We start from the raw sequence: 57,671 nt of genomic DNA on the forward strand, positions 1-57,671 counted from the left end.
ATGAAGCGATGAAGGAATCACGGTTGAAGGTATACATTGCTTTAGAAGAAGCTAACTTCATTTGGGATGAAAGAGATGTAGTTCGTTTTCGTAAAATGTGGAGTCAAGGTATGAGTTTGCCGAAGATGGCAAAAGCATTAAGGAGACATCAAGCGGAGGTTGCTCTCCTTGTAATAGATCAGGCTGATAAGTATTTAATTGAAAATCGTCCGATAGGATTAGGAATTTGCTGAATAGGAAGGGGAAATTAAAAATGAACATTATGGAAAATGGTGTATTAGAAGCAACTAAATTAATGAGTGAAGTAAAAAATGAGGGTCAAGTTATAAATGAAGCTACAGTTTTACAGATTGCAAGTATCTTATCGATTGATGAATTAAATGATTATCAGGAAGCAACTTTACGAACTTGGAATAACAAAACTGATTTTGGAGGACGAGTTTCAAATGCAGCTTTAGGACTTACAGGCGAAGCTGGTGAAGTTGCCGATATTGTTAAAAAAGCAATTTATCACGGACATGGTTTTCAACCATCGCATTGTCCAGGAGAAGAGGACGGAAACACTTATAAGTTAGCCTTAGAGCTTGGAGATATTCTTTATTATTTATCAATTATGGCGCATGAACTGGGATATACGTTACAAGATATTGCTGAAATGAATATTGCAAAATTAGCTAAAAGATATCCAGATGGTTTTAGTCGAGAAGCAAGTCAAGCACGTGTAGATGTAAAGTAAGACGAAATTTGAAATTTGTATAAAAACCGAACTATAAAATTGTGGCCATTAAAAATTCGAAAGTAAAATATGAACGAAATCATCAACTTTAATCCTTATATATTCGTAGTTTGGAGAGGTGGCGTGAAAATGAAAAGTAAAGATTATCAAAAAGGATATTTGCGAGGGTAATTAGATGAGGCGGAAATTACTTATAAAAATATAGTTTCAATTATGGATGACATGATTGAAGAGCCAACTAAATTCACTTTGGAGTGAATCAGTGAGCTAGAAGAGTTTTTAAAGAAGCATGGCAGATTATAAAACAAGACAAAAGCGTTATTATATAGTGATGCAAAAAGAGTACATATCGAATATGTACTCTTGAAAAAAGGAAGTGTAAATAAGTGATGAAACACTATACTACAACATATGCTTGTCTCATTTAAAAGTGCAAGGAATATGATAAAATAGTTATTGTATTGAAGAAAAAACATGCACAAAAAATGTGCATGTAAAATAAAAAGCTATGTCTTGTCTATTTAAATATATGCTTTGTTAATATAAACCGTGAGTATGTTTGAGCAAAATGGTTATTTATTAGCAAATATAAAGAGCGTTTTTTTAAACGCTCTATGACCAAAACTAATATTGAAAATGAATGCCACATGATATTTTATGTATGTTTTTATTGAATGTGCAGTTTTTATACAAAAACGATATTGCGTTATGAAAAATAAAAAGGACAGTTAGTTACACTAATTGTCCTATGCATAAGAAGAATTCGATGGCTATTCATCTTGCACTTTGATGTATCTATAGTATTAACATATTTTCAAAAGTTATTCTTTAAACTAAGAAACAGCTAGCTAAAAGCTAACTGCTAACTGCTTAGTCCCAAGGAAGAGGAACGGTTTATTAGGTCTAAGGTTGAAATAAGGGTTTTAGATGTTAAGACCTAAATATAGTATGGATTTCACTTTAGAAATTATGCATATAAATTTTATTCTTGCAGAAATGGTTAAAATAAAAAGCATCTAGTTCAGTGAACTAACTGCTTTGCGATCTAAAAGAACAATACACATACACGCTATGTTTTGTAACTTAAGATTACAGTTATAGTATAAACGTAATTGGAAATGTTATTCGGGAGTAAAAAGGAACCTGAATTTTATTTTGTAACAAAAGCTTAGTCAAAGAGAACTGTATATAAGTGCACTTTGACTAAGCTTTTATGAAATGAAGTTTGAATACCTTTTCAATATTAAGGTATGACAAAAATGCTTCGTTGGTGAAGCCGATATAAAAAAGAGCACTCGTTTACGGCGCTCTAAAGATAGGAGGTAACTAATTCTGTGAACATAACGAACTTACTAACAATGTATGTTGTATGCAAAAAATAAGAACAAAAAAGCTAACTGCTCCAATCTTAAAGAAATATTAACTGAAATGTCTTAGAAGTTTCTGTACTTAAAGTATATTTAGTGTATTAAAAAAGGGTTCTTCGAAAAATTTCTTTTCTCGGAGTAAATAATCAATGATATTATTTAAGGTTTTAAGAAATTTTATTGGAAATTGGTCAAAAAAGTATACAGATTTCATATAAAATTGTCGAAATAAAAAAGAGCACCATTATATGGTACTCTTTTATGAATCAGTACACCATTCAAATATTGTTGATGTTTGTGAGTCATGAACAATTAAATGGTTTAACAAGTAAGGATTCAAGATAATGTATGTAAGATGAGTATAAGTTGTTACAAAGAAATAAAAAAGAGCACCATTATATGAACTGCACCCCAATTGTTAGACACAGTCTAACAATTGGAGGTGCAGTTTTTCTATGGCTAAATTTACAGCTGATGAAAAAATACAAATCGTTCTACGTTATTTGAACGGGAATGAAAGTTATCGAGAAATGGGTAGATCGCTCGGTATAAGTGACACAATCATTTTGAATTGGGTAAACCAATATAAACAGAATGGTCTGGAAGCTTTTCTAAAACGATGTACAAATTACACACAACAATTTAAACTAGACGTACTAAACTTTATGATTGAAAACGGTATGTCCTTATTTGAGACGGCAGCTATTTTTAATATTCCTGCCCCTTCAACGATTTCTGTTTGGAAAAAACAGCTTGAAACACAAGGAATTGATGCCCTTCAATCTAAGAAAAAGGGGCGTCCATCCATGAAAAAAGATTCAAATAAACAATTAAAACAACCTTTAGCTGAAGGGTCAGTCGAAGCACTTGAAGCACGCATTAAACAGCTTGAGATGGAAAATGAGTACTTAAAAAAGTTAAATGCCTTAGTTCAAAACAAGGAAAAATCACAAAACAAGACAAAGCGCAAGTAGTCTATGAATTAAGGCATAAATATTCGGTGAAGGCACTTGTGGAGCTAGCTACTATTCCTCGAAGCACGTATTATGATTTAGTAAAGAAAATGAATCGTCCAGATGTAGATGCCGATTTGAAAGCTGAGATTAAAGCGATTTATGAGGAAAATGAAGGTCGTTATGGTTACCGTCGCATTCGTGATGAATTAACGAATCGTGGCCAGAAAGTGAACCACAAGAAGGTTCAGCGCATTATGAAAGAGCTTGGGTTAAAGTGTGTCGTGCGTATGAAGAAATATAAATCCTATAAAGGAAAAGTCGGTAGAATCGCACCTAATATTTTAGAGCGTAATTTTCATACAGATGCACCGAATCAAAAGTGGGTAACAGACATCACAGAGTTTAAATTGTTTGGAGAAAAACTGTATGTATCACCTGTATTAGATTTGTATAATGGTGAAATTATTACCTATACAATTGGTTCTAGACCGACGTATTCGCTTGTTTCAGACATGTTAGAGAAAGCATTGGAACGTTTACCTGAAACCCACCAGCTACTGATGCATTCGGATCAAGGATGGCATTATCAAATGGGACAGTACGTCCGGACACTTGAATCAAGAGCTATCGTCCAGAGTATGTCTCGAAAAGGCAACTGTTACGACAACGCAGTAATAGAAAATTTCTTTGGGATTATGAAGTCGGAGTTCCTCTACATAAAAGAATTTGAAAATGTAGAGCACTTTAAAATAGAATTAGAAAAATATATAGATTATTATAATACGAAACGGATTAAGGCAAAATTAAAAATGAGCCCGGTACAATACCGGACTCACTTTTATCAAGCTGCCTAATGAAATAACCGTGTCTAACTTTTAGGGTCACTTCAATATGGTACTCTTCTTTTGTGAATCAGTACACCATTCAAATATTGTTGATGTTTGTGAGTCATGAACAATTAAATGGTTTAACAAGTAAGGATTCAAGATAATGTATGTAAGATAAGTATAAGTTGTTACAAAGAAATAAAAATTAGTCAGCAAAAGCAAAATGATTAGCTCTTAATGGAAAATGAAATGCATTATTAGAAACTCATGATATAAACAACTAGGTTGTGAAGATTAAACTTTTTCAAAAAAACTTCATTTGATATTACTCTAGAATGGCATTATTGAACTTATAAATTAATATGTCTTTTCGTTTAGTGGCAAAATAAACACCTTGATAGGAGTAATAACGTATTCCTTTAAAAATACGCTTTTTCATTAGGGAATTAATCTAAGCACTAGATAAATAGATGCGTATACTTATATTATGTGAGTTGTGAAAGTAATTAAACTGAATTTTTATAGTTTAATTATTAGTAACTATTTTTATTCTAAGAAAAATGAATATTTAAAAATATTCAACGCTATTACAATTGAGTGTTTCTTAGTATAAGAGTATTCTCTCAAAATTATTAAATAAGGAGGAAATAAATGAAACATAATGATTGTTTTGATCATAATAACTGCAATTCGATTGTTTTTTCAGCAGATTGTTGTAAAAATCCACAGTCAGTTCCTATTACTAGGGAACAATTAAGTCAATTAATTACTTTACTAAACTCATTAGTATCAGCTATTTCAGCATTTTTTGCAAATCCAAGTGATGCAAACAGAGTAGCGTTATTCAATGTGTTTAATCAATTTTTAATTTTCTTAAATTCCTTATTACCTTCCCCAGAAGTTAATTTTTTGAAACAATTAACTCAAAGTATTTTAGTTTTATTACAATCTCCAGCTCCTAATTTAGGACAATTGTCAACATTATTGCAACAATTTTATAGCGCCCTTGCACAATTCTTCTTCGCTTTAGATCTTATCCCTATATCCTGCGACTCAAATGTTGATTCTGCAACTTTACAACTTCTTTTTAATTTATTAATTCAATTAATCAATGCTACGCCAGGGGCGACAGGTCCAACAGGCCCAACAGGTCCAACAGGTCCTGGAGGTGGAGTAACAGGTCCAACAGGCCCAACAGGTCCTGGAGGTGGAGCAACAGGAGCAACAGGTCCAACAGGAGCAACAGGTCCAACAGGAGCGACAGGTCCAGCAGGTACTGGTGGAGCAACAGGAGTAACAGGTCCAACGGGAGCAACAGGCTTAACAGGAGCAACAGGCTTAACAGGAGCAACAGGCCTAACAGGAGCAACAGGAGCAACAGGAGCAACAGGAGCAACAGGTCCAACAGGTCCAACAGGTCCAACAGGAGCAACAGGCCTAACAGGAGCAACAGGCCTAACAGGAGCAACAGGAGCTGGAGCGGTTATTCCGTTTGCATCAGGTGGACCAGTAGCATTAGCAACTGTTTTAGGTGGATTGGCAAACACAGGAGCACTTCTGGATTTGGAAGTTCATTCTTCCCAGTAATTGTCCCACCTGGTGGTCCAATTACTATAGGTCCTGTACCTCCAGTATTTGATTTTGCATTTGTAGCCCCTCGCGCAGGTACAATTACTTCGTTAGCAGGCTTCTTTAGTGTAAGTGTAGCGGTTGCTTTAGCATTAGGAAGCATACAAATTCAAATGCAGTTGTACAGCGCGCCAGCAGCAAGTAATACTTTCACTCCAGTAGGTGTACCATTACTATTAACACCAGCATTTAGTGGTCTAATTGCTATCGGTGCTACTTCAAGTGGTATTGTTGGAGAAGCAATTGCGGTAGCTCCACAAGATAAGATATTACTTGTTGTTTCATCAACTACACCTGGTTTCGATATAGCTACTGCTATTACAGGATTCGCAAGTGCGGGTATAACATTCGTATAATCGCTTATAAGTTTCTTGTTTGAAAACTTTGAAATAAGAAAAGAGAATGTCAAAAAAGTATCCACAGATTAACTTTTGAAGACATTCTCTTTTTTAATGTTTTTTATTTTCGGTACTATACTATATTTTATGTTTAATGAAAATGATTAAATATGCTATGAGAATGTGATGTGATTGTGTTAAATTAAATGATCACTGCTAGTAAATTACATAGTAATAGACATAAAAGATGCACCAAGTAGGTGAAGAAATCCCACCTACGCAATTCGATACGTGGCTGGGACAATTTGAATTTTAATAATAAATGGGGAATGAGAAATGGCAATTGAAGCACATAGATGTAATGTTAAAGGGTGTAATGGTCTTGTAGTTTTCGAAAATGCTGATTATGATTTGCAAAATCCAGACACATTTAAAGGAGTTTATGTATTTGATGATCCTTCTTGTAACGTTTGTGGAAAAGAATTTTTAGTAGTTCCCAGCTATGCTGTCATTGATTTTGATGAAGAAAAAGGAGATTTTGAAGAAATTGAATCAGCTTGTATTACTGAATGGCAGAATCAAAAATTTTAATCAAAGCGTTATTTTATTATAGATAAATAGGTGACTCAGCAATTGTGTCAGCCGAGTCACCCAATATTATTGATATAGAAAATATTCTTTTTCTATATGTAGTTATAGTGAGTTTTTAGAGGTTAACTCTAAACCGCAGTTAAAGGACAAAGAAATTTATTTTAGAAAGTATTAGATTTAACTATGTTAATGCTACAACAGCAAGAGTTAAACCTAACGTATTTAATGTATTAGAATATGGTCCTACATGAACAGTAAGAGTACTTGTTATACCTAAAGGTGTAGTGAAAATAGCGGGTGCTGATACAGAAGTGAATCCTGCAGTATATCCCAGAGAAGTACCAGAGCCAATGATTGGATTATTATTAAGATACATAGTGATACCTGCCGAATTACCTCCTGGTTGAATGATAACTTGCACTTCATAGATTGCCAAATAGGTTCTTCCACCTTCAAGTAAAACAGTTGTTGGTGGTGTGAATGAGATTGCCGTACCATTAGAATTTACCACGGTATCTAGTGGAATCGCAGAATTTACAGAGACTATTGATGGGGTAGTTTGAACAACATTTAAACTGTTAGCCGTGGGGGATGGACAAGTGCAAGGTTTGTGAATGTTAGAGTTATTATCATTTTGGTAATTCACAAATAATCAAGCTCCTTTGCGTAAGATAATTTTTATCCTATATAAAACGTAGCTTTTTTGTATCTAAGTTATTTTTAATAAATTTTTAAAAATAAATCGAATATTGTTGATCAGTCGACTCATAAAAGTATTCGATACTCTGGGATTTCAAAGTGCATCTGATAAATATATATGAATGTTTTTTAAGGACATTACTGTAAGTTAGGAAAACATAAATCTGGAAATAAAACTTGATATTCCGGGTTTAACCGAAGATCAGTAGTTGAGGTTGTAAAGTGTATATAATTTTTTTCTAATTTATCTAGTGTTGCCAGATGATGAGTACCTAAGCCACGCTGGATGCTATGTTTAGAAAGAGTAGGCCCAATTTGTAATTTTCGGTTTTTCATAGCTGTATTCCAGGGACTGTAAAAAAATTTTAAAATGAAAGCAGGATACATGTAAACGATAAATGGATGAGGTGACCAATGCCGCCCTGCCCAATAGTTACCATGCGGATAATGGTGGATTAATCTACCGCCATAGTATGGAGCAGGTGGATTAGGGGGGATTATTCTCCCATGATAACGCTGTTTGACAAGGGGAATTCCGTATCTCGGATTGGTATAACCGTGAGCAGGGTCATCCACCATCAGAATAGTCCTAATAGCATACATGTTTTGCCCTAAAGTGGCAAGAGATGAGAAAAAGGCTTCCTTATCAACACAGCAAAGAAATTCAGTGGTATTTAGCACCATTTTCCATCCCGTAATTTCTTTTTCTATGTTCATTACTTCTTGATCAACTAAAATGGCATCAAACTCTAATACCTTTGATTCACGGATTTCCCAATGAGGTGCAAATAATTTGCATAATTCAACCGAACGATCAGTAGACCCACGATTAATAAGAATGCCATGATCAAATAATTTTGTGTGGTGCATTAACCACCACGGAAGCAGATACTCTTCGTTATAAAAATGAGAAATTAAAGTTGTGTTAATAAAAATTCCTCCTTTCAAAATTTTGTGGAATATATCCTTATTTAGTAAGATATGTTACATGATCTAAAAAGAATGAAGAAAGATTTTTAACAAAATAGTTATTTTAATAAAAAACAGAAAAATGAGGGGAGTGAAAGGAAAAGAACCCTTTATATAAAGGGTTCTTCTGGTGATTTAATATATCAATTACATTCGTGGTAATATTCATCACATGAATCGTTATTATCTTTACAGCATATACAAAATGTTTTTTGAACAAATAAACTAACTACACTAGTAGAACCTTCCTGCTTTGTAAGAGTAAGACTTTGAAAATCTTCAACTTGAAATATTTTTGTTTGAACAGGTTGTAATGTAGTAGTAATTGGTACGCTAGATCTTCTTGTTAGAATAGTTACTTGAACAGGTGCACTCATACCGACAACGAATAACTGAATTAATGTTTTATTATGATTGTTTGTAAAATCCTCAAATACAGTTTGTGGAGCGGTGGTTTCAAGGAAAACAGATACAGGTATATTTCCATTTTCATTTTCTGCAGAACCAGCTATCGTATGAGTTTCAATAAAACAGTTGTTTTTTTGGTCGTTCGAATGCGATTGGTTTTTATAATATTTTTTACCATCTTTATAAAAGTAATCAGCCATATGAATTTAAAGCTCCCTTCTTTTAGATATCTATATAGTCTATTTAATAAAGCGAATTAGTGCTTGTACAACATAATAAAATCCGCTCTCGTAATTACCTGGAAATGTTATTTAAAAATTAAGGAGCGCCATTCAAGACGCTCGCGGATAAAAAATAATATTGAAAAAGAATACCACATTATATTTTATACATGTTCTTAATAAATGTGCAGTTTTTTAGCAAAATCCTTATTTGAAAACAAGAAGCCCTAGAGTTAGGGCTCTAGGGCTTCTTGTTTTGGTATTCTCACATGGTTTTTCAAAAAGAATAGAACATATTGAAGATAACATGTGAATGTTTCATAAATGTATCAAAAAAGTGAATAAAATTGCTATTACAGAAGAAGCAGAAATGAAGTTTCTAATACGTAAGTACGTGAAAGGTATTATTTCCAGTGGATAAAATGCGCATGGGACACCTTATCATTATTTTATCGAGGGAAAAGAATATGTTATGAACTTGGTTGAATGAAAAAATGAAAATAAACAAAAACGCTATTTTATTAAAAAGGAGAAAGCAGCTAGCTCAATGAACTAACTGCTTTGTCGTCCAACAATGACGATACCCACAATACTTTGTAACTTATGGTTACAACTATAGTATAAGCAGAAGCAAAAATGTTATGCAAGAAAGCAAAAAAATTTCTTTAAGCACAACAAAGCAGCTAGTTAATAAAACTAACTGTTCGTTGTACAAAAGAAATTTAGGCCCTACAAGTAAATGATATGTAACTTTAAGTTACAGCTATATTATAAGCAGAATTAAAAATATTATGTGAAAGTGAAAAAGAACTAAATAAAAACTTCATTTTGTATTAAGTTGGAATATAAAAGGGCACTTAGTAAAGTGCCCTCGTGACGAGATTCATTTTGTAATGACTATTTCAATTCATAAAGAAAGGAACTCAGGATAGTATATGTGCGCCAAGCTAATTCAGTACCTTGTACAAATAAAGAGCAGCTAGCAAAAGCTAACCGCTCTCCAGAAAAGAGTTAAGAAGGAAGTTCAGAACTCAAGTGCATTTATAGTATGGACAAAGCTTATGGAATTATTCAAGGAGGAATGGATATGGAAGTTATATATACAAAGTGGCATAACAATTACGACGAATTAACAATAGGCCAAAAATATAAAGCAAGTTTATATAAAAAAGATGGTTGCTTATAGAAATAGGATTGCAACGATCATTGTATCGAGAAGAAAGCTTTACTGTAGTTTCATAAAAAGAGCAGCTAGCAAAAGCTAACTGCTCGGTTCTCCAAAGGGGAACAAGGAGAAAAGATTACCGTGTCATCTATAGTACTGACGGAATATTGCGTTTTATTCAGGGTTGGTTCCAAAAAAACAACATACCACCAAAATATAAAATTATTAAAAGGATAATTACTATGAAAGCAATTAAAGAAACTTTCTTCCAGGATTTTTTCATTAGTAGACCTCCTTTATAGAAAATATTAACATCTATCGAAAATTTGAACAAAATAATCCTTTTGTTTAGGCGGTATAGAAAAATGCAGTTAGGAAGAAAAAATGATAAAATATTTGTTAATTAATGGATGTAGAAAGGAGAAATAATTAGGATGAATGAAGAGGAAAAGAAAGAACTGATCAAGAAATTGCAAAACTCGGATGTTTTAAGCGACTTTTTTGCTGATTTGAATGAATTGTATAAAAAAATATCTAGCGAGTCTATGAAGATTTTTCAAGATATTGATTGGACAGAAACAGAAAAAACTTGGAAAAATGCAGCAGAGTTGTTAGGGAAAAAGGGTTGGACACTTCCATTATTAATGGATGTAGAAGATAATATTAGACTATCTCAAGTAGAAGATTTAAGAGAACTTGATAAAGAAATCGTTGAATATCATTTAAATGAATTTCAAAATATGAAAAGAGAAATTCTGACACATGAGTTTGTGAAAGAATGGAAAGAATTGCTTGGGCAATGTTTTGATAACTATGAGAAAGGAAATTACTTAATTGTAATTCCTAATCTATTTATAGTTATTGAAAGTCTAGCTCATATGGTTATCACTCCAAAATTCCAAAAGTATATTACTAGTAATAAAAGAATATCATTAAAAGAGAAGTACAAGAAAGTAAAACCAGAAATTGAAAAAGATAGAACGAATATAATAATTTATATTTCTGTACACGAATTCTTAAAAAGTGTATTTAAAATGGGGAATTTTGATAAGAATAAAAATCGTTTCTCAATTATTAATCGAGACTGGGTTTTACATGGGCGCGATAATCCGAATAATTGGAATGAAGCAGATGTATTAAGATTGTTTAATGCTATACATACAATTACACAGTTGGATTTTTTGTTGGAAGAGCTAGAAGAACATGGTGATATGGAAGTTATTAAGTAAAAGTATCTTTATTTGAAAAAAAAGTCCGGCTAGAAAACTAGAGGACACCAATTCCTAAAACAGCAATTAAAGCTGTTTTAGGGATTGGTGTCCTTTTTATTTTGAAAAGGGAGATGGGGAAATGAAGGTGTTAAAGGATCAGCTACGTGAGTGGAAAAAGCAATTAAAACAAGCAAAGAGGAAAAATAAGAAAAAAAGAATAGAGAAATTTAGTGCTCGTGAAATTGAAGAGTTAATGGGAGTTCATGGACCACGTTATGAACGCAGACGTGGAGCTGTAAGGCAAAAATAATAACAATGGAGGAATTTAATATGAATAAACAATTATCATTTAAAATGCCAATCGTGGATGGAAAAAGAACAAAACAAGAAATTGAAAAAGTATTTAATGAGTATCGTACATACTTAGCAACAATGCCATGTGATATGTTGCCAAAAGTGACACCATCATATTTTATTGTTCCTCCATCAACTACAAATGAATTTAATAGTTCAACTGAAAATATTGCAATTGAAAGAATTGAGTATGAACAAGAAAGAAATAAATTTATGAGTTGGTTGTATGATGCTGTGAATCGCCTAAGAGATGATGAACGTGAGGTAATCGTGAAGTTTTATATGGAAGATGACATTGGATATGACCCAGATATCTGGATGGACTTAGGTATAGGTAAAACAAAGTATTACAAGTTAAAAGGTCGTGCGATATTGCGTTTAGCTTTCAATCTAAAGAAAGAGGTATTTCAAAAAAAATGTAGACAAAAAGAGGGGCAAAGTGTATGAACATTGTACAGCCGATTCGAGATAAAGAAATAATACAAGAAATAAAGGAATTCTATAAGAAGCAGAATGAGAGGAACTACATTCTGTTTCTTCTTGGTATTAATACAGGGTTCAGAATATCGGATATATTGCGTTTACGTGTTCGAGATGTTGAGGGATGGAATATTGTAATACGTGAAAAGAAAACAAAAAAGATTAAAGATGTGAAGATGCCTTCAGAATTAAAGAAAGCTATCAGGAATTATACAGAAGGAAAGCCGAAGAATGAATATCTAATTAAGAGTAGGAATGGAAAGAACAAACCTATTACTCGTGCTATGGCTTATTTAATATTAAATCAAGCTGCAGAGGAGTTTGGGTTAGAACGTATAGGGACTCATTCACTTAGAAAAACATATGGGTATCATCACTATAAGCAATTTAAAGATGTAGTTGCTTTACAAAAGATGTTAAATCATACAGATCAGAAAGAGACTTTAAGATATATAGGGATTGAACAAGATACATTAAATGATTATCAGAGGAAATTTAAGATTTAAGAATATATTTTAAATGTGATTTGTATTCTCAATATTTCGGTTATTTAGTTGCCAAAAACAACTGAAAAGGGTAAAATGGTTGCAAAGGGTAGAACCTTAAATTAAAAATGAGGTGTTGCTTATTATGGATATCGGTGTGCCAATCGATGTAAAGAAATTTATTGATAAAGAGATATCTAAAGGAGTTCGGAGACAAATTGTTCCGTTGATTCAGCAAGCCTATGAATTAGTGGATGCTTCCATAAAAGATATTTCTTTTTTACAATGGGCTTTAGGGAAAAAGCATATAGGATATCTTGACAATATAGCTGCTCAGTTTACTTTATATGAAGCAGCAAATAAGGGCATACTTAAGGACATTACAACTCAAATTGTACCTAATAAAAACAAATCAGCTTATCATGTCGAACTGCAAACAGAAAATGTAGTTATTACAATAAATAGAGTACAAAGTAAAGATAAGACGGCGAGAAAAGCGATGTACAGATCTCTATTACAAAGAGACAATCAGTATTATATTAATTTTGATAAACAAGAAATTATTGAGGAACCTGGTTATTTAGAGCTTACACACCATCAAATTAATAGAAGAGTTGCTTTTGTAAATTTAGGAGTTCCTGATGGAAGCGGAAAATGGTTTAGTTGTATTGATCTTACTAAAGAATTACATCTAGTTGGCACATCGGAAGAAGATAAACAGAAGAATGAAATTTCAAGAGAACAATTAGTTAGATTTAAAAATTTTGCCCAAGGAGTGCACGAAAATGGGGGTAAGAATTAACGTAAATAGATCCTTTTGTCCTGATAAGTTAAAAGAGGGCCGCGAATCAAGAGGATTAACAATAAGAGAACTATCAGAGAAAATTGGGTTGAGGACTCATCAAGCTCTCTCCAAATATGAAAATGGTAAATCAATACCGCCTGCTGAAGTTCTATTAAGCATCATGAATATATTAAATCTTCCATATGATTACTTCTTTGAAGATGGATATAGGCAAATAGAAAAAGAAATCGTGTATTTTAGAAGTAAAGCTAACGCAACAGCAAAGTTAAAAAGAATTCACGAAATCAAGATTTCATGGCTAATAAGTATATTTGATTATTTGGAGACAATATTAGAATTTCCAAAATCTGATCTTCCAGAAACGAATATAAACCATCAAGAACACTTTATGCCTACAGATTTTAATGATATTGAAAATATAGCATCAGAATTAAGAAGGCAATGGGATTTAAATGAGGGGCCGATTTCAGATATTACACATTTATTTGAAAAGCATGGAATAGTAGTAAGTCTGATAAAATCTGAGGACTTTGCAATAGATGCCTGCTCTAGGTGGATTGGAAATAAACTTTTTATACTTGTTGGTAATGAAAGGTCTACTCCTTCAAGAATAAAGTTTACATTAGCGCATGAATTAGGACATTATCTATTACACAAACATGTAAAAAAAGAAGACTTTAATAAAAAAGAAGTTTATAAGCGTATGGAGGATGAAGCTAACTATTTTGCATCTTCGTTTTTAATGCCTGCTAAATCCTTTTCAGAGGAACTTATTAGTCATACATTGGATTATTACTTACTTTTAAAAAAGAGATGGCAGATTTCTATACAAGCTATGATATATCGTTCAAGAGAGTTAAATATAATAAATGATTATCAAGCAAGTTATTTGTGGAAGCAAATAGCGAAAAAAGGTTGGAGAACTCAAGAGCCATATGATGATTTATTACAAAGTGAATCACCATTATTATTAAAAGAAGCAATTGATTTAATTATAGATAATCACGTTAAGACGAAGAAGCAAATTTGTGAGGAAGTTAGATTATGTCAATCAGATATAGAGGCTATAGTAAATTTACCTGTAGGATATCTAGATGAAAACAAAGGAAAAGGAACGGTTATTTCTTTTAAAAAAATTTAATCATGAAGATAAAGGAAGAGGATTGAATAAAAGGTTTATAATTTTATTCAATCCCCTTTTTATTGTGTAGATAATTTGGATTTATATAAACGTAATTAAAATTGAGTAAAGTTTGTATGTGCGCTTACTTTTTCGGAATTAGCTACAAAAGAAAAGTGTCAAATTCATTTTTATAAAATACGAAAAAGATTGATATCTCTAAGGTGAAACGGAATAGGTGAATTTAACACAATCCAGATTATAGCTAATTCATTTCCTAGGATTAAAGAACATATTTATTCAAAACTATGCGAAAAGAGGCTGAAAAACGATGTAAAAAAATGCATAAATAAAAAACGCGAACTATTTGTGAACTATCTGCGGACTATTTGCGAACGATTTACGGACACGTTTTGGTTTTTAACATGATATATTTGTATTGTGAGAAGTGGCGGAAAACACAACTCACTATGTTGTTTCTAAATTTCTAAACGGCTTCATAATGACGGCACATAAAATCCGAAACCAGCAGATGGTACTGATTGAATGTCACCGTTAATAAGGAGAGCTTTTGCTCTTCTTCCAGTTACTTAATAATGTACGAGCGGTTTGATGGGGCAACATTAGGTGATTGGAAGAAGGATAAAACTTCATTTACCGTATTCATATTTTGAAGGAAGAATAAGTAGCGCAATGTTGCTCTTTTGTTGATTTTCAATAAGACTCTAAATTCTGAACATGATACAATTGTATTGGTTTATAAGTTTAATATTAAATGTAGAAAGGGTTGTGGAACGGATGAGTAGTTTAGATCAATTCATTGAAAGAGTAAAGGTAGTTGTGACTGCAGATGTAGAAGAAAAGATATTACGCGAAAAATACAATCAGGTAATACTTCCATGTATGAAAAAAATTGAAGAAAGTTTAAAACAAATAGATGGATACGATTACTTTATTTCTACATCGAATGAGAATTCGGAACTAAGAATACAAAATGTAAAATTTAGAGTTAGAGTGGACGAAAGTACTAATACTATTAAAGTGAAAAAAACAACAGATACATTCATACATGAAGATTTGGACGAAATTATTTTACAAGAAGGAAAACTATTCAGTAAAAACCGTGAAGAAATATTCACTGAAGGCATATTGGTGGAATATTTGAATGAGGCGTTTGAGGGGATTTTAGGTCAATAATTTATTTTAAAAAAGCATCCATTCGGGTGCTTTTTATTTTTGAGGAGGATGAATGATGGGGAACGAAACAATAGTATTTAAATCAACGTATCCACACAAGATTGATCCAAATAAAATCAAAACATTAGATGATGTGATTCAAATTTTAAAAAGAGTTACTCTACATGTTGATGATGAAGGATTAAAAGGAATTGAACATTTGATTTTAAAGGATGATGAATAGTGGAATTAAATAAGCTTGGAAAAGCAATGGTCATTGGAATAATCCTTCGCGCTCTTCGTAGCAAAAAGAAAATAAAACAGTATGTGGGATTAGAAAGGTTACCAGATGTCATTCAAGTGTTAGATGAGTTACAAGAAAAAGCAACACTTGAAGAAAAGGAAGAAGCTGTAACAAGTGTAACCAAAAAATTATTGGATGATTTGTTAGAGAAAGATAAGGGGTGAGTAAATGAAGAGCCTATTAGGAATGTGGATTGCTCAGATTAGATGGGCTAAGAGATATTATAAAAATGGATTGCTCTCATATTTTCTACATAAATTCGGGATTATTAAAAGTCCTACACTTTCTTTGATTGTAGTTTATACATTCAAAGAAGATATCTTTTTTTGGAGAAAGTTAAGAAAGGGTTGAGGAGATGGAAGATGTAATTGAGACTAGATTAAAAGAGTTCTATAAGTTATATGAAGCGTGTAAAGTAATCAGCAATTGGATTCGAGATAATTGGGAATCAATAATGGAAATGGCTAGAGCTTTTACACAATGCCTAGATTATGACTATGAACCAACAACACCTAAACAAGTATATGGATATTTTAGACATAAAGTGATGAAGTCACAGGTTATAAATCGCAAGCCTAGATGCATAAGAGCGAGGACGGTGTGTTAACAATGGACTATATTAAGCTCATAAGAGAAGGTAAGCTTATGAAGTTCTATAAGTCTAAAGAATGGAGAGCGCTGAGGCTAAAGGCTTTACAGCGTGATAATTGTGAATGTCAGATGTGTAAGTCAAAAGGTAAATACAAAGCTGCTGAGAATGTGCATCACCTTAAAGAAGTGAAGACACATCCACACTTAGCAATGGATTTAGATAACCTGCAATGCTTATGTATTCGATGTCACAATGAAGTACACGATCGGTTAGATAAGGTTGAGAAGAAGGTACCTAAGTTCATGAATGAGGAACGGTGGTAGCTATGATTATTGTGGATGGTAGTTGGACATTTGATACTGACTTAATGATTCAATACGCTGAGAAGGACGAGCGTACGTCATATGAGCGCGACATGCTTAATCAGTTCCGAAAGTATGCTTACTGGCGTTACTGCCAAATAAGAGATTGTGTGAACCCAAGAAAGTGCAAACGACTTAAACTTAATGATGTTAGAGAAAGATTGCAAGAAGAAGAGAATTTAATATTTACAACAGACATGCTAAAGATTTCTAGTGAAGAAGTCTTTTTTATTTTGGATTTTATTGAAACTTACTTTGAATTAGTTTCTTAAACACCCCCCGGTCAAAAAGTTCGGCTTTTAGTAGGAGGACCGTTCAACGGGGGGAGGAGATGGGAAAAAATATTTTTTGAGATATCAAATTAAGAGGGGGGGTACATGTGCAAAAACTATCAAAGAAAGCACAAATCAAACAAGATTTATTACAACAATTGGAAAATGCTAATTTGAATGGTATGCACTATGTTGACCTTGTCGACGATTACATAACATTGTTCGATACGAAAAACAAATTAGCGAGAGAAATTAAAAAGAATGGACCAATGATTGAATGGCAGAATAGTGAAAGCCAAAAGGGAATGAAAGCTAATCCAGCTACGAAAGAATTTCGTGAAACCAATAAGCGTATGACGGACTTATTAAAAGTGCTTGGTTTAAAAGAACCTGTATACGATGGAAGTAATGATGACGATGATGTCTAAGAAATCGGCAACATACCATCCATATATCGATGAATATATGAGTATGGTAGAAAGTGGTCAAATCAAATCATGTAAAGAACAAAAATTATTAATGAAATATGTTCGGAAAATGTTAAGTCGAGACGACATCTACTTCAATGCTAAAGCAGCAGAAGATTCTATTAATGTTCCTGCTAAATATTTTCCGTTTGAATTATTCCCATGGCAAAAGTTTTTAAATGCATTGATGTATGGTGTGCGCTTCAAAAAAGATGATCGTATTGTATTTGATGAAGTTTTAATATTAATGGGTCGTGGTGGCGGTAAAACAGGTTATATGGCATATGATTCTTTTTATATGATGACCGGACATCATGGTATTAATAATTACGATATTGATGTAGTTGCAACCAGTGAAGATCAAGCGAAGAGAACATTTACTGATGTATATAATGTTATAAGTACGCCATCTTTTAAAGAGAAGTTTAAAAAAATCTTTAAATGGACATTAGAAGAAATTCAACATAAAAAAACAAATTCAGTGATGAATTATAACACTTCCAACTCTCGGACAAAAGACGGTAAACGTACTGGATGTGTAATTTTTGATGAGGCACATGAATACGAAAATTACGATAATATCAATGTCTATACAAGTGGTCAAGGTAAAGTAAGAGGTTCCCGAATCATTTATACCACCACAGATGGACACGTAAGAGGTGGGCCACTTGATGATTTAAAAGAAACAGCAAAATTAATTTTATCTGGCGAGATTGAGGACATTCATTTCTTACCATTCATTTGTAAGTTAGATAGTGAAGGCGAGGTTGATGATCCAGCAAATTGGGAGAAAGCTAATCCTTCTTTACCATACAATGATGAGCTAAAGATAAAAATGAAACGGGAATACCAAAAGATGCAACGTAATTCAAAATTGCGAGTCGAATTTATGACAAAGCGTATGAATATTCCAATTTCAAATATCTTAGAAACAGTTTGTACCTGGGATGAATTAGAGCGAACAAATCAACCAATACCAGATTTGTCTGGATTTGAATGTATTGGTGCTGTGGATTTTGCACAAGTACGAGATTTTTGTGGAATGGGTCTATTGTTTAAAAAAGATAATAAACGATATTGGTTACATCATTCTTTTATTAATCAAGTTGCACTAGATATTCAAGATATAAATATGGATGTTATCCGAGAAGCGGAAGCGAAAGAATTATGTACGATTATTCGAACTGAAAAATCTATTGATCCACATCGGGTTAAAAATTGGTTCTTAGAAATGGCTAAGAAATACAGAATTAAAAAGATTTGTATGGACTCGCATCGTGCAAGTGTATTAGGTCCTGTACTTGAAGAAGCAGGTTTTGAAGTCGAGATTGTAAGAAGGGGACATATTACGCATTCGAAATTATCGCCACTTGTTGATGATTTATTTATCAATGGGAAGTTAGTATTTGGTGATGACTTATTAATGCGTTGGTATGTATGGAATACTTTCAAGGATAATAAGAACAATGGGAATATTGAATATGCAAAGATTGATCCAGAGAAGCGGAAAACAGATGGTTTTCACGCTTTTTTACATGCTCTTAATTTAGATAGTGAATTGAAAGAATCTAATGCTTTAACAAAAGAGAATGTTAGAAAGATATTTAGATCATTTAATGTGTAAAAGGTGGTGAGAATATGGGATTAAGAGAATGGATAAGCGGATTTCTAGGAAGTAATAACACGATTACTTTAAAGGAATGTCTTTATGAATTGAGTGTTGATTATTATTATAAAAAATTAGCTGTAGAAAGTTGTATTGATTTAATAGCTAATGCTCTAACTAGGAGTGAATTTCAAACGTTTGAAAAAGGGAAAGAAAAACGTGGTGAGAATCATTATTTGCTTAATGTACAACCTAATCAAAATCAAAATGCATCAGAATTTATGCATAGCTTAGTTAATCACTTAATTATGGAAAATGAATGTGTAGTAATTATGCAAAATAAGCAATTATATATTGCAGATTCGTTTGATATTACTAAGTTTGCGTTAAAAGAAAACATTTATAACGATATAACAATTGGTGACTTCACCTTTGATAAATCATTTAATGAATCTGAAGTATTTCATTTTAAATTAAATGACCGCAATATTATGCAAGTCATAGATGGAATGTATAACAGTTTTGGGAAATTGCTTGCATCGTCCATTGACTATTATAAAAGAAAAAATAATAAGCGCTTGTTAATTAAAGGTGATTTTCTAAGAGCGCAAGATCCAGAAACGCAAGCCGCGATTGATGAAATGTTTGAAGGTCAGTTAAAAAATTGGTTTAACGCAGATAAAGTAGGTTCCGCTTTTCAATTACAAAATGGATATGAAATTGAAGATATGAGTGATAGTAAAAACGGCGTAGCAAACAATAGCACAAGCCGTGATATTAGCGATTTAGTCAGTGATATATTTGGTTATGTAGCAACGGCTTTTCATGTGCCTATCGGCATTTTAAAAGGTGATGTGGCTGATATTGAAAAGCAAATGGATTCATTTTTAGCATTTTGTATTAATCCGATTGCTGAATTGATACAAGATGAATTTAATCGAAAGATGTACAAAAAAGAAGAGTATTTAAAAAGAACATATTTAAAAATTGATACAACAAAAATTAAGATTGTTGATATTACGAAATTATCAACCGCAATGGATAAATTATTTGCTATTGGTGGTCTAACAATTAATGATGTGATAATGATGCTTGGAAAAGAGCCTATTGATGAAGAATGGGCAAACAGAAGACATGTAACAAAAAACTATCAAGAAGCGGATTCACTGGAAGGAGGTGAAAAGGATGAAACGTTACAAGAATGAAAAATATAACCATCTAGCTAATGTTCAACATGCCTTTAAGGCAGAAGCGAAAGCTGATTCGCTGGACATAACGATTTATGGTGATATTGGTGAATCATGGTGGAGTGATTCTACATCCGCAGTTGATGTTGAGAGAACATTAAAAGCTACTTCAGCAAATATTATTAATATCAATTTGAATAGTCCTGGTGGGGATGTATTCGATGGAATTGCAATTTATAACCAACTAAAAAATCACCCGGCAAAAATTATCATTAACGTAGATGGACTGGCCGCAAGTGCCGCATCTATTATTGCAATGGCAGCAGACGAACTAATTATGAATACAGGTTCTATGTTAATGATTCATGAAGCCTCTACATGGACTTGGGGAACAAAATTAGATATTCGCAAGACATTGAATGCTCTTGAGGGAATTGATAAATCGCTTGCGGATATTTATATGACCCGTTATCAAGGGGAACGTTCAGAAATTGAGACAATGATTGCGAATGAAACATGGTTTACTGCCAATGAGGCAGTAGAGATTGGATTGGCTCATAAAGTAAATGAACATGTAGAAGATGACGATGTGGTAGATCCAGAGGAATTTAAAAATAATGTACTTCAGAAATTCCGAAATAAAAATAACCAACAGAATGAACCAGTAGCAGCAGGTTCAACTGAAAATATACTTAACAAATTTAAGCACGCGTAAAGCAGTGCTTTTTTTATTGTCTTAAAAACAGGAGGGAATAAGATGACTATTAAAAATTTAGATCGTCCGATAATCGAAAATAAAGATCAACAAATTAATAATGTAAAAGAGGCGCTTGAAACAGGTGATGCACAAGCGGTAGCGGCACGAATTGTCGCAAATATGGAAAACAATATGCAACATTTTCAAGATATGATGAACGATGTAATTAATGAAGCACAACAAGCAAAAAATGAAAATTGGGATGCTCAAGTGTTGGCCTCTCGCGGTGTGCGTGTTTTAACAAATGAAGAAAAGAAATTTTATAATGCATCAATTGAAGTTAAATCATTTAGCGAAACACATCAATTGATGCCGCCCACTGTTTTCGAACGAGTTTTTGAAGATTTAGAAAAGGAACATCCGTTACTTTCTCTTGTTAATTTCCAAACCGTAGGAGCAAAGACACATTGGGTTGTTAGAAAAGAGGGCACTACGACAGCGTTTTGGGGTGATGTATGTGACTCAATTAGAGAGATGATTGACGAAGGTTTTGAAACAATTGAAGAAGGAATGTACAAACTTAGCGGATTTTTAGTTGTATGTAAAGCTATGTTTGAACTAGGTCCTGAGTGGTTAGATAAGTATGTGCGTGCATTTATGAAAGAAGTTGTAGCAGAAGAATTAGAAAAAGTTATTGTTATAGGGACAGGGAAAAAACAACCAATTGGTATGATCAAAGATTTAAAAGGATCAGTAACAGATGGTATTTATCCAGATAAAAAGAAAGTCGTTTTAGAAGACTTTACTCCTGTAACAATCGGTAAAAAAATCTTAGCTCCTACTACTAAAGGAGGAACGAAACGCTATACAGGGGTAACGCTTATTGTGAATCCTTTAGATTATGCAACAAAATTTTTCCCGATTGGTGCAAAACGTAAAGATGATGGTACTTGGACATATGATAATTTTGGAGTGCCAGGTTTAACGATGGTCCAGTCGCCAGCCGTCCCATTAAATACAATGATCTCTGGTAAACCGAAAGATTACTTTATGGGAGTTGCTTCAGAACAACGTTTAGAGTCAGACGATACAATCCGTTTAATTGAAGATCAACGTTTATATCTCGTTCGTCAACTCGCAAATGGTCGTCCGTTAGATCCTGATTCGTTCACTGTATTTGACATTACAGCGCTAGAAGCGAAAGAAGGCACTACAACGCCCTAATCCATCCTCTCCTGTTGAAGAGAGGAATTATTCAGCATTAACGAAGGTAGAGATTCAGTCTTTATTAGATCAAAGTGCTATTGAATACAAGTCCAATGCAACAAAGGCTGAACTTATCACTTTATTAGAAGGGGATGCGAATGGATGAGCTTTTGAATGAACTAAAAGATGTTCTTAAAATCACCTGGAATGAAGAGGATGCTAGTTTAATAAAACTTTTGGAAAAAGGAGAGGCGTATTTGTTGGGTTTAACAAATGCGTCTTTTGATTTTTCAAAGGAGCTAACCCCGAAAGATTTGTTGTTAGAACGTTGTCGTTATGTTTATAACAATGCAGGTGATGAGTTTGAAAAAAATTATAAAAATGAATTATCCAGGCTTATTTTAGATGTGGCTTTAGGAAAAGTTGGTGTAATCAATGGTTCTTAAATCGTATAGAGAAACCTTAAATGACGGATTTCTACAATACGGATATAAAAAAACAGAGCGTTCAGAAGAGGGCAAAAGAATAGGTGAGAAGTTTCATGAAGAAGGGAAGCTTGCCTATAAAGTGATGTCTTTACGGGACAGTGATTACAAAATGGTGGGCGTTTTAACAACGGGATTAGATGTAAAAGTTAAAACACTGTATCCACCTTCCTTTAGAAAAATAAATAAAAATAAACTTAAGGTATTAATGGATGGAATCGAATATGACGTGATTAAAGCGGATTATGATTCTAACAAACAATACCTTTTCTTTTATTTGCAGCAGGCGGTGAAATCTCGTGAATGAAAAATCTAAAAAGCTTATGAAGGAGCAGAGAAGTGGCATTAAAAAAGCCCTTGAAGACGGATTTAAGCTTTTAGTTGTTGAGGATGAACTAGCAGAAGATGAAGAATCGCAGTTAACAGAAGAGGGATACCACTGTTTTATTTTAGAATATGGTGAGTTTCAACCGTCTTCTAATGAGCGTACAATTTCTCAAAGTATATATGTCAGTTATTTATCGGAAAATCAATCGAATTTAGATGAGCAGGTCATTGATATTATTTCGTGGGTTGGCAAGGTGAAAATGGTATCCTTTGTAGTTTCTAAAAGCGATCGCCTTCAAGTGAAAGATACAGATCGTTTTATTGATCGTGTTGTTTTTACGTTTAAGAGGGTGATTCCAATTGAGTGCATTTGAGCTTGATTATGAAGCGATAGAAAAGCTTGAAGAAAAAATGCGGTTATTACCAAATAAGATGGAACCTACAATCAATACCATCCTCCACACGGACGGTATACGAATTGCAATAGAAGAGATTACAAAGCTTATTCCGGTATCTCGTTCTAAATGGAGTGTTCGAAATAAAACCCATGCCAAAGATAGCAACTGGTCAAAAAGCGAAAAGATGAATTTAGGTTTTAGGATATTAGCCCGTGGTGGGTCAGCTAATAAAAAAGGATCGTTTGGTTATCTAGTATTCCCGAACGAAGGAAGGGGTTCACATAATCCCTTAGAACAACGATTTGCGGAGCGTGGGATTGTAAACGCTAGGCCAAGAATTTTAGGAGAGCTACACAAAGGTGTAGATAAAGTATTGGAGGAGGAATTTTAAATGGTTAAAGTAATTGAAGAATTTGATTCCGTGTCGATTGCGAATGCAAGTATTCAATTTAAGAAGAAAGGAACGCAAGAGCCAGGAACAAAATTTGGATGTGTAGGATCAATTGAAGGTGAACCAGAAAACAAGGAAATGAAAAAAACATGTGGTGGCGTGACTTTGAAAAAGAAATCGAAAACCACGGAACTTAAAGTTACTGTTTCAGCGCATATTCCTGTTAAAGTAGCAAGAGATTATTTTGGTTTTAATACAACTGGATTAAAGCCGGGTGTATGGGCGTTCGGTAGTGATTCAAAGGGATATGATTTTGTGTTTACGGCTGATGTAGTAGATGAGTTTCAAGATGTTGTAAAACTTATTGCGTTTCCAAATTGCTCAAACTCTACTGGCTTTAAATTTGCTATTGCGAATGGTGAGGAAGAATTGGCAATGATGGAATTAGAATTCTCGGCCTTACCAGATGATTTAAATAAATTCTATTATGAAGCGTTCGTGGATGAATTAGCAGATGCAACAGTCGCTCAAAAATGGCATACACAATTTAATTCAGCTCTAGTGAAAGGAACAACTTCAGCTTAAAGCCTTAGTTTCATATAGGGCTTTTTCTTTTGGATTTAAATGAGAAGAAAATGAAAGTGAGGAAATCGCAGATGAAAGTTCAAAAAATAACATTAAAAGAAGTGGAATTTAAAAAAGTAGATGGTGAGTATGAAAAGAGTTTTGTTAACGAACAGGACTATCCAGCATTTTTAACAAATTATGCTTTGAAAAAAGGCCAAGAAGAAGGGCTTATTACTAGTTCGATTATTGCTGATATTGTGAAATTCCAAGCATTAGATGGATTAAGAAATGAGGATAATAAAGATTTATCAGCTTTAGAACAAATCGATCAAACAAGTATCCATAAGGTAATTTATATGGCGTTTAAAGGCGCAAACCCAAAAGAGAAGTTAACATTTGATGATTTCTTACAGAAGTATCATGATTCATTAGCAGAATCTATTGAACTATATACGAAACTTGTTGTGGATGTAATCAGTCAAGATCCAAATCAATTTGCGATAGCGTTCCAAAAAAGTACAAATAGCGGCGGTAATGGTGAAAAAAAGTAAAAAATCCAGACATAAAAATCGAATGTGTGGAGGATAAATACGTCTTGTATTGTCTAGTCTCTGGAATAGATCCAGAGACTTTTTGGCATGAGCCAATTTCGTCTGTTGAGCGTATTTACGCAGGGATTACAGCGTTTGAAGCATGGCGTAACAATCCCAAGTAAAGGTAGGTGAGAAAATGGCAAGAAATAATTCGGAAGTTGAAGTTATATTTAAAGCGCAAAATAAAGATTTTAATGATGCTATGAAGGGCATGAATCAGGAAACTAAAAAACTTCGTCAAGAAATGAAATTGCAAGAAGAGCAGATGAAGTTAAATGCTACTGATTCAGAAAAACTACAAGCAAAGCTTCAAAACCTTTCCCAACAGTATGCAGTTGCACATAGGGCTACGCAAGCAACGGCTGAACATTTACAACGTGCTAAAGAATTGTACGGAGAAAATTCTACTGTTGTAGCAAAGTTGGAATCAAAGTTACGAAGCCAACAAATAACAGAACAACAGTTAGCGAATAGTATTAAACAAACTTCTGAAAGTTTAAAACAGGCGAGAGATGCTGAACAGGAAAGAACAAGCGAAACAGCTAAGGCAGCTCAAAAACTGAAAGAGCTAAAAGGACAGGAAGAGCAGTTGCAATCTTCTCTTTCTAAGTTGAATGCTCAATACGAGTTACAAAAAGCAACGCTTGGTGAAAATGCTTCAGAAATAGAAAAGTTACGTTTGAAAATAGATAATCTTGGAGAGCAACATACTGTTGCAGCTAGTAAAGTACAAAATTATCAAAAACAGTTAGATCAAGCCAAACAGCAGTATGGCGAAAATGCTAGTGAAATCCAAAGGTATGAAACGCAGCTTATACAAGCTCGGACAGCAGAACAACAGTTGCAGAATCAATTAAGTGTGACGAATAGAAGTTTGCAGGAACAAGAAAATGCAACGAAACAATTAAAGACATTCTTTGATGCGACTGAAACGAGTGTAGACCATTTTGCAAATGCATTAGGGAATAACCTTACAAACGCAATACGAAACGGTACGGCGACAGCCAGGCAGTTAGAGCAAGCGATTAAAATCATCGGTCGTGAAGCATTAGGTTCAGAAGCAGATATTGAAAAATTACAGCGATCTCTTCGTTCTATAGATGATGGGAACTCATTACAACAAGTTCGAAATGATTTGAGGGACCTTTCACGAGAAGCGGAGAGAGCATCGCACAGTTTCAAAGAATTAGATATTGGTTTAGAAAATATTCTAGGTGGATTAATGGCTGGTGGTGGTATTTCAGGAGCCATTGAGCAAGCACTTGATACCTCTAAATTAAAAACAAAAATTGATGTTTCTTTTGAAGTTCCAGCATCCTCTAAAAAATCAGTAGAAGAAGCGGTTCGCGGTTTAGAAGCTTATGGTGTTGATGTGGAAGAAGCACTTGAGGGTACACGTAGACAATGGGCATTAAATCAAACTGTCAGTGATAAAGCTAATGCTTCCATTGTAAAAGGAGCAGGAGCCATTGCAAGTGCCTATGCAGGTATAGATTTTACTGAGTTAATTCAAGAAGCGAATGAAATCGGTAATGAATTAGGAATAACTAGTGATACGGCTTTAGGTCTAACAAATCGTCTGTTAAAAATCGGTTTCCCTCCTGAGCAATTGGACATTATCGCTGAATATGGTGGGCAGCTAACACGAGCAGGTTACAATGCTGAAGAAGTACAAGCGATTATGGAGGCTGGTGTTGATACAGGTACCTGGAATTAGAGTATAGTTCCCTTGTATGGCGACATACAATGAAAAACTCCTTTAATTCAGTGGAACTCTCAAATGAGACAATACTGAGCGAAGCCTTTTAATTAAGGAACGTGCAACGACTAGTCGAGAGACGTAGGGTGTAAGCAAATGACACTCGAAACGGGGAGCAACTCAAGTAGTTGAAGATATAGTCTAATCTATACGGTGACGTATAGCAGTTCATAAGAACGGGCGTGACGTTGCGAATCACGTTGAATATAAATGATTGATAATCTCTTAGATGGACTGAAAGAAGGCCGTATTAAAGCGGCTGAATTTGGTCAAGGTGTCGACAAGTCTATGAAAGAAGCTCTTGAAGGCACTAAAATTTCGGCTGATCAGTTAGAAAAGTGGGGGCAATCTGTGGCTAAAGGCGGTAAAGAAGGTTCGGCAGCTATGACAGAGATTGCTAAAGCATTGGCTAGTATTGAAGATGAAACAAAGCGAAATGAGATTGGTGTTAAGCTTTTCGGAACGATGTATGAAGATCAAGGCCAGAATATCACCAATACACTTATTAGAGCTCAAGATAAAGTTATAGATTTAAACAAGAATCAAGAACAACTAAATGAAATGATTAAGAAAATGGATGCCAGCCCAGCTGTAAAGTTTCAAAAAGCTATGAACGACTTGAAAATGGCACTTGAACCTGTTTTGGGAGTCATTGCTGATGTAATAAGTGCTTTTGCGGGCTTCGTTTCGGAACACCCAGCGTTATCAGCAGCTATAACAACAATTGTAACAGCGCTCGGGATTCTTGTTGGAGCATGTATGGCGTTAGCCCCAGTATTTGTCACCTTATCCAGTATAGCTGGTATATTGGGTGTGAGTATTGGGGCTGTTGCTGGTCCAGTTGCATTAGTAGCAGGTGGAGTGATAGCTGCATCGGCGGTTATTGCTGGATTGATTATTTGGATGAGAAATTTATGGCAAACCAATGAAGGGTTCAAAAATAGCATTACGAATGTAATTGAAAGCGTTCAAAACTTTGGACACGCATTATCTTCACTAGGTAAATATCTATTCTATACGGCTGTTGATGGAGATTATTTAAATGATTGGATTACTCATTTGCCAAAAGGATTTCAAGATGCGGCTGAAATGATAGGATTGGCAGTTAGTAAGATACGTGAAGCATGCCTTCATCTTTTTGATGCAGTAAAAGCGGTCTTTTCGGGAGATTTTAGCCAGTTAGGTGAAATTTTTAAGATGATTGGCCCTACAATCGCAGGAGCAATTATTGGTGGGCTTCCTGGTGTGCTCGTCTCGGTATCTCGTTATTTACCAGCTATAGCGGAGTATTTGAATGCAAACTCAGGGATTATTCTTGAAACTATTACAAATATTTTTAACAATATAGCTAACTTCGTAACAACAGTATTACCGCAATTTTTTGAAGCGGGATCACAAATGATTTCAAACCTTGTGAATGGTTTGGTTGTAGCAGCTCCAATTATGCTTGAAGCCATTGTTGGGATTATAAACACAATTTCACAGATGATTGCTACCTATCTCCCTATGATTGTTCAAATGGGAATACAAATCATTCAAACTTTAATTTCTGGAATTGTACAAGCCTTACCTACTCTGATAGAAACAGGACTTCAATTGATTCTAACTTTAATAAACGGAATTATGCAGATGCTTCCACAGTTAATCCAAATAGCTGTAACAATTATTCAAACTATTATTAACGGAATCATGTCATTTTTACCTCAGTTAATTGAAATGGGAATAAATTTATTAGTTTCATTAATTACAGGAATCACACAAGCTTTACCAATGATTGCTTTAGCGATTATTACAGTCATTACAACTTTAATTGAAGCCATTACAGCGAATTTACCTATGATTATTGAAGCTGGTGTTAAGGTTTTAACTAGCTTAATAGATGGAATCATTAAAATGCTACCGCAACTTATTGATTTAGCGATAAATCTTATAACCAAAGTGGCGGATACTTTATTAACAAACTTACCTAAAATAATTGAATCCGGTGTAAAGATTTTAATGGCCATTATTGATGGTATCGTACAAGTGTTACCACAGCTTATTAATGCAGCATTAGATTTAATTGTCAAAATAGCATCCACATTAATTGCAAACTTGCCGAAGATACTGGAAGCTGGTGTGAAAATTTTACTTATGTTGATTGCTGGGATTGTAAAGGTGATACCGGAATTAATTGCAGCCGCATTAAAGCTAATTGTTACTTTAGCAGGAGAGTTAATTAAGAATCTACCTAAAATCCTTGAAGCTGGTGTTCAACTAATTTGGGCTTTAATAAAAGGGATTGTCAGCATGGTAGGGCAATTAGGTTCGACAATTGTAACAGATATTGTACCGAAAATCGTTGACACATTAAGAAAAATCGATCTATTTAAGATAGGTAAAGATATCATAAGTGGATTGATAGATGGTCTAGGTAGCATGGCTGGTAAAGTGTTAAGTAAGGTGAAGTCTATAGGTAACGATATTCTTGATGGTTTTACTTCCTTCTTCGACATCCATAGTCCATCTCGAAAAATGAGGGATCAGGTTGGTAAACAAGTTGGTGCGGGGCTTGCTGTTGGTATGGAACAATCAATTTCAACAGTTCTTGCAGCAGCTAAAAACTTAGCGAATTCAGTATATTCAGTATTAGAAACAACATTAAATACTTTCAATAGCTCCACTGTAAATGACATGATGAATAACAATCCTCTTCGGAGTTATTTTGAAGCAATTTTATATGATGGAGATTATCTTAATGATTGGATTACTCATTTACCAATGGATATGAGAGATGCATTAAAAGCAGTTGGGAAAGAATTAGAACAGTTCACTCTTGATGGAGTAGAAGACGATAGTCCTATTGCGCGGTATATTCGTAGCATACTAGAGGGGGGAGACCCAGCTCAAGATATACTAAAAGAATTTAACAATTCGAATAAGTGGCTAGAAATTGGTAAAAAAATATCTGGTTTCAGAGAGCAAATTTTTAGAGATTTTTATAATGCTCCAAACCAAAAGACAAACAAAAGTAATGGGTTACAATCCGCACTTAATAATATTTCAAACATGGTTGATGATACTTTTAAAAAGTTGAATTTATATGGGATAAACAAACAAGATAACATCGCTTCTAATCTGTCAGCATTAGCAACAGGAGCAGTTCAACCGATTGTTCAACAAATTGATAGCGGTCCTGTAGAAATTAATTTTTATAACACAATTAATAATGAACGTGATGTTGATCGCATGTTTGAAAAAGCAAATGATTGGTTTGCTGAGCGTGGCCGTAATGTAAAAATAGGAATAGGGAGGACTTAAATTGCTAGACATAGGTATCGATAATCAGTTAGCAAGTGACTATGGAATATGTATGGTAGAACGCCCTGTTATTCCTACAGCAGAACAGGAAGTAGAACATATTGAAGTGCCGGGTAGACATGGCTCACTTACAAAAAAAGGAGCGTTTAAAGACGTCCCTTTAAAAATAAAGTTCAATATGCTTGAAGAAGAGAATATTAAGCCATTAGTTCGGCGCATGAAGGCTTGGTTGATGAATGGCAAGACACTATATTTTACAGATGATGATGTGTATCGGAAAATTAAACATGTTGTAGTAGGTGATATTGCAAATGAAATTGAAGAACATGGTGAGTTTGAAATCGACTTTACGCTTGATCCGTTTGAGTATACAGAAGATGCAAACATAATGTTGAGTACTCCTGGATCTATTTATAATCCAGGTACAATGGAATCAACTCCAATGTTGTTCGTTGCAGGGAATGGTACATTTCGAATTTTTATTAATGATGTTTCTTTTCAGATTAAAGATGTAAATGGTTCTGTTGTAATAGATTCAGAATTATTAGAGGCATACAGTGGTACAGTATCAATGAATGATAAGATGATTGGTGGTTTTCCAGAATTCCAAATAGGAGAAAATAAAATAGAGTGGTCAGGTGCTATTCAATTTATTTCAATTCAACCAAGATGGAGATATAAATAATGATTACTTTATATAAACCAAATGAAACAGATTTTACACATAACGGAATTGGTGTTTTAGATAAACATATTTATAGTGCAACTGTTGAGGAAGAACTCAACGGTTTATTTGTTTTTAATTTTAATTACCCTTTATTTGCTCCATATGGAACGAAGATTGACGGAATGAGCATCATAAAAGTTCCTACTCCTGATGGGGATCAGTTATTTCGCGTGGTGACTCCTAAAGTGAGCATGGGGGAAATCAAAGCGGTTTGTTATCACATTTTTTATGATTTAACGGAAAACTTGATTGAAGATATATTTATACAGCCCACAAATGGTAGTGGGGCTATGGCTAGGTTATCATCAGGTTGTCAGTATAAGCATCCTTTTACTTTTTATTCTGACGTAATGAATATATCCACCGCACGTATTGTTCGAAAGAATCCAGTGGAAGCAATGTTGGATACGAGTCAAGATAACTCATTCGTGAATCGATGGGGCGGGGAATTAAAAAGAGACAACTTCGATGTTAAGATGCTGAAAAGCCGAGGAGCTAATCGTGGAGTAGTAATAAGACATAAAAAAGATTTGTTAGGTTATGAAGGAAGTGTGGACTGGAAAAGCCCTACTACCAGAATTATGCCGCAAGGGTTTGACGGATTGTTATTACCAGAAAAATATGTAGATAGTCCACTGATTAATAAATATCCACATCCGAGAATACGAGTGATTGAATTTAATCATATAAAAGCAGCTATTGGTAAAAATGCAAATGATGAAGACGCAGTACCTGTAGAAGAAGCATATAAAAGGTTACGTCAAGCCGCTAAAGCTATGTTTGATATTCAGATGGTAGATCAACCGAAAGCGACATATAAGGTTGAATTTCAAGAGTTATCTCAAACAGAGGAGTATAAAGAATATAAAATTTTGCAGCGTGTCTGGATGGGCGATATTGTTACAGTTAAACATGAGGAAGACGGTATTGATATTCAAGCAAAAGTCATTGCGTATAAATATGATCCGATTAAAAAGGAATATATCAATATAACCATTGGTAACTTTAAAGAATCTTTTACAGACATGGCGGGTAAAGTAGATCAAATTCAACAAGATTTATCAAATATGCCAGGATCTTTACTCGATGCAGCGAAAGAAAATGCAACAAAACTAATCAATTCAGGATTTGGTGGAAATGTTCGTGTATATCCAGACCGAATTCTAATTATGGACACAAAAAATGAAATGACAGCTTCAAAAGTGTGGCAGTGGAACATAAACGGATTAGGTTATTCATCAAACGGGGTAAATGGTCCGTATGAAATAGCAATGACAAAAGATGGGCGTATTGTTGCGGATTTTATTACAACTGGAGTATTGAATGGAAATTTGATTCAAGGCGGAGAAATAACAGGAACTACTCTTAGAACTGCCAATGATTCTAATTATGTCTCTATTTCCAGACAGTTTATTAGGCTAATGGAATCGTATATTACTCGGATTTTCATGGGCTATTATATAAATCAAAGTAATGTCATGCAACCCACTATTGTATTAGGTGGCAACAATGATATAACAGCAACGCAGGGTGCAGTGTTAGTTTACCAACTCGAAAGTTCTCCAAAGTCAGGAGGAATCGGAATATCGAATGGATACCTAAATGGTGATCCGACAAGAGTCTATTTTTCAGCGGCTCTTGCGTTTAATCAAAATGGACATGCGGAACTAAAAGCGGATCAAAGCCTAGAACTAGAGTCAAAAGAATCCTATGCTTCTTTGAGAAGCCAAAATAATCTTTTTCTAGAAAGTAGAACAGGTGGTGCTTATTTCACTGCAAAAGAAGGGTTTAATTTCCGCCAAAATGGAGATCGAATTGTGGATTTGAAGTTGACACCTGGTGGAGATAGTGACATCGTATTTCAGAACATCTTATTACGGAATAACAGAAATTATGAAAGTACCTATGTGCAAGTGAAAAGTGGAGGAGGTACTTATTTCAATGGTGTTTTAGCAGCAGATTTTAAAGTATCTTCTAAAAAGAAATATAAAACGAATATACGTGATATTAAATTTGATGCGTTAGAGAAGGTAATGGGCTGGGAAATTAAACAGTATAACCTTAAGACAGAAGTAGCCGAGTTGTATGATATGCGTATGAAACGTAAAGAAAGAGATCCAATCCTTACAACAAAGGATATTACAACTCATTATGGAATTGTACTTCCGGATGAATCAAAAGAAAATGGTGTTGGCATATATGGAATGATTTCGCAGACTGTAAAAGCATTTCAGGAGTATGTAACTAAAACAGATGCTAGAATCGAAGAATTAGAGCCGATAAAGCCTAAAGGAAATATAAAACACAGAAAAAAAGTAAAACGTCAAAGAAGACCGCCTAGACGCGTGAAAAGGAATAGTTAGAGAGAGGTGTAGTCATGCGAAATGAGGAAATTATTATAGATTTAGCAGATCCTGTGTTTACCAAAACAATTCGTTCGAGGCAAAATGATAAAAACGGATTGAAGATTACTGTAAATGTAAGAGAAAAGGGGCAACTTGTTGATTTAACAGGGTATGCAGTAAAGTACGAAGCGATTAATCAAGTCGGACTGTTCGTTCGGGATGATGCCCAAATAGTTGATGCAAAGAATGGTGTGTTTTCATATACGTTGTCCTCGCAAGCTGTTTCCACATCGGATGATTGGACAGCTTATTTTGTGATGGAAAAAAGTACAGAACGAATGAGTACACCAGACATTCGGATTACATTAAGACGGGATGTAAAAGAAGGTAATATTAAAATCGAAAACTATATTTCTGAGTTTGAGATTATTAAGAAAACGTTAGACGAGTTACAGCAGAAATTAAATGCTATGGATGTTGTTAAGAAAAGTGGCGATACGATGCCTGGCAACCTCTTGTTTGACAGGGCGGGTATAGCCAATACTAACAAAATAGCATTCTCTACGGCAGGAGTTGAAGAGCTCAACTTCTACCAAACAGGGGATGGTTATTACGGGATTAGGGATGTTAAAGGAAATCAAGGCGTTTGGGATTATAATCGTAACAATAAAACGTTTAATGTTTCCGCTAATACAAACCTTGTTAAGAAAGCTGGCGACATCATAAATGGATTACTTGAATTTAAGATTGATAACGCAATTGTGCTGGGAAGTCGTTCTTATAAGACAGTCATTCACAAAGGGGCGCAGGGAGAGCTGATTTTTGCCCCTTCTACAAAGGAACAGGGGGATACTTGGGATTGGTCCAAAAGAGTAGAATTTCGAACAGATGGAACAATTAGACAAGCAAATGATACAGGTTGGATTAACCTTCCTACAACTGGGGTAGAGAATGTTGCTAATAGAGATATGAAATATAAGAGAAGTGGTGAAAACATTAGTGTAATTGGTTCAGTTCGAAATCCTCAAAATGAGGCAGTATTCGCTACACTACCAGTTGGATTTAGACCTGTACAGCACATTGCTTTTCCAGCACTGGCATATGGATATACACCCGCAGTTTGTGAAGTTACAATAAAACCTGATGGGGGGATTTTCGTGAATGGTGTTCCGAGCGGGAGTACTGTTCATATTGCAATGAACTTTTTAATTTAGATATTACAGATTAAGCGTGCATAAGCAGGCTTTTTTATTTTGTATAAAATAGGGCTTTTATTTGGAAAGGAGTTGAACCAATGCCAGAGCAAAAACATGATGATTTTAAAGAGCTATTAGTAGGATTAACAAGGGTAGAAACAAAGTTAGACACACTTGGTAACGTTAAAGATGTTGCGATTGAAGCGCAGCAGTCAGCGAAAAGTGCTCATTTACGAATTGATCGATTAGATAAGTTAGTATTTTGGATTGGTACTACAGTAGTTGGAGCTATTATCACTGGTGGGATAATGGCTCTTTTTAAATTCGCAGGAAAGTGATCGTATATACGGTCACTTTTTTTTGAAAGGAGGTGAGAATATGAAAAATCTTGATGTAGCATCAATTAGTCGCTATGTCGTATTGGTGATTGCTGTGATTAATAGTGTCTTAAATCTTGTCGGATACCAAACGATTGATGACAAAATCACAAACGATTTAGTAGCTGTAATTACAGGTGCATTCACTTTGTATATGGCGTGGAAGAACAATTATTTGAGCAATAAGGGACTACAACAAAAAGATGTATTAGAAAAAAATAACTTACACTAAAAGGAGATGTTCAATAATGGGACACGTTGTAGATATTTCAAAATGGAATAGTAATATTAACTGGCCTGTGGCAAAACAATACATTGATTTCATCATCGCTCGTGTACAAGATGGTTCGAATTATGTAGATCCATTATATAAGGGATATGTACAAGCTATGAAGCAACATGGTATTCCTTTTGGTAACTATGCATTCTGTCGTTTCGTTTCTGAGAATGACGCACGTGTAGAAGCTCGAGACTTCTGGAATCGTGGAGATAAGAGCGCAACAGTCTGGGTGGCTGATGTAGAAATGAAAACCATGGATGATATGCGAGCAGGTACACAGGCTTTTATCGATGAATTACGTCGATTAGGTGCTAAGAAAGTTGGTTTATATGTTGGTCATCATATGTATGCTCCATTCGGAATGGTAAATGTAAAATCTGACTTTGTATGGATTCCTCGTTATGGTGGGAATAGACCAGCTTATCCATGTGATATCTGGCAATACACTGAAACAGGAAATGTACCTGGTATTGGAAAGTGTGATTTGAATGAATTAATTGGAAGCAAGTCGTTAGATTGGTTTACAAATAAATCGTATAAAGAAGAAGGAGTGGAGATTATCGTGAACAAACATAATAAGGTGGTTTCTTATGAATTTGGTGTAAATTTAATTCCCGAAATGATTCAAATGATGGATAAGCTTGGATACACTTCAAAAATTGTTTCCCGAGGAGATCGTCAGGGGCTTGTTTATTTCGAGTCGGATTATCGTCAAGGTAGCGAGCTAGATAAAGCAACAGCATGGTTAGATGCTAAAGGATTAAATTATTACTATACAAAAGAATAATTTGGTGAGAAATAAAGTGCATAATAATAGCAAAGGTAAAGCATACTATGTAACAGCAAATGAAGCCTGTGTGTATGTAAAGTAATTAAAAAGCTGACAATAATTAGTCAGCTTTTTAATTACTATAATCTAGTATTTATCAGTCCGAAAGGCATGTTCTTTGCCTTTAAGTTGGTACTGAAAATCTTACCAATGTTTCTTTTTACAATGGCAACAAATAAAGAAACAGTTACAACGACACTTATTTCGATTGAACTTCCAATCATCATCACAATGGTGCTTGTCTTTAGATTTCCACCAATCGTCATCACAATGGCGCTTATCTTTAGATTTCCACCAATCATCACAACAATGATTTTTCTTAGAACTCCAGCAATCATTATTCCAGGACATTCTTTTATACCTCCCTTCAATTAGGGTTAGTATTATTCTATGTTTTAGTAAAAAAACTGCTTGTTTATTAACCTATTATTATACTTTTATATGATAGAGAGCTTTCTACTAGATATAGAATTCATAAAAACTATGCTAATTTTCATGGGAGAATAGAAGAAATAAAAAAGTGCTAACAAGTTTGCAAACGAACTTGCTAACACTTATACGAAATAGACATAAATTATCGCTGATATATCATCTTCAATAATAGCCATAATCAATTAATACACACTAACAAGAAATAATCATAAAAACAGTCTTAATATCAAGAATATAATCATCCAGATATTCCTTTACTTTTAAGACGGAAACGAGGCATGATATTGATTTCTACCTCAGAGTTTGCGTCAAATAATAAAAAAATACGGTTTGTAAAACTAAAAATACAACAAGCTACAACCGGTATGAAATGGATTAAAATATTTAGAAATTTAAAAGATGATTTTCAAATAGGGGGAGAGGTGGATTTAGACCATATTCTCCAATATCCGAAAGATTATATTGTAGGGGAAAATAAAAGGGTGTTATTTCCATACAATGAGAGAATTTATAAAGTTCAAGGTACTAAAATAGAACCGGGTATAAAAGTAAAGGAAAGAGAGTATTTATTTAAAGAATTTCAGCGTAAATTCTCTTATTTCACAATACTTCCAGAATGTAAAAAGATAGCAACAAATAACAAAAATGAATTATTTCCTTTATTTGCACCAAAAGGATTAGAGACATTAACATTAGAAGTTTGGTCTGAAAATATAGTGCTGGAAATAGAACAAGCATTACTTGAGAGTCAAATTGTTTTGACTAAAGTTGGTGAAAATTCTTATGTTTTGAATACAGATTTTCCAGTGTTATTAAAGATTGTGAGATACAATATTGAAAAGGTGTTACAAAATCCATATAAAATGCAATATTGCCAAAAATATAAAACAAATCTTGTAGATGATGTTACGAAAGCTGTCTATGCTACCGCGGGCGAGCGCAGTGATGCGACATTAGCATTAATCGCATTGAAAAATTGTGATGGACGAGAAAAAATTGATCCAAAACAAATCATTAGAGAGGGATTTGCACGAGCAAACCGTATTTCAACATTTATTAATTTATTTATAGGCCAAAGTGTATCTCGTAAAACAATTGTAAATAGTGTTTTTAGTTTATTAGAGCAAAAAGGATTTTTGAAGCGTAGTTGGAATAAGATAAATTTACCTTGTATATATGTTAATTTATCAATTGAACGAATATCGAAATTTGATTTCTTACCTATTCTTTCAAAAATAAAAGGAAAAGAAATTTTATATAAATTATATGGGAATACAGAATGGCAAACGATTGATTACGTATTATTAAATATAAATAAACATAATGCATTTTTACCACAACCATCAAAGAGAAATGATATGGGAGCTCTTTTTAAACAATATGTTTCCGAAACATTAATGGAAATTGTACAATATGCAAAAGAACAAAATGAACAAGTTTATTTCATTGTAGATGCAAATTTGAGAAGGTATTGGATAAAAGAGTTACAAAATAAAGAAATTAATACAGATATTTTACCTGAAATTGTTCCAGAGGTGTTAAAGGTTCCAAATTTAAATATTATTAGAATAAATACAGGTTTTGATGTACCAAGTTACGGTTTAATAGAATGTGATGATGCTTTAGATAGCATTGGCTTATATGCAGATCAAAAAGGGATGTATTATAGCACTGGTGAATATTCACTTAATTGTAGTGGGATTTTTCAGCGATATATACTTGAAATTCTACCATTAGGTGTAAAACCTGTAGAAAGGGATTATATCGCTAAAATGATACATTACATGTGCTGTAATTCTAGTATGCTTTCGAAAAAGAATGTACACATGACATATTCCATGCATATGGAAAAGGTAATAAAGAGTTATATTACTGACATAGATGCAAGAGAGTTTAAAGAATTTGATGATGAATTGGATGTAGATGTAGTAAAAGTAGAAAAGAAAGATTCAATTATTCTACTTTAAATACTAGTAAACAAATCCTGCTCGTTATATCGATCAGGATTTGTCATTTTTTTATGTAAATAAGGATATCCTTTGTCAAGTATCTTTTCGTTTACATATTTACTTTATGTGCAGACAGGATTAATATGTTTTTTAGAAATACAAAAACTATTTCATATGGAAAAACGATTTTTATTAATTGAAAAAATTTGAAAGGAATGGGGAATTGTGAAGAAATTAGATGTGCTCTTAATGCTACTGAGCGGCCTCTTTCCAATTGCAGGACTTACAAAGCAAATCCCTCTAGAACAATCTATATATATTGGAGGGCTTTTATTTTTTACTAGTTTCGGTAGTTATTTTGCTAAAAAGATGTATTCACGTATATGCAGTTGGATAGCGTATGCGCCATTTATAACATTACTGTTAGTTATTTGGCATCAGGATATTTCAACAAGCTCAATCATAGCAAATGCGAAAATTGCTGCATGTGTCGCGTTAATTCCATGTTTATTCCGTTTTCGTACATATGGACTTACTTTGGGCTTATTCTCATTATGGGCCGCTTTACTATGGGATATAAAAGAAGTACAGTCGTTAGTCATACTTGAACGCATAACGAGTTTAATGACAAGCCATTATGTATATATATTACTATTAATTGGAGGACTTGTAATAGGAGGATTACTTGCGATGTTCATTCACCGCAAAGAGAAAGATAATAATAAAGAAAATATAAATCTACTTGGACCAAAAAAGAAACGCAAAAGATTATCATTTAAGATTCGTCTTCCAAGATTACCGAAATTAAGGATGAAACTATTTAAGTTTGGTGGGAAAGAATCTAAAAGTAAAATGCCAGAAAAAATCCATGAGTATAAGTACGAAGAACCAGTTGCAACATATGAAATGACAGAGCAAATAGATCCATACAAAGAAAATGCAGTTCAAGGTCAAACAAGGATGGAACGCCGAAGAAATAGGTATAATGCATAATGAAGTTTAATAACCCCGTAATGACTTATCTTAATATTGATAAATCATTACGGTTTTTTTATGTAATGAAATGAAGGTTGTTATTGCGGAGGGGAATAGCATATTTTATAGATAGGAACTAAAATAAGGGGAGGATAAAATGCTTATCATTACATATATATCTGCTTGTATATTATTCTTAGTTAGCTTTTTACATGTATATTGGGCTTTCGGAGGTAATTGGGGGACAAATAGTGTTATTCCAACTAAATCAGGGGAAAAGGCGTTTACACCTCGCACCGGAATGACATTGTTCATTGCATTATTATTAAGTATGGCAGCAATAATTTTGTTGCAACAAGCAAATATTGTTCATTTTGCAGTTCCTAATGTTATTATTCAAGTCGGTTCCTGGATTTGTATGATTGTCTTTTCTATTAGAGTAATTGGTGAGTTTAACTATTTTGGTATCTTTAAACGACAAAAAGATACGCACTTTGCAAGAATGGATACGGGTTTATATATTCCACTTTGTGCATTTTTATCTTTATCTTTCTTATTAGCAATAATTTTGTGAGTGAATAATAGTAGTTTCTTTTCTCAACATATATGTAAACGTGAGAAATCTAAGAGTAAATAAAAAGGATGTAAGCGCCTTCTTGTCGAAATGTAAATTATTATGAAAGGCGGTGACACTATGAAGTATGTAAAAGTTAGTATGAATGGTGGAAGTGAACATAAATTCTCAATGACTTTAGATCGGTTTGAAGAACTTATTACTACAGAGAATGGGATATTAGAAAATAAATTAGTATGTATTGAAAATGTAATGATTAATCCTACTAATATATCTTCTGTAGTTGAAAAAATTGGTGTACCGGCTAAGTTTATGGAAGCTTAAAATGTTAGATAAAAAACATCCATTGGGGATGTTTTTTAATTTATAAATATGAAATTGTACAGTGAATATTTGAGTAGATTTTTTAGCAATGACTATGCATATATTAAGTACCTGAACATGGTGCTTAATATATGCACGAAATAATAAGTACAAGCATATAGTATTAAGTAGGACAAGATCTTCGTGTCCTACTTAATACTCAGAAAAAACCTCTAATCACATAAGAGCATCCAATTGCAGGGTGCTCTTATTTTTTATGAAAATCTACTACGAGCCTTATTTTATAGTAGGATGCAATAATAAATAGCTATTTTGAAATAGTGTTTTTTAGCCTTTAATTTTAAATTTATCTTTAACGTTAATAAATATTAAAAATAATATGATAGCAGAAATTAAGTTAGATAAGTAGAAATTTTGATGAAACAGTAGTTCAAAGATGACATCGGAAGTAACGAATAAGGCAATAGCAGGTAGTATGCAAATAAATATAAATCTCCAATTTTTTAAGTAATGTTTATAATTTGTAAGTACTTTATCCATAAATATAGCTCCTATATTTTTGTTTTTATATAATTATACATTTAGATACAAGGATTTTCAAAGTAAAAATATTTAGCAATTCAAAAATATAAGGAGAGCTTTTGTTGAAAATCCAGATTGCTGTAGTAATCTGGATTTAACTTTAAAGAACTATACTAAAATGATACACTATAATCTACGTTATTTTTGAATTGAATAGAGGGATTTGTGTGATAGATAAAATTAAAAATGCTGTAGAGGATATGTACGAAGATGAGGCTAAAGATTTACTTCAAAGTATTCTCATACAGTTAAACTTATTAGAAGAAAACTATACTGAAGATACAATTAAAAATTTGATGGATATTCCGAAACAATTAACAAGTAATCCTACTTATAAAAGGAATGTAAAAGAAAGTATGCACGTACATATTGCTTTTGATGATTCAACGGCTGGTTGCTTAAAATATATGTTAAGTCAAGAAGAATTATTTGAAGAGAGTGTTGTTGCTTTTTCGGAATTCTTTTCAATTGGACCGATATATAGGTTGCATACGAATGAGGGGCAACTAGCAAGACAGAAGTGGTTAATAAATAACTTAACAGCTTATGATAGTTATTTTGAAGAAGAATATTTATCAAGATTTATAGCAACTATAGAAGAACTACATACTATTCCTGTTGAAACGCCTATTACAATTTGGAAGGCTGATAATGCACATGAACATGTAGGCCTAAGTTTTGTAATGGCACAATTAAAGGATAAGAAAAACATTCGAGTTATTAATACGTCTGAAGCAAGTAGAGAAATATTAAAACAAGAGTATGATATTCGTGGAACGGGAGAATTACCACCTGAAAGTTTAGCTCTATTCCAAAAAAGTTTTATAAAGCTACCTTATTTAACTGAAGAGAAGCGCATGAAGTTTGAAAATGAGTGGGATAGATTATCGGAAAGCATAGAATGTTTAAGAGTGTGGAAAGAAAATGAAGTGCATTCTGTACAGGAAGATTATTTTGATCAATTTATAATTGAATGCGCGAAAAGTGTGGGTGCTGATCGAGAGTTCCTCAAAGCTCCTAGAGTAATTGGTGAAGCACTTGGTCTTGTTGAACAATTGGTTGGAGATACTTTCTTAGAATATCGTTTGAAACAATTAATTAAACAAGAAGTATTTGAATTTGAAGGTTCGTTAGATGAAATGCGTTTTTATAGTGTGAAGTTAAGGAAATAATAAACACATTCTATTTTTGAAAGGCTCGTATTTTTAATAATACGAGCTTTTTAAGTTGAATTTGGGCTATACATAAGCTTCCCAGAGAGGGCATATCACATATGAATGGTAAAGGTAATGAATGAAAAGAAGGTGATTTGTTAATATGTATAACCAACAAAATTATCCATATGATCAAGCGATGTATTATAATCCACATGACTACGGGTATGAACCTACAAATGAAGTGAGAGATATTGAACAAGAAGATTACAGACCAGATGATGCGGAAGATGCTCCAACGTCACCACCACCGTCACAGGCGCCGTCGTTACCGTCTACATTTGCTTCTCCGGCTCAATCAGGTAATATGAAATCATGGATGTGTAACTGTCTAGGAAGATGGGGCTATTTACGCTTACATCGTCCTGGTCCTTTCGGAAGGGACTTATGGTTTTTTCCGACTGAAGTGAGAAGAAATGGAGTGTCAGGTTACACGTGGCAAGGTGGTCGTCGTCGTAAAGTAAGTTATCGCTATCAACAAATTAGTAATTTTATGTGCTTCGCATAAAGAGAAGTGGGAGAGTGAAACGATTTTACTCTCTCACTTTTTTATTTTTCAATATACGAAGTAAGATTTTGATTAAAAATTTACAATTTTCACGTTTTTATTAGAGTATAATGCATATGTTGGGTTGGTTTTCAAAAACAAATGAGAGTGAGGGAATACAATGTCAATGAAAAACAAAGTTGGGTTAAGCATAGAGGATGGCATTAATTTAGCTTCAGCTCAGTTTAAAGAAGATGCGTATGAAATTTATAAAGAATCGCGAAAAAAACAACCTATATTATTTGTAAACCAAGTTGAAATCGGTAAAGAATGGCTCATTACTAGATATGAAGATGCTCTGCCACTTTTAAAAGATAATCGTTTAAAAAAAGATTGGACAAATGTGTTTTCTCAAGATATAAAGAACATGTATCTTTCCGTTGATAATAGTGACCACTTAACAACACATATGTTAAATTCAGATCCACCTAACCACAGTCGTTTACGATCTTTAGTTCAAAAAGCTTTTACACCGAAGATGATTGCACAATTAGACAAAAGAATTGAGAGAATAGCAGATGATTTGATAAGTGATATAGAGCGAAAAGGTACATTAAATCTTGTGGATGATTATTCATTTCCATTACCGATTATTGTAATAAGTGAGATGCTCGGTATTCCAAAAGAAGATCAAGCGAAATTTAGAATTTGGTCTCATGCTGTTATTGCATCACCAGAAACACCTGAAGAAATAAAAGAGACCGAAAAACAACTATCTGAGTTTATTACATATCTTCAATATTTAGTTGATATTAAACGAAAAGAGCCAAAAGAAGACTTAGTGAGTGCTTTAATACTTGCAGAGAGTGAAGGACATAAACTTAGCGCTCGGGAACTATATTCAATGATAATGCTATTAATTGTAGCAGGACACGAGACGACAGTGAATTTAATTACAAATACGGTATTAGCACTTCTTGAAAATCCAAATCAATTACAGTTATTAAAAGATAATCCAAAACTAATTGATTCGGCTATTGAGGAAGGATTGCGTTATTATTCTCCAGTTGAGGTTACAACTGCAAGATGGGCAGCGGAACCTTTTCAAATTCACGACCAAACAATCGAAAAAGGAGATATGGTTGTCATTGCCTTAGCTTCTGCAAACCGTGATGAAACTGTATTTGAAAATCCAGAAATATTTGATATTACACGGGAGAACAACCGTCACATTGCCTTTGGTCATGGTAGCCATTTCTGCTTAGGCGCTCCACTTGCGAGGTTAGAAGCAAAGATTGCTATTACTACTTTGTTTAATCGAATGCCTGAACTACAAATAAAAGGCGATCGTGAAGAAATTAAATGGCAAGGTAACTATTTAATGCGTTCTTTAGAGGAATTGCCTTTAACTTTCTAGAATAGTTAAAAGGAGACATGCATACATCGAAAATGATTTACATAGAGTATGTATGTGTTATTTAAATTCGAAACGGAAGGGTGAAAACATCCCAATGATCAACTAATTCTATTTGTAAGAGATCTTCGTTAAAAAACGAAATATTCTTCTGAATAGGGTTAGTCTGTACATTTATAGAAAAGGGATGTATATCGCTCTGCGAATATATAGTCTTTTTATATGATTTGTGCTGCCTCCTGTTCAGAACATGAAATAGGAGGCTTTTTTATGTCGACAAATGTAGTAACGAAACAAAACAATGGGGTATCACAAGTATTAAAAAATCGGTTTGTTCAAGGGATTTTAGCATCAGCATTATTTTTACAAATAGGAATATGGGTTCGAAACTTTGCGGTATTACTATATGTAATGGAAATGACAAAAGGTGATGCTTTTGCTATTTCGATGATTTCAGTTGCTGAATTCGCTCCAATTTTTATTTTTTCATTTATTGGCGGTACTTTTGCTGATAGGTGGAAGCCAAAGAAGACAATGATATGGTGTGAAACGTTAAGTTCCATTTCAGTATTCGCTGTATTAATTACGCTTATGTTTGGAACGTGGAAAATTGTGTTTTTTGTGACACTCATCTCTGCAATCCTTTCACAGTTTTCACAACCATCTGGAATGAAGTTGTTTAAACAACATTTATCAACGGAACAAATTCGATTAGCAATGTCTATATATCAAACGATATTTGCAATATTTATGGTATTAGGACCAATACTAGGGACATTTATCTTTCATAGTTTTGGAATTTATATTTCAATCATCATAACAGGTATTTCGTTTTTACTTGCGGCAGTTGTATTGTTATTCCTTCCGAAAGATCTTGAAAACGACGTAGAAAAGAAGGATATCACTCTGTTGCAGGAGATGAAGGATGGTATTAAGTATGTCAAAAAGAAAAAAGCATTAACTTTGCTAGGGCTTTGTTTTATGGCTGCAGGACTAGGTATAGGATTAATTCAGCCATTAGGTATATTTATTGTGACTGAGCAGTTAGGATTATCAAAAGAGAGTTTACAGTGGCTACTAACAGTAAATGGTGCGGGAATGATTGTTGGCGGAGCATTAGCAATGGTATTTGCGAAAAACGTTGCTCCGCAAAAGATGTTAATTATCGGTATGCTTGGTCAAGCAATTGGTATTGGCATTATAGGATATTCTACAAATTTATGGGTGACACTTACAGCGCAGCTTTTTAGTGGTTTAGCTCTTCCTTGTATCCAAATTGGTATTAATACGCTTATTATTCAAAATAGCGATACCGATTTTATAGGTCGTGTAAATGGTATTTTAAGTCCGCTTTTTACCGGTTCAATGGTAGTAACGATGAGTATAGCTGGCTCATTAAAAGAGATGTTTTCATTAAGTATGCTGTATGAAGGGACGGCTTTACTTTTTATAATTGGATTATTGTTTATTTTACCTATATACAATTTAAAGCCAGTAATAGCGGTAGAAAGTGAAATAAGTGGTAAAGGAAGTGCTATACAAAATGAATCCTAATCCAAATGTTAAATACCCTATTGAAGGCAATCAAAACGTTCAATTTATAAAAAATATAATAACAAAACCTAATATACTTGTTGGTGACTATTCTTATTATGATGCGAAAGATGGAGAAACATTTGAAGATCGAGTATTACATCATTATGAATTTCTTGGAGATCGCCTTACTATTGGAAAGTTTTGTTGTATTGCATCTGGAGTTAACTTTATTATGAACGGAGCCAATCATCGGATGGATGGATTTTCGGCATATCCATTTAATATATTTGGAAATGGGTGGGAGAAGTATACACCTAGTTTGTCTGATTTACCTTATAAAGGTGATACAGTTATAGGAAATGACGTTTGGATTGGTATGGATACAACAATTATGCCCGGAATAAAAATAGGGGATGGTGCAATCATTGCAGCTAAATCTGTTGTGACTAGAGACGTCGCACCATATACAATTGTTGGTGGAAACCCTGCAAATAAAATAAAAGAGAGATTTTCAAATGAAATAATTCAAGAATTATTGCAAATTCAATGGTGGCATTTTGATATTGAAAAAATAACTGGAAATATTGATGCTATTGTACGCGGAGATATTGAACCATTAAGAAAGCTAAAAAGGGAATGAAAAATGGATGACAAATAGTATCATACCTCCGAATTTTGTTAATGATAATAGAACAAGGAGGTGTGATACTATGGCACAAGACGTTTTATGTGAAGTAAACAACTGTAAATTTTGGGCGAACGGTAATAAATGTAGTGCAGAGGCAATTTACGTAGTAAGTCATAAAGGTAAACATGCATCTACAACGGAAGAAACAGATTGCAAAACATTCGATCCAGAAGTGTAAATTCTTTAAGGGTAGCCAAATCGTGGTTGCCCTTTTATTAATGATAGTATTGATAATAAATATCATTTTCATTCATTAATTTTAGCTTTTTTTGTTATTTTTTCATATTTTCTTCATAAGTGATGTAATCCAACTCAATTCATGTTCAATTCGTGATTTACTAAATTCAATGACTTCAGTAATAAAGGCTGAGGTAACCTCTAGAGACTGAATAGCGGTAAGTTGATTATGTAGTACGTTTTGACGTACAGTCAAAATCTCTTTTCTAGCTTCATATTCAAGTTTTTCAAATAGCGCGATACGAACAAGAAATTCTGCATTATTTGTCGCAAGTTTTTCGGGAAACTCTCGTAACATTTCAGAAAAAATTTCTTCTCCTGTTTCTGTTATATCGTACATATTTCGGTTTGGTTTTCCAACTTGTTTATGTATTTTTTTCGTTATAGCACCCATATTTTCAAAGCGCCGAAGGGCAGGGTAAAGCATGTTGTGATTTAATTCAAAATTCTCACCTAAACGATTTTGAACATTTTTTTTGATTTCATATCCATGTTTTGGTCCGGTCGTTAATTCTGCTAGTAGTAAAATATCAACGTACATAAAAATCCCCCTTATATATTTCTCAAGTTCTCTAATGAAAAATCCCCTTTAGTATATGTTAAAATAACATATGATAGTTTATACAACTTTGAACTGCCGACCTATCACTTTTATTGTAAAAGAAAAGGGAGGAAAGAACTATGGCTTCACCTGAAAATGTTATTTTAGTTCATGAAATTTCAAAGCTGAAAACAAAAGAAGAATTATGGAATCCATATGAATGGTATCGTTTGATGAGGGATAATCACCCAGTTCATTATGATGAAGAGCAGGATGTATGGAATGTTTTTTTATATGATGATGTAAATCGTGTTTTATCAGATTATCGCTTATTTTCAAGTAGAAGGGAGCGCAGACAATTCTCAATCCCTCCTTTAGAAACTAGAATAAATATAAACTCTACAGATCCACCAGAACATCGCAATGTACGTTCCATTGTTTCTAAGGCATTTACTCCAAGAAGTTTAGAACAGTGGAAACCTCGAATACAGGCCATCGCAGATGAACTTGTACAACATATCGAAAAATGTAGTGAAGTTAATATCGTTGAACAGTTTGCTGCACCTTTACCTGTTACCGTTATTTCTGATTTATTAGGAGTCCCAACAACAGATCGTAAAAAAATTAAAGAATGGTCTGATATTTTATTTATGCCGTATAGTAAAGAAAAGTTTAATGATCTGGATGCTGAGAAAGGGATAGCATTAAATGAATTCAAAGCATACCTTCTACCGATTGTTCAGGAAAAGAGATATCATTTAACCGATGATATCATTTCTGATTTAATTCGAGCTGAATATGAAGGCGAAAGATTAACCGATGAAGAAATTGTAACCTTTTCATTAGGTTTACTAGCAGCTGGGAATGAAACCACTACAAATTTAATTATTAATAGCTTTTATTGCTTTTTAGTAGATTCACCTGGAATTTATGAAGAGTTAAGAAAAGAACCTAACTTAATTTCAAAAGCGATTGAGGAAGTATTACGCTATCGCTTTCCTGTTACATTAGCCCGGAGGATTACAGAGGATACAAATATATTTGGTTCTTTAATGAAAAAGGATCAGATGATTGTTGCGTGGGTTAGTGCAGCGAATTTAGACGAGAAAAAATTTTCACAAGCCTCTCAATTTAATGTACATCGAACAGGAAATGAAAAGCATTTAACCTTTGGGAAAGGTCCTCACTTTTGCTTAGGAGCACCACTTGCACGTTTAGAGGCTGAGATTGCATTAACTACCTTTATAAATGCTTTTGAAAAAATAGAGCTATCTCCATCTTTCTATTTAGAAAAATGTATATTGGAAAATGAACAAACATTAAAATACTTACCTATTCGATTGAAAGCTAAATAAAAATCTTAACAAGGTGCATACATTTGCATCTTGTTTTTTGTTTCTCAATTGTGAGTTTTCGGTAATCACCTTAATATGGAATTGTATAAAACGTAGAGGAGGATTCTTATGTTGACTTGTAATGGAAGTAAATCATTTCAAAAGTTTATTAAAGGTGTTACAGATCTTATGGAAAACGGTTTATTTGAAGAAGAAATAGTGTGTGGCATTGAAAAGTTACTAGAAGAACTTTTAGAAAAGAAAACATGGCTTCCGTTAGATAAACAGAAGGCCAATTTGACTCAATATGCACGACATTTATTGTATGAAGATCCGCTCAAACGTTTTGAAGTACTAGCTCTCGTATGGAAAGATGGACAATCTACACCTTTACATGATCATGACGGCACATGGGGAGTAGAAGGCGTTTTTTCAGGAAGGATTATGGTGCAGAACTTTATACAAACGAAACAACTTGGAAATTCACTTGTTTATTTAACACATACAGGAAATCTTTATTTGGGAGAAGGAGAAACAGATAAAGTAATTCCACCAGCGGATTGTCATATTCTTGAAATTAGCAAAAATGAAAGCGTTATTACGATTCATGTCTATGGAAAACGGTTAGAAAAGTTTAAAGTATATATCCCAACTGAAGAAAAAAATGTGTACATGTGTGAGACAAAATACATTAGTTATAATTCATAGTTTAAAATCCAAAGCTTTTTTAAAAAGAAAAGCTTTGGATTTTATTTTTAATTATTTCTTGACCTGAAACGCTTTTCATAAATTATAAATAAGAAGTACCTCACGAGGATTGTATGAAAACGATACCTAATAATTAATTAGAACTCGTGTATTTATAGAAAGTGGTGAAGAAATAATGAAATTAATCGCAATTGATTTAGATGGAACTCTTCTTTCGGGGAATAAAATGATAAGTAAAGAAAATGCAGAAGCAATTCGAACATGTCAAGAAGCTGGCCATGTTGTAGCAATTTGTACAGGACGTTCTATTGTTGACATTGAGCGATTATTGTTAGAAGTTGATTTAGAGTGTCCAATCATTGCGGAAAATGGGGCTCTTATATATAAAGATAAAAAAATGATGAAGAGATATCCAATTCAAAATATGCAGGCACTTGAGATTGTAGAATATCTTGAAGAGAATGGTTTATATTATCAGCTCTATACTGATAAAGGTGTGTATGTACCGGATTATGGAGTAGAGAGTGTACGTAATGAAATTGAGTATGTAAAGAATTCAAAAGAAAATTTCGACTTGAAAGAGTTAGAAACAATCGCAGCATTATATCTTGAGCATACAGCGTTTCATAGTGCGGAAAGTTGTAAACCAATTGTAGAAACAGATATACATGTGCATAAACTATTACCATTTTCTTATGAAATTGAGAAATTAAAAAAACTCAAAGAAACATTTCTTCATAATACAGATTTAGCAATTACATCTTCATATTGGCACAATTTAGAGATTAATCATCGAGATGCTCAAAAAGGGAATGGATTATATACTTTAGCAGAACATCTTAATATTCCGGTTGAAAACACTGTAGCGATAGGTGATGGGCTAAACGATGTTTCTATGATGGAAAAAGCGAACATATCAATTGCAATGGGGAATGCAGTAGAAGAAATAAAAGCAATGTGTAAATACGAAACGTTATCAAATGAAGAACATGGTGTGGCACATGCTTTATATAAATATGTAATGTAATTAAAAAAGAAAAAAGAATCCAAGTGGATTCTTTTTTCTTTTTATTAGGGGTAAGGTATTCTATGAGATTCATAGAAGCCTTATTACATTTTATTATATAGAATATATTGGAATAAATGTTTATATTTTTCATAAAAATTGTGAATATTTTATGAACTTTATACTTATTGCATGTTTATACCGCTATTAGTAACGTGTATGACTCTCAAGTGAAAATTCAGTGAATGTAAGGAGGAATTCAAGTTACCTAGACAATAAGTGAGGCATCAACGAAATATATACTAATTAAAGGTATCTTCAGTATATATATTCTTTTCTTGTTTTAAGTGAAAAATAAAATTTGTTCGAATAATTATTCTACAGCTATATACCTACACTAGCTTTCTTCGTATAATGAAGAAGTATGAATTTTAGATTTGTATGAATTTTACATATTGAGGTGAAAAAGGAATGAATTCGCGGCTAATGGAACTTATTGATGTGAGTACAATAGAAACCATGGCAGAACAATTTTATCAATTAACTAACATATCACATCAACTTCTTGATGCTGAAAAAGAGTGTGTTTTTTCATTCGGAATGAATGAGATAAAAAAGAGTAAACTTCCAAAGATTGAAATCCCCATTTTCTTATACAATCAACATTTAGGATCTTTTGTTGTATGGTCCAAAAAAAGTGAAATTTTTAGTTGTCAAAAATACTTTGAAATGCTCTCAAGTTTAATTTTAGATGGCGCAATAAAAGTATTTCAAAGTAAAAATACAACGTTGCTTTCTCGGAAAGAGGAGGAACTACATACGATTTTACAAAACATGCCTGTTATGGTCGATGCGCTTGATTATAATGGAGATTTTGTTTTGTGGAATCGAGAATGTGAAATTGTAACAGGTTATACCGCTGAAGAAATAATTGGAAATCCCAATGCACTGCAATTACTGTATCCTGATTATAATTATCGCCATCAAATACAAAAGAAATTTTTAACTTGTGGAAAAAATTTCAGAGATTGGGAAATGCACTTAACATGTAAAAATGGTGAAATCAAAACAATAATGTGGTCGAATATATCAGAACAGTTTCCTGTAACAGGATATAGTTATTGGGCTGTTGGTGTAGATATTACACATTTAAAAGCGATAGAAGAGCAGTTAAAACAACAAACATCTGAACTGGAATTAATTTTTAAAGCTTTACCAGATTTATGTTTCTTAACAGAAGATGATGGCACAATTATAGATTACAAGGCAGGATCTCCTACAAAGTTTTACGTACCCGCAGAAGCTTTTATGGGAAAAAAGTTTTACGAAGTATTACCATCTTCAGTAGCACAGCAGTTTCATGAAGCCATTAATCAAGTGAAGGAAAAAGGAACGAATGTAATTGTAGAATATCCACTCACACTTAATGGAAGTATTGATTTCTTTGAGGCTAGGTGCTTACCATTATTACATGATAAAATTATGATTATTGTACGCGACATTACAGAGAGAAAAAAGACAGAAGAATTGCTAAATAAATCAGATACGCTTGCAGCAATTGGTCAATTAGCAGCTGGCGTGGCTCATGAAGTAAGAAATCCTTTAACTGTAATTAAAGGCTTTATACAGTTATTTCAAATTAATAAAGAAGATCAAGAAAAATATTTTGATCTTATGCTTTCTGAAATTGAAAGGATAGAAGCGATCCTGCAAGAATTTCTGGCAATTGCTAAAACAGATGAGATAAATACAGAAAAGAAAAATATTTATCAAATTTTTAAAAATGTCGTATCGTTAATGAATACAAAAGCAATTATGACAAATATTCAAGTTGAACTATTTACGGATGACAAAGATATAATTATTGAATGCTCAGAAAATCAATTGAAACAAGTATTTATTAATATTTTGCAAAATTCAATCGAAGCTATGCCAAATGGTGGGGAAATTTCAATTCACATAAAAGAAATAAATGATGATGGTGTCATCATTCATGTAATAGATGAAGGAATAGGAATACCTGAAGAAAGAATTAAGAGATTAGGTGAACCTTTTTATAGTACGAAAGAAAAAGGGACTGGTATTGGATTAATGTTAAGTTATAAAATTATTGAAAGTCATCAAGGGACAATTAGTATCATGAGCGAGGTTGGTGTCGGGACAACAGTAACTATTTACTTACCGAAAGTACTAAGTAAACAATCTCTTTCTAATTGTGACGACAAATGTATAGCAATACGCAATAGTAGTAATTCTTAAATCAATTAATACCCAATAACAAAGCGATTAGTGAAAACTAAGCTTTTTGTTATTGGGTATTTTTTATATTTAATTTAGTAAACTTTACCTTTTCTTTACCTTTGTTTTAATTTCTATTAAGTTTTAAACACTATATTAATATTTGTACAAAGCAATGTATAGAAATTGTACATTACTTTTAATATAGAAATGTGATTATTATTTGGAATATTGTAAGGAGGAGATTATGACAAGGTGAAAAAGCAAGAGAAGAAAAGTGGTAGAGTAGTACCTCTCCGGTTAAATATTTTATTCCTTTGTGTATTTTTATTATTTTCTGGCATTATTATTCAGTTAGGGAAAGTGCAAATTTTTGATGGAGAAACATATAAAAATGAAGTAGAGAAGAGAGAAAATGCAACCGTGGGCCTTTCTGTACCACGTGGGAAAATATTTGATCGTGAAGGAAATCCAGTAGTTGATAATAAGTCTTTACGTACGATTACATATACAAAGGTGAAAGGTGTAAAACAAGAAGAAATATTAAAATCAGCAAGACAACTTGCAGATATTATTGAAATGCCACAAGAAGATATAGATAAGTTAACTGAGACTGATAAGAAAGACTTTTGGATGCAATTAAATCCAGAACTTGCTCAAGACTTAGTATCAAAAAAAGAAATAGATAAGTTCCGAGATAAGGATATTACCGGAAAAGAGCTAGACAAAAAAATAGAAGATTTAAAAAGGAAACGCGTTACAGACAAAAATCTTCAAGAACTAACGGCTAAAGATATAGAAGTGTTAGCTATTAAAAGTAAAATGACCTCAGGTTTTCAAATGGCACCTCAAATTATTAAAAAGGACGTTAGTGAACAGGAATATGCGGTGATTAGTGAAAATTTAGCGAACCTTCCAGGAGTAGACGCATCAGTTGATCGGGAGAGAATCTATGTAAATGATGGTCTATTCCGTTCTGTTCTTGGTAACGTTTCAAACGCTGATGAAGGATTGCCACGTGAACAATTAGATTATTATTTAGTGCGTGATTATAGCCGAAATGATAGGGTCGGCAAAAGTTATATCGAACAGCAATACGAAGATGTACTTCATGGTACAAAAAAAGAAGTAAGAAGCATTGCTGATAAACAAGGAAATACTATTAGAACGGAAACTGTTACTGAAGGGAAAAGCGGTAAAAATTTAACTTTAACAATAGATATGGAATTGCAAAAAAAAGTAGAGGAGAGCATAGAAAAAATATTAAAACAATATAAAGGATCAGAATCAATGTTAGACCGTGCTTTCGTAGTGATGATGAATCCTAAAAATGGTCAAGTATTATCAATGGCTGGGAAAAGGCTTGTAGAAAAAGACGGGAAAATGGAAGTAGAAGATTATGCTTTAGGCACGCTGACAAGTTCATATGAGCTTGGATCAACGGTTAAAGGTGCGACAGTGTTAACAGGGTTTGAAACAAATGCAATAACTCCTGGAACACATTTTTATGATGCACCTATGAAGTTTAAAGGAACTAAGGAAAAGAAGTCTTGGAAAAATTTTGGTGATATAGACGATCTAAGAGCGTTACAAGTTTCTTCAAACGTTTATATGTTTAATATAGCATTAAAAATTGCTGGTGTGGATTATGTGAAAAATAGTTCACTAGATATTAAACAAGAATATTTTGATAAAATGAGATATTATTTCAGGCAATTTGGACTAGGCGTACAAACTGGTATTGATTTACCGAATGAAACTGCAGGGCAAATTGGAAAAAAAGATAATCAGCCTGGTTTCTTATTAGATTATTCTATTGGGCAATATGATACGTATACACCACTTCAACTTGCACAATATATTTCGACTATCGCAAATGGAGGATATCGAATGAAACCACAAATTGTTCAAGAGATTAGAGAACAAACCGTTCAAAAAGATGAGGTTGGTAAAGTAGTACAATCAATAGAACCCGTTGTTTTAAATAGAATCGATATGAAACAAGAATATATTAATCAAGTAAAAGAAGGATTTAGAAAAGTATTTCAAGAAGGAGATGGAACAGGAGTAAGAGCGTTCCAAAAAGCACCATATAAACCAGCTGGTAAAACAGGGACCGCACAAACTGTATATGGTGGAGAAAATGCAATTGGGCGAAATGCGAAAGGCGATCGTAGAGAATGTTATAACTTAACATTAGCTGGATATGCGCCATATGATGATCCAGAAGTAGCATTTTCTGTTGTAGTACCGTGGGTTGAAAATGATAAATCGGGCATTAACTCCGATATTGGAAAAGAAGTTTTAGATGCTTATTTTGATTTGAAGAATAAGCGGTTAACTGGTGAAGCGCCAAAAACAGATGCCTCTAAAGAGAATTAAAATGTACGAAACGTCTCTAGCATTCCTGTAAACTAGAGGCGTTTTTATCTGGGGATAGATTAGAAATGAGGTATATATGAAGCTGTTTATTCTAAAATATTGGAGGAACATATGTAGCTACATATTAATTATAATAGGGGTTATTTTTATTAATAAGTTCTTTTTATTTTGTATGGTAGAAGGAATTTCGATGCAACCTACTTTGAATGAAAAAGATTATATACTTGTTAATAAGGTAAACGTCTGTTTATCGTCTTTTCATCATGGAGATGTTGTCATTATAAAAAAAGAAGACGAGCCTACTTACTATGTGAAACGAATTATTGGATTATCGGGGGATAACATACAACTAAAAAAGGATGAGGTATTTATTAACGGTAAAAAGCGTGATGAGTCGTATATACATTTAGATATGTCACAAGTATCCAATCGTTTTTCCAATTTTAGAGAAATAAAAGTTCCTATGCATAAATTATTTGTGTTAGGTGATAATCGTAATCATAGTAAAGATAGTAGGAATACACTTGGACTTATTGATGAATCAAATATAATAGGTAAAGTAGAAATGGTATTTTATCCATTTGACCATATAAAATGGATAAAATAATTCTATTAACGATTCACATTTTATAAAATAAATCATATATTGATAGCATAGGACAAGCAGAAACGCTTGTTCTAACCTCACAGAACACTCCTTATCACGGTTAGGCATCTACATAGGTAGATGCTTTTTTTTATGTTGATGACTGAAAATTATTTATCAATATAATGTAGCAAGCATATTAGGACTATTAGGGGAAGATTACTTGTACAAATAACAGTATGCTTAATTAAAACAATGAAATGTAAGGAGTGAGGAATAAGTGCTAAATATTTTAGTGGTTAATTTTCCAGCAGAGGGACATGTAAACCCTACATTAAATTTAGTAAAAGCCTTTACTGAACGAGGGGATAATGTACATTATATTACAACGGCAAACTTTAAGGATAGAATTGAAGATTTAGGAGCTACTGTACATACTCATCCGGATCTATTAAAAGAGATTTCTATTGATGCTGAAACCTCATCTGGGTTAAATGCTTTTTTTCATGTGCATGTTCAAACTTCTTTATATATATTAGAAATTACGAAACAATTATGTGAAAGTATAAATTTTGATTTCGTAATTTATGATATATTTGGCGCAGGAGAGTTAGTAAAGGAGTATTTACAAGTTCCAGGTGTAGTGTCCTCACCTATATTTTTAATTCCGCCAGAATTTTTGAAGACATTACCTTTTCATCCAAATGCAGATATGCCATTCCAAACAGAGGAAATCTCTGAAAAATTACTAAATCAGATGGAACATAAATTTGGAGTAAAACCAAAGAATAATCTTCAATTTATGAATAATAAGGGTGATGTTTGTCTCGTATACACAAGTCGTTATTTCCAACCTAATAGCGAATCGTTCGGAGAAAATAACATTTTTATTGGACCGAGTATTTCAAAGCGTAAAACAAATATAAAGTTTCCACTGGAATCACTTAAAGAAAAGAAAGTTATTTATATTTCAATGGGGACACTGCTTGAAGGACTCGAACCATTCTTTAATACTTGTATTGATACTTTTTCAGATTTTGATGGGATAGTTGTAATGGCAATTGGTGATAGAAATGATATTTCTAAAATTAAGAAAGCACCAGATAATTTTATAATTGCTCCATACGTACCTCAATCAGAAATATTAAATGAAGCAGATGTTTTTATTACACATGGCGGTATGAATAGCGTACACGATGCCATTCATTATAATGTCCCATTTGTAATAATACCGCATGATAAAGACCAGCCAATGATAGCGCAAAGATTAACTGAGCTTGAAGCGGCACATAGACTATTGAAAGAACATGTTAATGTGCACACTTTAAAAGAGGCCGTAACAGATGTTCTTTCAAATGAAAAGTATAAACATGGTATAAGAAAACTTAATGATAGCTTTATAGAATGTGGTGGTTCAAAAGAAGCAATTGCAGTTATTGAATCTCTTTTAAATAAAGTAAAACTTTAATTGGTGGGGGCTTTACTGCCCGCAAATAGCGGGATAAATAGTCGTAACTATATACAAGCATAGAGGTTTTCACCTTTATGCTTGTATATTCTTATCCAGCAAATTGCACAGCAGTATTTGCATGTAAAAAAGCAGTATCAAAAACGGGAATAGTAAGATCATTTTGGGAGATGAGTAAAGGTATTTCAGTGCAGCCTAATAATATACCTTCAGCGCCGTTTTGAATTAATGATTTTGTAATTTGTAATAACTTTTCTTTAGATGTTTCTGAAATGATCCCTCTACTTAATTCATCTAATATGACATGGTGGATAAAAGTTCTTTCCTCGTCATTTGGGATAATTGTCTCAATGTTATATTTCGCTAATCGTGATTTATAGAAATCTTGCTCCATCGTTTGTTTTGTTCCTAATAGTCCGATACGTTTTATATTCTGTTCTACCATTTCTTTAGCACTTACATCACCAATGTGAAGAAGCGGGATAGATATTGCTTGTTCTACCTCCTCGGCAAATAGATGTACAGTATTTGAACACATTAATAAACATTCAGCCCCAGATTTTTCAACTTTTTTTGCAACTGTAACTAGTTCATTTTTCACTTCTTCATATTGATGGTTTTGTAATAAAGTAATTACTTCACCAAAGTCCATACTATATAAAATTAGCTTCGCATTTTGATCGTATTGAGAGAGTGTAAGTGTATTAATATGTTTATAGTATAATGATGTAGATTCCCAACTTAATCCTCCAATCAAACCAATAACTTTCATAATGCATTCCTCCCGAAACGATTTTGAATTTATTATTTCATAATTCCGATAAGAATACAATGATTTAAATGCACTATTTAATAAAAAAATAAAAATAGTAAGAAAAGTGTTGAAATTTACATTCTTTAGTGCCATAATACGAATTACAAATTAATACTTATCCAGAGAGGTGGAGGGAACGGCCCTAAGAAACCTCAGCAACCCCTATGCAATTTTATAGGAAGGTGCTAATTCCGCAGAGGACACGATGTGTTTTTTGAAAGATAAGAGGATTCTTGAACGTGAAAGAAAATGACCTCTTATGTAAGAGGTCATTTTTTTGTTGTATAGAAAGGGAGTGTCGATGCATAATTCATTTTTAAATTAAATATAGAGTAATAAAAGTTGACTAATATGAGAGGGGAATTGTCATGAACAAAT

The 57,671-nt window shown here is 33.3% G+C and carries 59 protein-coding genes, 1 pseudogene and 1 riboswitch (2 of these 61 running past the window's edge); of the genes and pseudogenes, 53 read left to right on the forward strand and 7 right to left on the reverse strand.

What is annotated here, in order from left to right; translation table 11 throughout:
- From MKY21_RS12885 to MKY21_RS12905, 5 genes and pseudogenes are all read left to right on the forward strand, one after another.
- Window positions 1-233, forward strand: partial view of a hypothetical protein gene (locus tag MKY21_RS12885; RefSeq protein WP_000109497.1) — the 3' portion only. 19 nt of this gene lie to the left of the window's left edge; the window shows 233 of its 252 coding nt (coding positions 20-252); its start codon lies beyond the left edge, outside the window; the stop codon is at window positions 231-233.
- Between the two features lie 20 nt (window positions 234-253).
- Entirely contained in the window at window positions 254-736 is a 483-nt protein-coding gene (locus MKY21_RS12890; RefSeq protein ID WP_046946251.1) for a nucleoside triphosphate pyrophosphohydrolase family protein, read from the forward strand.
- A 1,822-nt stretch (window positions 737-2,558) separates the two neighbouring features.
- A protein-coding gene (locus tag MKY21_RS12895) for an IS3 family transposase (protein WP_325764816.1) occupies window positions 2,559-3,913 on the forward strand; the annotation gives its coding sequence in 2 pieces (ribosomal slippage) (window positions 2,559-3,012 and window positions 3,012-3,913; 1,356 coding nt in all).
- A gap of 624 nt (window positions 3,914-4,537) precedes the next feature.
- Window positions 4,538-5,871: pseudogene (locus MKY21_RS12900) on the forward strand (exosporium glycoprotein BclB-related protein).
- A gap of 318 nt (window positions 5,872-6,189) precedes the next feature.
- A complete protein-coding gene (locus MKY21_RS12905; RefSeq protein ID WP_000963460.1) occupies window positions 6,190-6,444 on the forward strand; it encodes a hypothetical protein in 255 nt (84 codons plus the stop codon).
- 181 nt (window positions 6,445-6,625) lie between these two features.
- On the opposite strand, the gene MKY21_RS12910 is transcribed toward MKY21_RS12905, so the two are convergent.
- The 3 genes from MKY21_RS12910 to MKY21_RS12920 form a co-directional block, all read right to left on the reverse strand.
- Window positions 6,626-7,090: a hypothetical protein gene (locus tag MKY21_RS12910; RefSeq protein ID WP_033693054.1), complete on the reverse strand. Its 465-nt coding sequence runs from the start codon at window positions 7,088-7,090 to the stop codon at window positions 6,626-6,628.
- Window positions 7,091-7,281: 191 nt separating this feature from the next.
- Complete coding sequence (locus MKY21_RS12915) at window positions 7,282-8,013, reverse strand: hypothetical protein (protein WP_000546546.1); 732 nt, start codon at window positions 8,011-8,013, stop codon at window positions 7,282-7,284.
- Between the two features lie 242 nt (window positions 8,014-8,255).
- Entirely contained in the window at window positions 8,256-8,720 is a 465-nt protein-coding gene (locus MKY21_RS12920) for a hypothetical protein (protein ID WP_000796385.1), read from the reverse strand.
- 1,620 nt (window positions 8,721-10,340) lie between these two features.
- On the opposite strand from MKY21_RS12920, the gene MKY21_RS12925 reads away from it, so the two are divergent.
- The 30 genes from MKY21_RS12925 to MKY21_RS13070 all read left to right on the forward strand — a co-directional run bounded on the left by MKY21_RS12925 (window position 10,341) and on the right by MKY21_RS13070 (window position 35,762).
- On the forward strand, window positions 10,341-11,135 hold the full coding sequence (locus tag MKY21_RS12925; protein WP_001001336.1) for a hypothetical protein: 795 nt from the start codon (window positions 10,341-10,343) through the stop codon (window positions 11,133-11,135).
- Window positions 11,136-11,256: 121 nt separating this feature from the next.
- Complete coding sequence (locus MKY21_RS12930) at window positions 11,257-11,427, forward strand: hypothetical protein (protein ID WP_000866141.1); 171 nt, start codon at window positions 11,257-11,259, stop codon at window positions 11,425-11,427.
- Between the two features lie 20 nt (window positions 11,428-11,447).
- A complete protein-coding gene (locus MKY21_RS12935) occupies window positions 11,448-11,918 on the forward strand; it encodes an ArpU family phage packaging/lysis transcriptional regulator (protein ID WP_001041472.1) in 471 nt (156 codons plus the stop codon).
- Window positions 11,915-12,457 carry a tyrosine-type recombinase/integrase gene (locus tag MKY21_RS12940; RefSeq protein WP_001028516.1) on the forward strand — a complete coding sequence of 181 codons (543 nt, stop codon included), beginning with the start codon at window positions 11,915-11,917 and terminating at the stop codon, window positions 12,455-12,457. Before MKY21_RS12935 ends, MKY21_RS12940 begins: the two co-directional genes overlap by 4 nt.
- A 124-nt stretch (window positions 12,458-12,581) precedes the next feature.
- Window positions 12,582-13,238: a hypothetical protein gene (locus MKY21_RS12945; RefSeq protein ID WP_000351127.1), complete on the forward strand. Its 657-nt coding sequence runs from the start codon at window positions 12,582-12,584 to the stop codon at window positions 13,236-13,238.
- Window positions 13,222-14,382 (forward strand): helix-turn-helix domain-containing protein, encoded by a 1,161-nt coding sequence (locus tag MKY21_RS12950; protein WP_000538961.1) that lies wholly within the window; start codon window positions 13,222-13,224, stop codon window positions 14,380-14,382. The genes MKY21_RS12945 and MKY21_RS12950 overlap by 17 nt, the downstream gene beginning before the upstream one ends.
- A 777-nt stretch (window positions 14,383-15,159) precedes the next feature.
- Window positions 15,160-15,558: a DUF3942 family protein gene (locus MKY21_RS12955; RefSeq protein WP_000096322.1), complete on the forward strand. Its 399-nt coding sequence runs from the start codon at window positions 15,160-15,162 to the stop codon at window positions 15,556-15,558.
- 55 nt (window positions 15,559-15,613) lie between these two features.
- A complete protein-coding gene (locus MKY21_RS12960) occupies window positions 15,614-15,781 on the forward strand; it encodes a hypothetical protein (RefSeq protein WP_000526239.1) in 168 nt (55 codons plus the stop codon).
- Window positions 15,781-16,005, forward strand: coding sequence for a hypothetical protein (locus MKY21_RS12965; protein WP_341076433.1), 225 nt, complete (start codon window positions 15,781-15,783; stop codon window positions 16,003-16,005). Before MKY21_RS12960 ends, MKY21_RS12965 begins: the two co-directional genes overlap by 1 nt.
- Before the next feature lie 481 nt (window positions 16,006-16,486).
- A complete protein-coding gene (locus tag MKY21_RS12970) occupies window positions 16,487-16,756 on the forward strand; it encodes an HNH endonuclease (RefSeq protein WP_229172754.1) in 270 nt (89 codons plus the stop codon).
- A 2-nt stretch (window positions 16,757-16,758) separates the two neighbouring features.
- Complete coding sequence (locus MKY21_RS12975; protein WP_000587661.1) at window positions 16,759-17,067, forward strand: hypothetical protein; 309 nt, start codon at window positions 16,759-16,761, stop codon at window positions 17,065-17,067.
- A 107-nt stretch (window positions 17,068-17,174) separates the two neighbouring features.
- Window positions 17,175-17,495 carry a P27 family phage terminase small subunit gene (locus MKY21_RS12980; protein ID WP_001170969.1) on the forward strand — a complete coding sequence of 107 codons (321 nt, stop codon included), beginning with the start codon at window positions 17,175-17,177 and terminating at the stop codon, window positions 17,493-17,495.
- The gene (locus MKY21_RS12985; RefSeq protein WP_000178388.1) at window positions 17,479-19,158 is read left to right on the forward strand and encodes a terminase TerL endonuclease subunit; all 1,680 of its coding nucleotides are present in this window, start codon (window positions 17,479-17,481) and stop codon (window positions 19,156-19,158) included. The genes MKY21_RS12980 and MKY21_RS12985 overlap by 17 nt, the downstream gene beginning before the upstream one ends.
- 14 nt (window positions 19,159-19,172) lie before the next feature.
- On the forward strand, window positions 19,173-20,345 hold the full coding sequence (locus MKY21_RS12990; protein WP_341076439.1) for a phage portal protein: 1,173 nt from the start codon (window positions 19,173-19,175) through the stop codon (window positions 20,343-20,345).
- On the forward strand, window positions 20,326-21,042 hold the full coding sequence (locus MKY21_RS12995) for a head maturation protease, ClpP-related (protein ID WP_341076442.1): 717 nt from the start codon (window positions 20,326-20,328) through the stop codon (window positions 21,040-21,042). The genes MKY21_RS12990 and MKY21_RS12995 overlap by 20 nt, the downstream gene beginning before the upstream one ends.
- A 42-nt stretch (window positions 21,043-21,084) precedes the next feature.
- On the forward strand, window positions 21,085-22,248 hold the full coding sequence (locus MKY21_RS13000) for a phage major capsid protein (RefSeq protein WP_341076444.1): 1,164 nt from the start codon (window positions 21,085-21,087) through the stop codon (window positions 22,246-22,248).
- A gap of 140 nt (window positions 22,249-22,388) precedes the next feature.
- Window positions 22,389-22,676: a hypothetical protein gene (locus MKY21_RS13005; protein ID WP_033693053.1), complete on the forward strand. Its 288-nt coding sequence runs from the start codon at window positions 22,389-22,391 to the stop codon at window positions 22,674-22,676.
- A complete protein-coding gene (locus tag MKY21_RS13010; protein WP_033693052.1) occupies window positions 22,666-23,022 on the forward strand; it encodes a phage head closure protein in 357 nt (118 codons plus the stop codon). The genes MKY21_RS13005 and MKY21_RS13010 overlap by 11 nt, the downstream gene beginning before the upstream one ends.
- A complete protein-coding gene (locus MKY21_RS13015) occupies window positions 23,015-23,416 on the forward strand; it encodes a hypothetical protein (protein ID WP_229172752.1) in 402 nt (133 codons plus the stop codon). Before MKY21_RS13010 ends, MKY21_RS13015 begins: the two co-directional genes overlap by 8 nt.
- Complete coding sequence (locus MKY21_RS13020; protein WP_033693051.1) at window positions 23,403-23,831, forward strand: hypothetical protein; 429 nt, start codon at window positions 23,403-23,405, stop codon at window positions 23,829-23,831. Before MKY21_RS13015 ends, MKY21_RS13020 begins: the two co-directional genes overlap by 14 nt.
- Window positions 23,832-24,416 (forward strand): hypothetical protein, encoded by a 585-nt coding sequence (locus tag MKY21_RS13025; RefSeq protein ID WP_033693050.1) that lies wholly within the window; start codon window positions 23,832-23,834, stop codon window positions 24,414-24,416.
- Between the two features lie 71 nt (window positions 24,417-24,487).
- The gene (locus MKY21_RS13030) at window positions 24,488-24,949 is read left to right on the forward strand and encodes a hypothetical protein (protein ID WP_000867962.1); all 462 of its coding nucleotides are present in this window, start codon (window positions 24,488-24,490) and stop codon (window positions 24,947-24,949) included.
- Between the two features lie 178 nt (window positions 24,950-25,127).
- A complete protein-coding gene (locus MKY21_RS13035) occupies window positions 25,128-26,708 on the forward strand; it encodes a hypothetical protein (protein ID WP_341076452.1) in 1,581 nt (526 codons plus the stop codon).
- A 507-nt stretch (window positions 26,709-27,215) separates the two neighbouring features.
- Entirely contained in the window at window positions 27,216-30,050 is a 2,835-nt protein-coding gene (locus MKY21_RS13040; RefSeq protein ID WP_341077910.1) for a hypothetical protein, read from the forward strand.
- Between the two features lies 1 nt (window position 30,051).
- The gene (locus MKY21_RS13045) at window positions 30,052-30,735 is read left to right on the forward strand and encodes a distal tail protein Dit (RefSeq protein ID WP_033693004.1); all 684 of its coding nucleotides are present in this window, start codon (window positions 30,052-30,054) and stop codon (window positions 30,733-30,735) included.
- Complete coding sequence (locus MKY21_RS13050) at window positions 30,735-33,140, forward strand: phage tail spike protein (protein WP_033693047.1); 2,406 nt, start codon at window positions 30,735-30,737, stop codon at window positions 33,138-33,140. Before MKY21_RS13045 ends, MKY21_RS13050 begins: the two co-directional genes overlap by 1 nt.
- 14 nt (window positions 33,141-33,154) lie before the next feature.
- Entirely contained in the window at window positions 33,155-34,336 is a 1,182-nt protein-coding gene (locus MKY21_RS13055; protein WP_341076456.1) for a BppU family phage baseplate upper protein, read from the forward strand.
- Between the two features lie 80 nt (window positions 34,337-34,416).
- The gene (locus MKY21_RS13060; protein ID WP_001115042.1) at window positions 34,417-34,656 is read left to right on the forward strand and encodes a hemolysin XhlA family protein; all 240 of its coding nucleotides are present in this window, start codon (window positions 34,417-34,419) and stop codon (window positions 34,654-34,656) included.
- A 40-nt stretch (window positions 34,657-34,696) separates the two neighbouring features.
- Window positions 34,697-34,927 carry a phage holin gene (locus tag MKY21_RS13065; RefSeq protein ID WP_000792698.1) on the forward strand — a complete coding sequence of 77 codons (231 nt, stop codon included), beginning with the start codon at window positions 34,697-34,699 and terminating at the stop codon, window positions 34,925-34,927.
- Between the two features lie 16 nt (window positions 34,928-34,943).
- Complete coding sequence (locus tag MKY21_RS13070; RefSeq protein ID WP_000510233.1) at window positions 34,944-35,762, forward strand: GH25 family lysozyme; 819 nt, start codon at window positions 34,944-34,946, stop codon at window positions 35,760-35,762.
- A gap of 122 nt (window positions 35,763-35,884) precedes the next feature.
- Here MKY21_RS13070 and MKY21_RS13075 read toward each other — a convergent pair whose 3' ends face one another.
- Window positions 35,885-36,142, reverse strand: coding sequence for a hypothetical protein (locus tag MKY21_RS13075; RefSeq protein ID WP_000560126.1), 258 nt, complete (start codon window positions 36,140-36,142; stop codon window positions 35,885-35,887).
- Window positions 36,143-36,520: 378 nt separating this feature from the next.
- Between MKY21_RS13075 and MKY21_RS13080 the strand changes: the two genes are divergently transcribed.
- From MKY21_RS13080 to MKY21_RS13095, 4 genes are all read left to right on the forward strand, one after another.
- Complete coding sequence (locus MKY21_RS13080) at window positions 36,521-38,203, forward strand: RNaseH domain-containing protein (protein WP_000626121.1); 1,683 nt, start codon at window positions 36,521-36,523, stop codon at window positions 38,201-38,203.
- A 207-nt stretch (window positions 38,204-38,410) separates the two neighbouring features.
- Entirely contained in the window at window positions 38,411-39,178 is a 768-nt protein-coding gene (locus tag MKY21_RS13085; RefSeq protein WP_000732185.1) for a DUF3959 family protein, read from the forward strand.
- 139 nt (window positions 39,179-39,317) lie between these two features.
- On the forward strand, window positions 39,318-39,734 hold the full coding sequence (locus tag MKY21_RS13090) for a DUF3995 domain-containing protein (protein WP_016117988.1): 417 nt from the start codon (window positions 39,318-39,320) through the stop codon (window positions 39,732-39,734).
- A 120-nt stretch (window positions 39,735-39,854) separates the two neighbouring features.
- Window positions 39,855-40,058, forward strand: coding sequence for a hypothetical protein (locus MKY21_RS13095; protein ID WP_000878369.1), 204 nt, complete (start codon window positions 39,855-39,857; stop codon window positions 40,056-40,058).
- Window positions 40,059-40,385: 327 nt separating this feature from the next.
- On the opposite strand, the gene MKY21_RS13100 is transcribed toward MKY21_RS13095, so the two are convergent.
- Entirely contained in the window at window positions 40,386-40,598 is a 213-nt protein-coding gene (locus MKY21_RS13100; RefSeq protein WP_000362070.1) for a hypothetical protein, read from the reverse strand.
- Window positions 40,599-40,807: 209 nt separating this feature from the next.
- Between MKY21_RS13100 and MKY21_RS13105 the strand changes: the two genes are divergently transcribed.
- The 6 genes from MKY21_RS13105 (at window position 40,808) to MKY21_RS13130 (ending at window position 46,157) form a co-directional block, all read left to right on the forward strand.
- On the forward strand, window positions 40,808-41,812 hold the full coding sequence (locus MKY21_RS13105; RefSeq protein ID WP_016117989.1) for a DUF1835 domain-containing protein: 1,005 nt from the start codon (window positions 40,808-40,810) through the stop codon (window positions 41,810-41,812).
- 145 nt (window positions 41,813-41,957) lie between these two features.
- The gene (locus MKY21_RS13110) at window positions 41,958-42,362 is read left to right on the forward strand and encodes a hypothetical protein (protein ID WP_000282681.1); all 405 of its coding nucleotides are present in this window, start codon (window positions 41,958-41,960) and stop codon (window positions 42,360-42,362) included.
- Window positions 42,363-42,522: 160 nt separating this feature from the next.
- Window positions 42,523-43,758 carry a cytochrome P450 family protein gene (locus tag MKY21_RS13115; protein WP_016117990.1) on the forward strand — a complete coding sequence of 412 codons (1,236 nt, stop codon included), beginning with the start codon at window positions 42,523-42,525 and terminating at the stop codon, window positions 43,756-43,758.
- Between the two features lie 267 nt (window positions 43,759-44,025).
- Window positions 44,026-45,309 carry an MFS transporter gene (locus MKY21_RS13120; RefSeq protein ID WP_341076463.1) on the forward strand — a complete coding sequence of 428 codons (1,284 nt, stop codon included), beginning with the start codon at window positions 44,026-44,028 and terminating at the stop codon, window positions 45,307-45,309.
- Window positions 45,299-45,931: a Vat family streptogramin A O-acetyltransferase gene (locus MKY21_RS13125; protein ID WP_001069249.1), complete on the forward strand. Its 633-nt coding sequence runs from the start codon at window positions 45,299-45,301 to the stop codon at window positions 45,929-45,931. Before MKY21_RS13120 ends, MKY21_RS13125 begins: the two co-directional genes overlap by 11 nt.
- 70 nt (window positions 45,932-46,001) lie before the next feature.
- Window positions 46,002-46,157, forward strand: a complete 156-nt coding sequence (locus tag MKY21_RS13130; RefSeq protein ID WP_000046095.1) for a DUF1540 domain-containing protein — start codon at window positions 46,002-46,004, stop codon at window positions 46,155-46,157.
- A gap of 102 nt (window positions 46,158-46,259) precedes the next feature.
- On the opposite strand, the gene MKY21_RS13135 is transcribed toward MKY21_RS13130, so the two are convergent.
- A complete protein-coding gene (locus tag MKY21_RS13135) occupies window positions 46,260-46,757 on the reverse strand; it encodes a PadR family transcriptional regulator (RefSeq protein WP_016117992.1) in 498 nt (165 codons plus the stop codon).
- A 140-nt stretch (window positions 46,758-46,897) separates the two neighbouring features.
- On the opposite strand from MKY21_RS13135, the gene MKY21_RS13140 reads away from it, so the two are divergent.
- From MKY21_RS13140 to MKY21_RS13170, 7 genes are all read left to right on the forward strand, one after another.
- Window positions 46,898-48,112: a cytochrome P450 gene (locus MKY21_RS13140; protein ID WP_086392454.1), complete on the forward strand. Its 1,215-nt coding sequence runs from the start codon at window positions 46,898-46,900 to the stop codon at window positions 48,110-48,112.
- 108 nt (window positions 48,113-48,220) lie between these two features.
- Complete coding sequence (locus tag MKY21_RS13145; protein ID WP_000954437.1) at window positions 48,221-48,799, forward strand: cysteine dioxygenase family protein; 579 nt, start codon at window positions 48,221-48,223, stop codon at window positions 48,797-48,799.
- A gap of 175 nt (window positions 48,800-48,974) precedes the next feature.
- Entirely contained in the window at window positions 48,975-49,826 is an 852-nt protein-coding gene (locus MKY21_RS13150; RefSeq protein WP_000766387.1) for a Cof-type HAD-IIB family hydrolase, read from the forward strand.
- A gap of 450 nt (window positions 49,827-50,276) precedes the next feature.
- Window positions 50,277-52,064 (forward strand): PAS domain-containing sensor histidine kinase, encoded by a 1,788-nt coding sequence (locus MKY21_RS13155; RefSeq protein WP_086392455.1) that lies wholly within the window; start codon window positions 50,277-50,279, stop codon window positions 52,062-52,064.
- A 234-nt stretch (window positions 52,065-52,298) separates the two neighbouring features.
- Window positions 52,299-54,425 carry a peptidoglycan D,D-transpeptidase FtsI family protein gene (locus MKY21_RS13160; RefSeq protein ID WP_341076467.1) on the forward strand — a complete coding sequence of 709 codons (2,127 nt, stop codon included), beginning with the start codon at window positions 52,299-52,301 and terminating at the stop codon, window positions 54,423-54,425.
- A gap of 76 nt (window positions 54,426-54,501) precedes the next feature.
- Window positions 54,502-55,032 carry a signal peptidase I gene (gene lepB / locus MKY21_RS13165; RefSeq protein WP_000765191.1) on the forward strand — a complete coding sequence of 177 codons (531 nt, stop codon included), beginning with the start codon at window positions 54,502-54,504 and terminating at the stop codon, window positions 55,030-55,032.
- Between the two features lie 259 nt (window positions 55,033-55,291).
- Window positions 55,292-56,479 carry a macrolide family glycosyltransferase gene (locus MKY21_RS13170; protein WP_000932148.1) on the forward strand — a complete coding sequence of 396 codons (1,188 nt, stop codon included), beginning with the start codon at window positions 55,292-55,294 and terminating at the stop codon, window positions 56,477-56,479.
- A 91-nt stretch (window positions 56,480-56,570) separates the two neighbouring features.
- Here the strand turns inward: MKY21_RS13170 and MKY21_RS13175 are convergent, their stop codons facing one another.
- The gene (locus tag MKY21_RS13175; RefSeq protein ID WP_137074226.1) at window positions 56,571-57,251 is read right to left on the reverse strand and encodes an aspartate/glutamate racemase family protein; all 681 of its coding nucleotides are present in this window, start codon (window positions 57,249-57,251) and stop codon (window positions 56,571-56,573) included.
- 154 nt (window positions 57,252-57,405) lie between these two features.
- Window positions 57,406-57,521, forward strand: a riboswitch (SAM riboswitch).
- 140 nt (window positions 57,522-57,661) lie between these two features.
- Here MKY21_RS13175 and MKY21_RS13180 point away from each other — a divergent pair.
- Window positions 57,662-57,671: the 5' portion of an ECF-type riboflavin transporter substrate-binding protein gene (locus MKY21_RS13180; RefSeq protein ID WP_001038210.1), read on the forward strand. The gene runs 539 nt beyond the window's last position; the window shows 10 of its 549 coding nt (coding positions 1-10); its start codon is at window positions 57,662-57,664; the stop codon falls past the right edge of the window.

The organism is Bacillus sp. FSL R9-9497 (assembly GCF_038005805.1).
In the GTDB taxonomy this organism is placed as follows: Bacteria; Bacillota; Bacilli; order Bacillales; family Bacillaceae_G; genus Bacillus_A; species Bacillus_A cereus.

Coding starts and splice junctions, on each gene's coding strand:
- MKY21_RS13030 (WP_000867962.1), top strand. CDS start 24,488: ATGAAAGTTCAAAAAATAACATTAAAAGAAGTGGAATTTAAAAAAGTA.
- MKY21_RS13070 (WP_000510233.1), top strand. CDS start 34,944: ATGGGACACGTTGTAGATATTTCAAAATGGAATAGTAATATTAACTGG.
- MKY21_RS13000 (WP_341076444.1), top strand. CDS start 21,085: ATGACTATTAAAAATTTAGATCGTCCGATAATCGAAAATAAAGATCAA.
- MKY21_RS13065 (WP_000792698.1), top strand. CDS start 34,697: ATGAAAAATCTTGATGTAGCATCAATTAGTCGCTATGTCGTATTGGTG.
- MKY21_RS12935 (WP_001041472.1), top strand. CDS start 11,448: ATGAATAAACAATTATCATTTAAAATGCCAATCGTGGATGGAAAAAGA.
- MKY21_RS13115 (WP_016117990.1), top strand. CDS start 42,523: ATGTCAATGAAAAACAAAGTTGGGTTAAGCATAGAGGATGGCATTAAT.
- MKY21_RS12960 (WP_000526239.1), top strand. CDS start 15,614: ATGGGGAACGAAACAATAGTATTTAAATCAACGTATCCACACAAGATT.
- MKY21_RS13055 (WP_341076456.1), top strand. CDS start 33,155: ATGCGAAATGAGGAAATTATTATAGATTTAGCAGATCCTGTGTTTACC.
- MKY21_RS12925 (WP_001001336.1), top strand. CDS start 10,341: ATGAATGAAGAGGAAAAGAAAGAACTGATCAAGAAATTGCAAAACTCG.
- MKY21_RS12915 (WP_000546546.1), bottom strand. CDS start 8,013: ATGCACCACACAAAATTATTTGATCATGGCATTCTTATTAATCGTGGG.
- MKY21_RS13090 (WP_016117988.1), top strand. CDS start 39,318: ATGCTTATCATTACATATATATCTGCTTGTATATTATTCTTAGTTAGC.
- MKY21_RS13060 (WP_001115042.1), top strand. CDS start 34,417: ATGCCAGAGCAAAAACATGATGATTTTAAAGAGCTATTAGTAGGATTA.
- MKY21_RS13110 (WP_000282681.1), top strand. CDS start 41,958: ATGTATAACCAACAAAATTATCCATATGATCAAGCGATGTATTATAAT.
- MKY21_RS12945 (WP_000351127.1), top strand. CDS start 12,582: ATGGATATCGGTGTGCCAATCGATGTAAAGAAATTTATTGATAAAGAG.
- MKY21_RS13035 (WP_341076452.1), top strand. CDS start 25,128: ATGGCAAGAAATAATTCGGAAGTTGAAGTTATATTTAAAGCGCAAAAT.
- MKY21_RS13150 (WP_000766387.1), top strand. CDS start 48,975: ATGAAATTAATCGCAATTGATTTAGATGGAACTCTTCTTTCGGGGAAT.
- MKY21_RS12890 (WP_046946251.1), top strand. CDS start 254: ATGAACATTATGGAAAATGGTGTATTAGAAGCAACTAAATTAATGAGT.
- MKY21_RS13120 (WP_341076463.1), top strand. CDS start 44,026: ATGTCGACAAATGTAGTAACGAAACAAAACAATGGGGTATCACAAGTA.
- MKY21_RS13125 (WP_001069249.1), top strand. CDS start 45,299: ATGAATCCTAATCCAAATGTTAAATACCCTATTGAAGGCAATCAAAAC.
- MKY21_RS12955 (WP_000096322.1), top strand. CDS start 15,160: ATGAGTAGTTTAGATCAATTCATTGAAAGAGTAAAGGTAGTTGTGACT.
- MKY21_RS12950 (WP_000538961.1), top strand. CDS start 13,222: ATGGGGGTAAGAATTAACGTAAATAGATCCTTTTGTCCTGATAAGTTA.
- MKY21_RS13050 (WP_033693047.1), top strand. CDS start 30,735: ATGATTACTTTATATAAACCAAATGAAACAGATTTTACACATAACGGA.
- lepB (WP_000765191.1), top strand. CDS start 54,502: ATGAAGCTGTTTATTCTAAAATATTGGAGGAACATATGTAGCTACATA.
- MKY21_RS12975 (WP_000587661.1), top strand. CDS start 16,759: ATGATTATTGTGGATGGTAGTTGGACATTTGATACTGACTTAATGATT.
- MKY21_RS13140 (WP_086392454.1), top strand. CDS start 46,898: ATGGCTTCACCTGAAAATGTTATTTTAGTTCATGAAATTTCAAAGCTG.
- MKY21_RS13005 (WP_033693053.1), top strand. CDS start 22,389: ATGGATGAGCTTTTGAATGAACTAAAAGATGTTCTTAAAATCACCTGG.
- MKY21_RS13095 (WP_000878369.1), top strand. CDS start 39,855: ATGAAGTATGTAAAAGTTAGTATGAATGGTGGAAGTGAACATAAATTC.
- MKY21_RS12905 (WP_000963460.1), top strand. CDS start 6,190: ATGGCAATTGAAGCACATAGATGTAATGTTAAAGGGTGTAATGGTCTT.
- MKY21_RS13135 (WP_016117992.1), bottom strand. CDS start 46,757: ATGTACGTTGATATTTTACTACTAGCAGAATTAACGACCGGACCAAAA.
- MKY21_RS13075 (WP_000560126.1), bottom strand. CDS start 36,142: ATGATTGCTGGAGTTCTAAGAAAAATCATTGTTGTGATGATTGGTGGA.
- MKY21_RS12995 (WP_341076442.1), top strand. CDS start 20,326: ATGAAACGTTACAAGAATGAAAAATATAACCATCTAGCTAATGTTCAA.
- MKY21_RS13145 (WP_000954437.1), top strand. CDS start 48,221: ATGTTGACTTGTAATGGAAGTAAATCATTTCAAAAGTTTATTAAAGGT.
- MKY21_RS13010 (WP_033693052.1), top strand. CDS start 22,666: ATGGTTCTTAAATCGTATAGAGAAACCTTAAATGACGGATTTCTACAA.
- MKY21_RS13040 (WP_341077910.1), top strand. CDS start 27,216: ATGTATGAAGATCAAGGCCAGAATATCACCAATACACTTATTAGAGCT.
- MKY21_RS12930 (WP_000866141.1), top strand. CDS start 11,257: ATGAAGGTGTTAAAGGATCAGCTACGTGAGTGGAAAAAGCAATTAAAA.
- MKY21_RS13100 (WP_000362070.1), bottom strand. CDS start 40,598: ATGGATAAAGTACTTACAAATTATAAACATTACTTAAAAAATTGGAGA.
- MKY21_RS13025 (WP_033693050.1), top strand. CDS start 23,832: ATGGTTAAAGTAATTGAAGAATTTGATTCCGTGTCGATTGCGAATGCA.
- MKY21_RS13155 (WP_086392455.1), top strand. CDS start 50,277: ATGAATTCGCGGCTAATGGAACTTATTGATGTGAGTACAATAGAAACC.
- MKY21_RS12985 (WP_000178388.1), top strand. CDS start 17,479: ATGACGATGATGTCTAAGAAATCGGCAACATACCATCCATATATCGAT.
- MKY21_RS13130 (WP_000046095.1), top strand. CDS start 46,002: ATGGCACAAGACGTTTTATGTGAAGTAAACAACTGTAAATTTTGGGCG.
- MKY21_RS13175 (WP_137074226.1), bottom strand. CDS start 57,251: ATGAAAGTTATTGGTTTGATTGGAGGATTAAGTTGGGAATCTACATCA.
- MKY21_RS12920 (WP_000796385.1), bottom strand. CDS start 8,720: ATGGCTGATTACTTTTATAAAGATGGTAAAAAATATTATAAAAACCAA.
- MKY21_RS12940 (WP_001028516.1), top strand. CDS start 11,915: ATGAACATTGTACAGCCGATTCGAGATAAAGAAATAATACAAGAAATA.
- MKY21_RS12970 (WP_229172754.1), top strand. CDS start 16,487: ATGAAGTTCTATAAGTCTAAAGAATGGAGAGCGCTGAGGCTAAAGGCT.
- MKY21_RS12990 (WP_341076439.1), top strand. CDS start 19,173: ATGGGATTAAGAGAATGGATAAGCGGATTTCTAGGAAGTAATAACACG.